Genomic DNA, 56971 nt, shown 5'->3' with positions numbered 1-56971 from the left:
CGGCGGCAGCAGACTTGACCTGAGCGGCAGTCTTTGCAACCGGAGCCTCGTAGGGCTTGTAGGCATCCTTGGCGAGATCGGCATACATTTCACCGATCTTCGTCGCCTCGCCGACGAAATTTTCATAGCTCGACTTCAGATAATTCGTCTGAAGTTCGAAGGCGGCCTCGAGGCTCTTTGCGTTGGAGAGCTTCTCGATATGCGCAACTCCATCTTCGAAGGTCTTCTTCGAATAGTCCGCAGCTTCGGTCGCGATCGCCTGAAAACCCTTGGTCAGAGCGGAGTAGCTTTTAACGGCCACGTCCATCGCTTCCTTGCTCCTTTTATTGGCGTCATCGAAGTTAAACATCGGGCGTCTCCTTTTCGTGTGGGGCAGAGTGCGGGAAAAGTCTATGTGCGGCGCACAAAAAGTCAAGGCAAGAGTGTGCACCGCAAAAGCACTTCCTGCAGAGCTTGACGAAAGTACCCTCGTTCTCAGCGACTCCTCCGTCAAAGCCATAAGTATGACTTTACGAAGAAAAGCCCGACCTAATTGCTCAGATCGGATACCAGAGAAAGGCGGAAATTTTGGGGCTGATTGGAGAAAAATCACGCTTGTGATTTAGCTCGATCCGGCCCCAAAACCATGGCGAACTAAAGATCGATATCCAGGATCGCCATCGAGAAATTGTAGGAAAGCTCGCCATCCTCCTCGTCACGGAAAACGACCCCGAGGAATTCGTCTCCCAGATAGACTTCTGCGGATTCATCCTTTTTTGGGCGAGCCTTGACGACCATGGACTGGTTGAAGGTGCGCTTGAGATAAGCCTCAAGCTTGCGGATCTCTTCGGGCTTCAAATCTATTCTCCGTAGCCGTTGATTTGCGGCGCTTCTCGCATGCGACATCGCCAGGTGTAAAGCCACTCCGGCGCTGGCCGGCTGTGGAGATCTCGGCGGTCTGCTTCGATTCCCTTGTTTGCGGCAACTTCTGCTCGCAAACCAGACACTCTTGCGGAGGCTGCTCAGATTTCGAAGCTCGTCAGGATCTGGTCCATTTGGCGCGACGGTTCGGAGCATCCGGCTTCGCCCACGACCTTTGCCGGAACCCCCGCCACCGTCGTCTTCGGCGGCACCGGCTTCAGCACCACCGAACCCGCTGCCACGCGCGAGCAATGACCGATGTGGATATTACCGAGGATCTTCGCACCTGCGCCGATCAGCACGCCGTCGCCGATTTTCGGATGGCGGTCGCTGCCTTCCTTGCCGGTGCCACCAAGCGTCACCCCGTGCAGGATCGACACGTTGTCGCCGATAACGGCGGTCTCGCCGACGACAAGACCGGTCGCGTGGTCGAGGAAGATGCCGCGTCCGATGCGGGCTGCGGGATTGATGTCCGTCTGGAAGACGCTGGAGGAGCGGCTCTGCAGATAGAGGGAGAAATCCTTTCGCCCGCGGTTCCAGAGCCAATGTGCGAGACGATGCGTCTGGATCGCATGGAAACCCTTGAAGTAAAGGACCGGCTCGAGAAAGCGCGTGCAGGCGGGATCGCGGTCGTAGACGGCCTGGATATCGACGCGCAGAATCGTTCCCCATTCGGGCCAGTCGTCGAGCATTTCGGAAAAGGTCTGATGCAAGAGATTTGCCTGCAGGTCGGGATGGTCCAGCCGCTCGCAGATGCGGTAGATCACGCTTTCTTCCAGCGAGTGCTGATTGACGACCGTCGAATAAAGGAAGGCAGCAAGCATCGGGTCGCGCTCGGCGGCCATACGCGCCTCTTCGCGCAGGCTATCCCAAATGGGGTCGATCGCCTTCAGCGATTCCGCATGACGAACTTCGGTCTTTGCGACCATGGTCGCGCTCCTTCCCGACAAGTTTGAGGTCTGCGCCGTCGATGGGGCATTATATAGGGCATTTCCCCGCCGACATAAATGGCCAGCGCCTTCAAAGGTGTCTGACAGGCGGCTATGCCCGCCCGACCTCCGCGAGGAAATCGAGCACCGCCTTCTTGAATACCCGATCGCCGACAGCCAGCATGTGGTCGCGCCCCGGAATGTCCAGCGCCTTGGCGTGCGGCATGAGTGCGGCAAGTTCCTCGGCCGATCCGGCAATGTCGTCCTTCGTTCCGACGCCGATCAGGACCGGCACGTCTATGCGCCCGATATCCTCCACCGAAATCAGATCGCGCGAGGTCGATATACAGGCGGCAAGCGCTCGGCGATCGCTTTTCGTCTGGTCAGCAAAGGCGCGAAACATGCGGCCGCGTTCGTGCGTCACGTCCTCGAGCGACGGCGCAAGGAGCGCGCCGGCAATCGGATCCCAATCCCCGACGCCGGTGACCAAGCCGATCCCGAGCCCGCCGAAGACGATCGAGCGGACGCGGTGCGGATGCGCGAGCGCCAGGAAAGCGGAGATCCGAGCACCCATCGAATAACCCATCACGTGCGCCTCGCTGATGCCGAGATGATGGAGGAGTGCGGCCGCGTCGCCGGCCATCCGGGGCGGATGATAGAGAGAGGCATCGTGAGGCTTGCTGCTTGCGCCGTGGCCCCGATTGTCGAGGGCGACCACCCGATAGCCGGCATCGCCCAAAGTCTTGAGCCAGCCCGGGAACACCCAGTTGACATTCGCGCTCGAAGCGAAGCCGTGGATGAGCAGGATCGGATCGCCAGACGACTCACCCTCGTCGAAATAGGCGATTTCCAGTCCGTCATGTACGAAGTGTGAGAATGGCGGCGGGTTCAAGTCCATCTCGGTTCCTGGGGCGTGTTCCAATTTTTCCGGCAAACTAGGTGGTAATGCCGTGAGCGAAAAGCCCCGCTGTCCAAAAACCACAGGCGCGTCATGTTTGCTGCTACACATTTGCGCCAAAGCTCACTATGGTGCCGGCAAAATCGACCTAAAGACTTGCATATCGGAGCTAAGACATGGCCGGCCACAGCATCCCCCATTTCCAGAACGACGGCGGGCACCGGGTCATTGAGATCGGCGTGAAGGAATTCATGTGCACCGGCGCATCCATTCCCTTCGATCATCCGCATATCTTTGTCGACATGGGCGACGAGAACGAGAAGGTCTGCTCCTATTGCTCGACGCTCTACCGCTACAATCCATCGCTGCAGGCGACGGAAACCATTCCGCCGGGCTGCCTCTTCGAAAACAAGGCCGCCTGATCCTTCCGCGGCTGTCGGCGCGGCGTCGATGCACGGCAGGGGACCGATCGCGATCGTCGGTGCCGGCATCGCCGGCCTGACAACGGCTCTCTGTCTTGCGCGACAGGGATTTGAAGCGGATGTCCTCGAACAGGCCGAGGCGCTCGAGGAAGTCGGCGCCGGACTGCAGCTCTCACCGAACGCGTCCCGAATACTGATCGAGCTCGGCCTGCTTCCGGAACTCCAGGCGGTGTGGAGCGAGCCCGTGGCGATCGAGCTTGTGGATGGGTGCTCCCTGCGCCCGCTTGCGCGCGTGCCTGCGGGTATCGACGCCCGCAGCCGCTGGGCCGCACCCTATGGCGTGCTCCATCGCGCCAGTCTGCAGCGAATTCTTCTTGATGCGTTACTGGAAGAGCCTCGCTGCCACCTCCATCTTGGAAAGAGCATTGCAGGGAACCCGGCGGAGACAATCGCCGATGCAATCGGGCGGCGCCCGGCAGCGATTGTCGGCGCGGACGGCATCCGATCGAAGGTGCGAGCCGCCATCCCCGGGGCAGGCTCCGTCCGTTTTTCCGGTAATGTCGCCTGGCGGCTGATGGTCCCCCGGGCGCAAGCGGCGGAGTGCCTGTCGGGCGATCGCGTCACGGCCTTCCTCGGGCCAAACGCACATCTCGTCGCCTACCCGATCCGGGAAGCAGACAGTTTCAACATCGTTGCAATCGCGGGTGGCAGCCCGACCGATGAAGCATGGGCGGGCAACAATTCAAAAGAGCGGCTACGGGTCCTTGCCGCGGCGTTCGAGAGCTGGCACCCCAGCCTGCTTTCGATGCTCGAAAATGCCGCGTCCGCGACCTATTGGCCTCTTTCCACGGTCGGCGAAGGCGCATGGCACAACGGGCGCGATATCGTTCTCATAGGCGATGCCGCGCATGCGATGACGCCGTTCGCGGCACAGGGCGCAGCGATGGCGATCGAGGATGCCCGCGAACTTGCCGAGTGCCTCGCCGGGTGCGCCGATCCTGCGTCCGCCTTTGCGCGCTATGAGGGCAGCCGCAAGCCCCGGATCAACCGCGTCCGCAGCCGCGGCGCCTTCAATCACTTCGCCTACCACGCCCGCGGCCCCTTGAGAATCGGGCGAGACCTGATCCTCTCCCTCAGGAGCCCGGAGGCGCTCGCCGCCGATCTGGATTGGCTCTACGGCTACGGCGCCTAAGGGCGACGGGGCTAAGGAAGTGCGGGCGCAGCTCTTGCCCGCACTCCTTTGATCCAGTCTATCCCTCAGACCGCATTTGCCGCGGCAAAGCCCGCCTCGATGTCGCGACGGATGTCCTGAACGTCCTCCAGCCCGATCTGCAATCGGATCACCGGGCCTTCCGAGGGCGCCTTCGCAATCTTGCGGTCGGCGAGGTTCACGTGAACGGCAAGACTTTCGAAACCGCCCCAGGAATAGCCAAGGCCGAAAATCGAGAGCGCATCGAGGAAGGCATGGGCCTTTGCCTTCATCTTCTCAGGATCGGCCCTCAACACAAATGAGAAGATGCCGCTTGCGCCGCCAAAGTCGCGCTTCCACAGCTCGTGCCCGGGGAAGCTCGGCAGCGCCGGATGCAGCACGCGTGCAACCTCTTCACGGCCTTCGAGCCAGTTGGCGATCGCAAGAGCGCTTTCCTGATGCCGCTCGAGGCGAAGTCCCATCGTGCGCAGACCGCGCAGGATCTGGTAACTGTCGTCCGGCGAGACGCAAACGCCGAGCGTCACCATCGCCTCGCTCAGGGCCGGCCAATGCGCCGCATTGGCGGACACCGTTCCGAGGAGCACGTCCGAGTGGCCGGACGGATACTTGGTCGCGGCATGGATCGAAATGTCGACGCCATGCTCGAGCGGCCGAAAATAGAGCGGCGTTGCCCAGGTGTTGTCCATGGTCACGATGCAACCGTGGCGGTGCGCGACGTCCGCAATCGCCCGAATATCCTGCATCTCGAAGGTATTCGATCCCGGCGCTTCCGTATGGACCAGCCGCGTGTTCGGCCTCACCAGCTTCTCGATTCCGGCGCCGATCATCGGATCGTAATATTCGACCGTCACGCCGAGCCTGGTCAGCATCGTGTCGCAAAAATGCCGCGTCGGAAAATAGACCGAGTCGACGATGAGCGCATGGTCGCCAGATGAAAGATAGGCAAGAAAGGGCACGGTCACGGCCGCGAGCCCGGACGGAACGAGAATCGTTCCTGCCGCCCCCTCAAGCTCGTTTATGGCATTGCAAAGCGCATCGGTCGTCGGCGTGCCTCGCGTTCCGTAGGTGTATTTCTGCGCCCGCGTTTCCATGGTTCTCGCGTTCGGGAACAGCACGGTCGAAGCATGCACCACCGGCGGATTGACGAAGCCATGGTAGTCGTGAGGATTATTGCCGGTATGCGCAAGGAGGGTGTTGATACCCATGCCGTCGCGCGCACTCATCTTGTCTGCCATTGGGAAACCCGCTTTTGAAACTCGATGCCAACTCATCGAACGCAGCCTGCGCCTGGTCAAGGGGATTCGGTGCGTTTCACGCCGAAACCCAGATCATGCGCAACTGGCGGCTTTTTGCTCAGAACTCATCGGTTTTTGCGGAAAAGTGCCTAAACTTCTGGCGCATTTCACGTTTTTCACATGAAAAAGCAGAAAATCGGCATCTTCTCTTGACCCTCATGGAATTTGGGCATGAGATAGACTGCACTCACGCCAGGAGGGTGGCTGAGGCTGCACGCGCTATGGGCGCACCAATTGTGCAGACGGGAACTAACGACAACCGAAAAGGTTCAAAAAATGGCAAGAAGAATTCTGACGGCCCTTGTAGGCGCTGCTGTCATGGGGATTGGCGCAAACGCTGCATCGGCTGCTACCCTTGACGATGTGAAGGCAAAGGGCTTCGTCCAGTGCGGTGTCAACACGGGCCTCGCCGGGTTCGCAGCACCCGACGCCGCCGGCAACTGGAGCGGCTTCGACGTCGATTACTGCAAGGCCATTGCGGCTGCCATCTTCGGAGACGCCACGAAGGTGAAGTACACCCCGACATCCGCGAAGGAGCGTTTCCCGGCGTTGCAGTCCGGCGAAGTCGACGTTCTCGCTCGTAACACCACCTGGACGATCAACCGCGACACGGCGCTCGGCTTCAACTTCCGCCCGGTCAACTACTATGACGGCCAGGGCTTCATGGTTCGCAAGGGCCTCGACGTGAAGTCGGCACTCGAGCTCTCCGGTGCAGCCGTCTGCGTGCAGACCGGCACGACCACCGAACTGAACCTCGCCGACTATTTCAAGGCGAACAACCTTCAGTACAACCCGGTGGTGTTCGAGAAGCTCGAAGAAGTGAATGCCGCCTACGATGCCGGCCGCTGCGACGTCTACACGACCGACCAGTCCGGCCTCTATTCGCTTCGCCTTACGCTCTCCAACCCGGACGATCACATAATCCTGCCGGAAATCATCTCGAAGGAGCCGCTCGGCCCGGCCGTCCGCCAGGGCGATGACCAGTGGTTCGACATCGTCACCTGGGTTCACTACGCGCTGGTTCAGGCGGAGGAATTCGGCATCACGCAGGCCAACGTCGAGGAAATGAAGAAATCGGCCAACCCGGACGTCCAGCGCTTCCTCGGCGTCGAGGCCGACAGCAAGATCGGCACCGACCTCGGCCTCACCAACGAATGGGCGGTGAACGTCGTCAAGGCTGTTGGCAACTACGGCGAAATCTTCGACCGCAACATCGGTGCAGGCAGCCCGCTGAAGATCGAGCGCGGCCTGAACGCTCTGTGGACGAAGGGCGGCCTCCAGTACGCGATACCGGTTCGCTGATCGGCCTTTACGAATCGCGGAGGAGCGGTCTACGGCGCTCCTCCGTTTTCAACGATAAGAACGCCCGCAAAGGGCGGATTGGGGAAAGAGGCATTGCATGGCCATTGGCGTCACGAATGCGCCTGAAAGGATCAGATCCTCCGGATCGATCATCAACGATCCTCAGGTACGCGGAATATTCTACCAGGCACTTACCGTCATCATTCTCTCGGTTCTCATCTATTGGATCGTCGACAACACGGTCGAGAACCTGAGGCGCGCGAATATCGCATCCGGCTATGGTTTCCTGAACAGCCGCGCGGGCTTCGATGTTGGGCAATCTCTGATTGCGTTCAGCAGCGACTCCTCCTACGGTCGCGCGTTGCTGGTTGGGTTCGTCAACACATTGCTCGTGGCAGTCACAGGCATCATTACTGCCACTGTCATCGGCTTCATCATCGGCATCGGCCGCCTTTCGCACAACTGGATCATCGCGAAACTGTCGCTGGCCTATGTCGAGGTGTTTCGCAACATCCCGCCGTTGCTCGTCATTTTCTTCTGGTATAGCGGCGTTCTGTCGATATTGCCTCAGGCACGGGAAGCACTCGCCCTGCCCTTCGATGTCTACCTGAGCAATCGCGGCGTCGCTTTCCCGAGGCCGATCGCCGGAGAAGGTGCGGGATACACGCTCCTGGCCTTACTGATCGCCATCGCGGCGAGTTTCATCGTCGCGCGCTATGCGCGCCAGAGGCAGATGGCAACCGGACAGCGCTTTCCGCTCCTTTGGACCGTTCTCGGGCTCGTGATCGGCCTGCCGCTCGTAACCTTCCTCGCAACCGGCGCACCGCTCAGCTTCGATGTGCCCGTCGCAGGCAAGTTCAACCTGACGGGCGGGTCGGTCGTGGGACCGGAATTCATATCGCTCTTCCTCGCCCTGTCCTTCTATACGGCAGCGTTCATCGCCGAGATCGTCCGGGCGGGTATCCGCGGGGTTTCGAAGGGACAGACGGAAGCGGCCCATGCGCTCGGCATCCGTCCTGCCTTGACAACGCGCCTGGTGATCGTGCCGCAGGCGATGCGTATCATCATTCCGCCGTTGACCAGCCAATATCTCAATCTCACCAAGAACTCGTCGCTGGCGGTCGCCGTCGGTTACGCGGACCTCGTCGCCGTCGGGGGAACCATTCTCAACCAGACCGGCCAGTCCATCGAAGTGGTCAGCATCTGGCTCATCGTCTATCTCAGCCTGAGCCTCGCAACCGCGCTGTTCATGAACTGGTACAACGCGCGCATGGCGCTGGTGGAGAGGTAAGATCATGAGCACGCATCAGGCAACTTTCGTTCGTGCTTCGATGATCGAGGCCGCCCCGGCTCCGTCCAGGGAAAGCGGTATCGTTCATTGGCTGAGGACCAATCTCTTCGCGACGCCGAAGGATACAGCCCTGACGATCATCAGCCTGCTCGTCCTGGCATGGATCGTTCCGCCGGCGATCCAATGGCTCTTCATCGACGCCGCCTGGACCGGCGGCGGCCGCGGTGTTTGCGCCACCCTCGCCCAGGGCGGTTCGCAGCCGGACGGGTGGAGCGGGGCCTGCTGGGCCTTCGTCAGCGCCAAGTTCGATCAATTCCTCTTTGGCCGCTATCCCCTCGAGGAACGCTGGCGTCCTGCATTGGTCGGCGTTCTGTTCGTCCTGTTCCTCGTGCCGATGCTGATCCCGAAGGTTCCGTACAAGGGACTGAACGCGGTTCTGCTCCTGGCCGTGCTGCCGATCATCGCCACCATCCTGCTCCCTGGCGGATGGCTCGGCCTGACCTTTGTCGAGACGCCGCTTTGGGGCGGCCTCATGGTGACCCTCGTCCTGTCCTTCGTCGGGATCGCGGTTTCGCTGCCACTCGGCATATTGCTCGCACTCGGGCGGCGATCGAACATGCCCGTGATCAAGATGCTCTGCACGGTCTTCATCGAGATCGTCCGCGGCGTTCCGCTGATCACGGTTCTGTTCATGGCGAGCGTGATGCTGCCGTTGTTCCTGCCGCAGGGAGTCACCTTCGATAAGTTCCTCCGCGCCCTGATCGGCGTATCGCTGTTTGCCTCGGCCTATATGGCGGAAGTCGTGCGCGGCGGGCTGCAAGCCATTCCGAAGGGCCAATACGAGGGCGCCGATTCGCTCGGCCTCAGCTATTGGCAGAAGATGGGCCTCATCGTGCTGCCGCAGGCGCTGAAACTGGTCATTCCGGGCATCGTCAACACCTTCATCGGTCTCTTCAAGGACACCTCGCTCGTGTCGATCATCGGTATGTTCGATCTGCTCGGGATCGTTCGCCTGAACTTCACGGACACGAACTGGGCATCCGCCGTCACGCCGTTGACGGGCCTGATTTTCGCGGGTTTCGTCTTCTGGCTTTTCTGCTTCGGCATGTCGCGCTATTCAGGCTTCATGGAACGTCTGCTCGATAAGAGCCAACGATAATAGGGGAATACACATGGCAAATGCTGCCGCTTCAAAAATGACCGTCTCGGCGACGGACGTGGCAATTGAAATCACCAACATGAACAAGTGGTATGGTGATTTCCACGTCCTGCGTGACATCAACCTCAAAGTGATGCGCGGCGAGCGTATCGTCATTGCCGGCCCTTCGGGCTCCGGCAAGTCGACGATGATCCGCTGCATCAATCGCCTGGAGGAGCATCAGAAGGGCAAGATCGTCGTCGATGGCATCGAACTTACCAACGATCTCAAGAAGATCGACGAAGTGCGCCGCGAGGTCGGCATGGTCTTCCAGCACTTCAACCTCTTCCCGCATCTGACGATTCTGGAAAACTGCACGCTGGCGCCAATCTGGGTGCGCAAGACGCCGAAGAAGGAGGCCGAGGAAATCGCGATGCATTTCCTCAAGCGCGTCAAAATTCCCGAGCAGGCGCACAAATATCCGGGCCAGCTCTCGGGCGGTCAGCAGCAGCGCGTGGCGATCGCCCGCTCGCTGTGCATGCGTCCGAAGATCCTGCTCTTCGATGAGCCGACCTCGGCGCTCGATCCGGAAATGGTCAAGGAAGTTCTCGACACGATGGTGGGCCTCGCGGAAGAAGGCATGACCATGCTTTGCGTGACCCATGAAATGGGTTTTGCGCGTCAGGTCGCCAACCGCGTGATCTTCATGGATCAAGGGCAGATCGTCGAACAGAATTCGCCGGCCGAATTCTTCGACAATCCGCAGCACGAGCGGACGAAGTTGTTCCTGAGCCAGATCCTGCACTGAGATCAGGCTGACAGGATCGAACAAGTCGGCCTGTCTCCCCGAGACAGGCCGTTTTACTTGCCGCGCGGACGTGGTTGCGTGTCTCCCTCGCCGCGATGCAGCGCCCCTTGCGCCATTGCGCGCATGGCAGCGCCGAACGCAAACGAGGCGCATTGTGAGATGCGCCTCGTTCTCAATTGCACGCTTTCGCTCGCCGATCAGCCGACGAAGGCACGCTCGATGACGAATTCCGCCGGCTTGTTGTTGGCACCTTCGGTCAGGCCAGCGGCCTCGAGGATTTCCTTCGTGTCCTTGAGCATGGCGGTGGAGCCGCAGATCATGCCGCGGTCGACGGCCGGGTCAATCGGCGGCAGGCCGAGATCGGCGAAGAACTTTCCGTTGGTCATGAGATCCGTAATGCGCCCCTGGAAGGGGTAATCCTCGCGGGTCACAGTCGCATAGTGGCGCAGCTTGTCGCCGACGATCTCGCTCAGGAATTCATGATTGCGGATTTCCTCGATCAGATCGAACCCGTATTTCAGTTCCGCCACCTCACGGCAGGTGTGCGTCAGGATAACTTCCTCGAACTTCTCGTAGGTCTCCGGATCGCGGATGAGGCTCGCAAAGGGAGCGATGCCCGTGCCGGTCGAGAACATATAGAGACGACGGCCGGGCACGAGCGCGTCGAGCACCAGCGTGCCCGTCGGCTTCTTGCGCATCAGCACCTGGTCACCGGGCTTGATCTTCTGCAGGTGCGAGGTCAGAGGGCCGTCTGGCACCTTGATCGAGAAGAACTCCAGTTCCTCGTCCCAGGCGGGGCTAGCGACCGAATAGGCGCGGTAGACGGGCTTTTCCCCGACCATCAGGCCGATCATCGCGAATTCGCCGGAGCGAAAGCGAAACTCCTGCGGGCGCGTCATGCGAAAGCGGAAGAGCCGGTCCGTATAGTGCTCGACGCTCGTGACCGTTTCGACGAAGACACCCGCCGGTGCCTGGACCGCGAAATCTTCCTTTTTTGCCGGAGCATTCATCGTGGCTTCAGTCCTGTAATGGTGACGCTTTCTATCAAGTACAAGCGGATATTCCAAGGCTCGGCCAATTGAAAGCAATTCCCTTCCAAATATAGGTCGCTTTCGAGGATTTCGCCTTGCTTCACACTGTCGCGGGACGATTTTTTCAGGAGACCCGGCGCCAGCTGTAGGAACTGGTGTTTGCAGACGGCTTCGCCGTCGGCTGGTAGTGATTTTCGATACCCGGCAGCCGCCCTTCCCCAAGCCGCTTGATCGCCGTTGCATTGGTGACCGCGAAGCTGTCAATGCCGCAGCGCAGCATGAGCGGGATCTGATCGATCAGCACATCGCCGACAGCCCGTATTTCGCCCTCGAAGCCAAGCCGCGTGCGCAGCAGCGACGCATGGCTGAAGGCGCGTCCGTCATTGAAGGCCGGAAACGCCACGGCCACCAGAGAGATCCGGTCGAGATGCGGCGCCAGACTGGCGACGTCATCGGCGGGTGAAATCAAGACGCCCAGGCCAGAGCCGCCGGCCGCAGCCTGCTCCAGGAAGAGATCAAGGCCGACGATCGCCTTCTCGTTCGACCCCGCCTTCGTCTCCTCGCTCTCGACGACCCAGGGGTCATCGTTCACGAAACCGCTTTCTTTCCAGATTTTCGTCATCGTTCTATTCCTGTTCAGCGGCTTCTATCACGCGGCTTCCTGGGCGCCGCCGCCGTAAAGGGCATCCTTGAAAGGCTGCGGACCGACACGGCGATAAGCTTCGAGGAAGGTTTCGGCCTTGTCCCGGCGAAGCCCGAGATAGGTATCGACGATCGTCTCGACCGCATCCGTCACCTTCTCCGGCTCAAAGCCACGGCCGATGATTTCGCCGATCGAGGTGTTCTCATCCCCCGAACCGCCAAGCGTGATCTGGTAGAGCTCCGCGCCCTTCTTCTCAACGCCGAGCAGACCGATATGGCCGACATGATGGTGGCCGCAGGCATTGATGCAGCCGGAAATCTTGATCTTGAGCTCACCTATTTCAGCCTGCCGTTCAGGCGCTCCGAAGCGGCTGGAAATCTCCTGCGCGACCGGAATGGAGCGCGCATTGGCGAGCGCGCAGTAGTCGAGGCCGGGACAGGCGATGATGTCGGTGATCAGCCCGGCATTCGCCGTCGCGAGGCCGGCGGCGACGAGCGCCCGATAGACCGGCTCCAGGTCGGCGAGCGCCACATGCGGCAGGATCAGGTTCTGCTCGTGACTGACGCGGACCTCGTCGAAGGCGTATTCCTCGGCAATATCGGCAACCGCATCCATCTGGACGTCGCTGGCGTCGCCCGGAATGCCGCCGATCGGCTTCAGCGAGATCGTCACCATCCCGTAGTCCGGGTGCTTGTGCGGCTGGACGTTCTGCCGAACCCATTGATCGAAGGCCGCATCGGCCTTCTTCCAGCGGGCAAGATTGCCCCAGCCTTCCGACCGTTCCGGCAGTGCCGGCGGCGCGAAATAAGCGGCGATCGCCTGGATGTCGGCGTCGGGCAGCTTCAGTTCCGTGTCCTTGAGGCTGGCGAATTCGGCTTCGACCTGGCGGGCCAGCTCTTCTGCGCCCGTCTCGTGCACCAGGATCTTGATGCGCGCCTTGTACTTGTTGTCGCGCCGGCCATAAAGGTTGTAAACGCGCATGATCGCCGTCGTATAGGAGAGAAGATCCTCCTCCGGCAGGAAGTCGCGGATCTTCTTGGCGATCATCGGGGTACGGCCCTGCCCGCCGCCGACATAGACGGCAAAACCGAGCTTGCCATTCTCATCCTTCTTCAGATGCAGGCCGATGTCGTGCACCTGGATCGCGGCGCGGTCGCGCTCGGCGCCGGTAACGGCGATCTTGAACTTGCGCGGCAGGAAGGAGAACTCCGGATGGACACTCGACCATTGGCGAAGGATTTCCGCATAGGGGCGCGGATCGGCGACTTCATCGGCCGCGGCGCCCGCGAAATGGTCCGCCGTCACATTGCGGATGCAGTTGCCGGAGGTCTGCAGCGCATGCATCTCGACGCTCGCCAGTTCCTTGAGGATGTCCGGCGTGTCGGAAAGGCGTGGCCAGTTGTACTGGATGTTCTGGCGCGTGGTGAAGTGCCCATAGCCACGGTCGTATTTGCGGGCGATATGCGCGAGCATGCGCATCTGACGGCTCGACAGCGTGCCATAGGGAATGGCGACGCGCAGCATATAGGCGTGGAGCTGCAGATAGACGCCGTTCATCAGCCGCAGCGGCTTGAAGGCATCCTCGGCCAGTTCGCCCGAGAGCCGCCGCTCTACCTGGTCGCGGAACTGCTCGACACGTGCGGAAACGAAGGCGTGATCGAATTCGTCGTAACGATACATGGGTGTTCGGTTCCTCAGGCAGCAAAATTCTTCGGGCCGGAAAGCCCATGATATCCGGGCGCATAGACAATAGACGGCCCCTCGGCACGGATGCGTTCGCGCATGCGCAGTGGCCGGAGTATGCCGTCGGCCTCCTCGACATCGACGACGTTGACGTCGACGACCTCGTTATCGTCGAACGAGCGCTTGCCGGTCGCTTCGAGTGCGGCCACAGCCTCGGCGTGACGGGCGACGAAGGCGTCCTGAAGCGACTCCACCCACTTGCCGGAGGCGTCCAGCCAGACGGAGATGCCGTCCGCCAAACGATTCGCCGTCAAAACCTTATCCACCATCGCGTCGTCCTCAGTTCCAAACCTGTTCTGTGCGCTTCGCCGCCGCATCGCCGCCTTGCCGCCTGCCGGCTATCAGCGGTTCCGAGCGCGCGAAATTCGCGCCGGCGACCGCATCGCCGATGATCACCATCACTGGACCGTCAAGCTCCGTACGGTTCTCGAGGTCCGGAAGCTCGTCAAGGGTGCCGTGCAGCAGCCGGCGTTCGGCGCGGCTGGCGTTCTCGATCACCGCCACGGTCGTCTCCGCCGGCAGCCCTGCCTGCATCAGTCGGCCGGCAACCGAAGCGGCTACCGTACGCCCCATATAGACCGCAATCGTCGCGCCGGAAACGGCAAGGCGCGCCCAATCGGGCAACACGTCGCCGGCGAGGTCATGGCCAGTCGTGAAGACCAGCGACGAGGCGACACCGCGCAGCGTCAGCGGCAGCTCGAAATCCGCAGCCGCGGCAAAGGCCGAGGTGATGCCCGGGACGATTTCGTAACTTATGCCCGCATCGCGGAGCGCTGCCATCTCCTCGCCTGCGCGGCCGAAGATCAACGGATCGCCGGATTTCAGCCGGACGACACGCTTTCCCTCGCCGGCGAGCTTCACCAGCAATTGATTGATCTCATCCTGCGACTTGGTGTGGCACCCCTTGCGCTTGCCGACGGAGAGGCGCTCCGCATCGCGGCGTCCCATGTCGACGATCGCCTGCGGCACCAACGCATCATAGACGATCGCGTCCGCCTCCATCATGACCCGCTGTGCCCTCAGCGTCAGCAGATCCTCGGCACCCGGACCGGCGCCGACGAGCCAGACGTGGCCGGACACCCGTTCGGCCGCATCCAGCAGCCGCGAGGCCTCGCGGCGTGCGGAAGCGAGATCGCCGACGGCGACATGATCGGCGACCGGGCCTTGAAAGAACCGCCGCCAGAAAACGCGGCGCGCAACGCCACGTGGAATGAGGCGATCGACCGCTTCGCGGTAACTTGCGGCGAGCGTGGCGACCCGCCCGAGCGAGGGCGACAGTAGCTGATCGATCTGGGCGCGGATCATCTGGGCCAGGACCGGCCCCGCCCCTTCGGTGCCGATGGCAACGGCGACCGGAGCGCGGTTGACCAGCGCAGGCGTCAGGAAATCGCAATAGTCGGGCTGGTCGACGGCATTCGCCGGAATCTTCTTCTCGCGCGCGGCGGTCACGATCGTCCTGTCGGCGGCAGCATCTCCCGTCGCGGCGAAGACGAGCGTGGCGCCCTCGAGCTGATGAGTCGCAAAGGGCTCGCGGACAGTCTCGATTGCGGCCTCGTTCAGGAATTTCTCGAAGGTCGGCTCCGGCCGATCCGCATAGGCTATGATGCACGCCTCGGTGTTCAGCAGCAGCCGCACCTTGGCGAAGGCCTCGTCGCCATTGCCGAACACCGCAACGCGCTTCTGCGCGACGCGAAAGAATGCCGGGAAAACGGACAGTTGCTGCGACATAGCTAGAGGGCGACTCCTTCTACAGGCTGCGGCGAATATCCCTCATAGCCGCCGACAATTGAAGAAACAGAAATTTCTATGGCTTTGCGGCCACGTATAGTTTTGCTCGACAGCCAATCTTTTTGAGCAAATATCTCCGGCGTTGCCAGCCGCCATTGCGCCGAGGCACGGACCGCCGTTAAATGCCGACAAATTGCACTGGAGATTGCCGACATGAAGCAATGCGAACTGGCCGAGCGCCTACTGACGGTGATCGAGGGGCAGATACTGCCGCTCACCGAGAGGGGCGTCGCGGCCGGCAACAAGGTGTTCGGAGCGGCGATCCTGCGCAAGAAGGACCTGTCGCTGGTGCTGGCCGAGACCAACAACGAGACGGAGAACCCGCTGTGGCACGGTGAGGTGCATACGCTCAAGCGCTTCTACGAAATGGCGGGTAAGCCGGACACGCGCGACCTCATCTTCCTGTCGACCCACGAACCCTGCTCTATGTGCCTGTCCGCGATCACCTGGGCCGGCTTCGACAACTTCTATTATTTTTTCACCCATGAGGATTCGCGCGACGCCTTTTCGATCCCGCACGACTTGAGGATATTGAAGGAAGTCTTCCGGCTTGATCCGGGCGGCTATGCCCGGGAGAATGCGTTCTGGAAATCGGCCTCCATCGCTGCACTGGTCGAGGATGCCGATCCGGACACGAAAAAGCGGCTGACCGCACAGGACGCCCGTATCCGCACACGTTACAATCGCCTGTCGGAAGCCTATCAGGCGGGCAAGGACAACAACGCCATACCGCTGAACTGATCCGATGGAACCTTCTCGCGACATTCAACGTCTGCTCGACATCATGGCCGCACTCCGCCATCCGGAGACCGGCTGCCCCTGGGACATCGTCCAGACCTTCGAGACGATCAAGCCCTATACGATCGAGGAAGCCTATGAGGTCGTCGATGCGATCGAGCGTCGTGACATGGACGATCTGTGCGACGAGCTGGGCGACCTGCTTCTGCAGGTGGTCTATCACGCCCGCATGGCGGAAGAGGCTGACGAGTTCGACTTCGGCGACGTGGTCGAGGCCGTCACCCGCAAGATGATCCGCCGACATCCTCACGTCTTTGCCCGCTCGGATGCCGACACGCCCGAGGCGGTCAAGCTGCAATGGGACGAGATCAAGCAGGCCGAGAAAGCCGACCGGAAGGCACGCCGCCTTCGCCGGGGCCTGTTGCAGGAGGCGATGAGCGGCCATTTGGGTTCGGTGCAGCGGAGCTTTCCGGCACTGGTCGAGGCCTTGAAGCTCCAGGAACGGGCGGCGAAGGTCGGCTTCGACTGGTCTGAGCCGGAGCCAATCCTCGACAAGATCGAGGAGGAGGTCGGCGAACTCAGGCAGGCGTTGAAGAGCGGCGACCGGGGCAAGGTCGCCGACGAGCTCGGCGACCTGATCTTCGCACTCGTCAATATCGGTCGCCATGTCGACACCGATCCGGAAATGGCCCTGCGCGGCACAAACACCAAGTTCCGTCGTCGCTTCAGTCATATCGAGCGGGAATTGGAAGCGAGCGGCGAGACGCTCGATTCCGCATCGCTCGACCGAATGGAGGAACTTTGGCAAGCGGCGAAAGCCATCGAACGGCAGTTGACGTAGCGGCATCCCGTTAGGTGATACTCGCGTTAGTCTAACGCCGAAGAACGCTCCAAAATGGACGCTTTATTTCGACGAGGGGCCGACCGGGATCACCAGCCTTAAGACGACTCCTAAGTAAAGCAACTAGATCTTTTTGAACCGCCGGATCGGACAGGAAATAGCTATGACCCGCAAAGTCCGCTCTTCCCCTGTATTCGATAAAGTCGGCGATACCCAATAACTGCGAATTCTTCCACAACGCATTCGAGCCCGCCTCCTTGGGGCTGATGCTTGCGCTGGTTAATCGCCCGAGCCGCACTACGCTTCCGAACAGACCGCTTGAAACGGCAAGCGCTTGGTCACGGGTGGATGAATATACTGTGAGATGCAGCGAGCCTACGGGTGGCAAAAGGCCGTGAGGGGTCGCGTTTGCTCCGAATGGTGCGTCGGGATCAGACACGAATCCGAACAATCTTGCTGTGGCAACATCGAGATCGATGTCAGGAGCGAACAGCACGACATTACTGATCTTGTAGCGCTCGGTAGGAGAAGACCGGGTGGTGTAGGCCTCCATTCCGAGTTGCTGGAGGACGGATAATAGCACGTCTGCGCCGCGACTGTGCGCGATGAGGTGGAGACGGTTGATAGCTTCCGTTGCGGAAATGATACGAATAGCCTTCTTCACATCCGCTGCTGCGAACTCGCCGGACTCCCGGTCGATATTGTAACCGTAAAAAGCGCCGCCCGATCCGCCCGCTGGCCACGAGAGCGAAACGCACACGAACTCTGCAGAAAGGGTATCGCATATCTTGCCAGTGGCTTTGGCGGCATCGTCGAAACTGTTGTTGTAGCCATGAATAAAAATGACCACTTCTTTGCGTTTCGCCATCGCAAGGCGCCGGGTCACCTCACCCTGCAACCCAGCGGCTGCCCGCATATGGGCATCTACAGTTGCGGGTACCCGACGAGGCCCTTGGCGCGTGAGTTCGATCGGGTAAGGCGACTGCGGAAATTCTCCTATTTTGGTCGTGCGTGAAACCTGTAGCGACGCGTCAGGCTGTCCAGCGGGCCCATCGTGAAAGCGCGACCGCCCGCGAGCAAGCGTAACTGAACCGAAACTCATTGAACGACCTCGTAATGAGCTGTAGGCGAGTTCGCCATTAGCCGAAGCGGCAGGCGCTCGATCGGTGACGTAAAGTATATCGAGGGAGTTATCCTGCTTAACGTTGGAAGCAGCAGCCTCTGTCCCAGTCCGCAAATCGCCGACACGGTCCCTTTCTGTTGAACAAGCCGCAAGAACGAGAATGCACGGTAGCGACAATAGTAAAGCTGCGAACTTTCGCAGCCTCCGAGCGAAAGAGCCAGAACCAGTCGACTTTATTTCGGACCGCATACTCAATTTCATTTCGACATCAGATTCTGTTGACGAGAGGAACAGGACAATTCCACCCAAGACGATGGAGAAAAATTCCAGCATTCCGACTATCGTCGGAAGCCGCTATGAATAGTTCGAAGGACCGCAGCGGAATGCTCGATCCGGTTTGGCGCACCGTGACCTCATACGTGCGTGCCGCGTGAAAGATTGGCAGACACTGGTATCTGCGATGCCCAGGGCTGGTCGAGGGGTGAAAGTGGCAGATCATGCATCGCCTAGGTGCCTCCCCTGACCCGGACAAGCCACCGAACCAGGCGGTCGAGAAACCTAGCCGCCTGGATATTTTTCATCGGTGAAGGGTCCGGGTGGGCAGCGCAGTCTTGTTTTTCTTGAATCGTATGACCCTCGCCCGAGGGGCGTGCCGCTGAAGTTGACAACCAGCTGCGGCGACAGGGGATCTTCCAGAGAATCCGCACGCCTGCCATCTGACGTTTCGACACCGATGGGTCCAGATGTCAATCTTCGAAGATTGTCAGGTTGGTCTCGTTGGTGTCCACCACGAACACGGCCAGCAGACGCGCCGGCTCGGTGCTGCTGGCGTTTGCACTGACGCGATGAAAGTCACCCGGAAATTCCGCGAAGCTTTCGCCCGCTTGGTAAACCTTCTCCGGCCCGCTATTGACCTGGCTCCGGATCGCCCCTTCAAGAACGGTGGCATAGATGAATGCCGACTTGGGGTGGGTGTGCGCGGGCGAGCTACCGCCGGGTCTATATTCGACGAGCACCGCCTTGATGCTCTTGCCCTCGACGTTGGGTAGCTGCTGATCGTAAACGACGGTCAACTTCGCCAGGCCGTCGTCCGCCTGTGCACCGGTAGCAAGAATGACGGCGAGTGCCGCCGTCGAGAGGATGTGTCTCAGCATTGTCTGGTCTCCTGCCTGATCGAAATGGTCGGACTGAGCCGCCGGGAAAACTTGCAAACGCCGGCCGTTTGCTAGGCGGTCATTTTTTGAGGCGAATGCTGGCTTAGCCAGTCGTTGAAGCGGATTCGGCCAAGCCTTGCGTTGGTGCCGGGCACGAGCGACTCGTCTTGCAGCTCCACGCCGAAGTAGAAGGCGTGAGGATCGGCAACGACCTGACGCGGATCATTTTTGGCAACCAGGAGACGCGCCACGATTTCGTTGAGGCGGACCTTCTCGGGGCCGCCAATCTCAATCGTGCCGTTCGCCGGGGCGGCGAGCGCGACTTCCGCCATGACATCGGCGACGTCATCCGATGCGATCGGCTGCACATAGGCGGGCGACAGATGGACGGTCGGCCCGATCGTTGCCGCCTGGGCGATGCCGTCCATGAACTCGAAGAACTGCGTCGAGTGCACGATGGTGTAGGGTATGCCGGAGCTCTTGATCAACTCTTCCTGGGCCATCTTGGCGCGCATGTAGCCGCTGCCCTGCAGTCGCTCCATGCCGACGATCGAGAGCGCGACGTGATGCTCCACGCCGGCGGCAGCGCCCGCCCTGAGCAGATTGCGACCCGACGTCTGGAAGAATTCCAGAACGGCCTTGTCTTCGAACGATGGCGAGTTTGCGAGGTCCAGCACCACGCGCGCTCCGGCAAGAGCTTCGGCAAGACCCGTGCCGGTGATCGTGTCGACGCCTGAATTCGGCGATGCCGCCAACACGTCATGGCCCTTCTTGCGCAACCGCTCCACGGTTTTCGAACCGATGAGACCGGTGCCGCCAATTACGACGATTTTCATCATTGACCTCCTCACGAATGTGCATTGCAAAGTGTTCGCCGATGGGCAAACCGCGCAGCGCGCGGTCTCGATTGATAAGGTGTGGGTCGGCGGGGCGGGTAGCGCGATCAAGCCGGCACGGCGGGGCCGGTTTCCAGGGGCAACAGTCTGATGATTCAGCATGTGTTCTCTCCAGGACAGTCGGCGTGACCGATGCCAGGGAGAATGCGAGGGATCGTGATGCCAAACTACTCTACCGAGGTCGTTGCCATACGATACGAAAGCATTGGGGTAGCCCTCATTTCGAGCGAAAAAATCCCGATGAAGTGGAGGAAATCCGCGCCATTCGGCATCGGACGGATGCACCTTGGGCGCGATAGCTCACCACGTCGGAAGGGGCTTGCCGATCCATTGTCGAAGAAGAGCTGAAAAGCTCCGCCCGATCGATCAATTTACGATGGGCTTTAGCACATGCAGGCATCCGAGCGCCTATTGGTCCGATACCATAGTCTGACCGCCTCGATACCTCCCGGTACTGCCCGCCCAAATCCGAGCCCGCTACTTTCGTCCGAAACTATGGCCCCGTGAACGACACGTCTCGATCACGCAAGAGAGAGAGAGAGAGGAGCGCATCATGCCGCATGCAGAAACAAACCCCCGTAGAATTGGTCAGCAGGAGACAACCATGAACTTGGACAACACCTCACACCCCGCAAGATCGGGGCCCGAAGAGTTGGTTCCGTCGCGCTATGCGGTGCGGGTCGGCGAGATTGACGTGCTGGTGGTCAGCGATGGGGTGCTACCGCTTCCAACCGCCATGTTGGCCCACAACGTCGACCCGAACGTCCGGGCGGCCTGGCTGAATGACATGTTCCTGCCACCGGACGCTTACGATTGGGCGCTGAACGTGGTCGTGGTGCGTAGCGGCAGCCAGACCATACTCGTCGACGCTGGACTAGGGTTCGACCCGGAATTGAACTTGCCGCGGGCCGGGCAGTTGATCAAGCGCCTGGAGGCCGCCGGCATTGATCTTGCGTCCGTGACCGACGTGGTGCTTACCCATATGCACATGGACCACATTGGCGGGCTGCTCGTCGAGGGTGTGAAGGAGCGGCTGCGTCCGGACCTGCGGATCCATGTGGCGGCGGCAGAGGTCAAGTTCTGGGAGACGCCCGATTTCTCCCACGTCTCCATGCCCCCGGGGTTCCCGGACGCGCTTCGGTCGGCTGCCAAGCGGTTCGTAAAAGAGTACCATAGCTACCTACGGTTGTTCGATGAGGAGTCCGAGGTGGCGCCAGGGGTGGTTGTCCGTCGCACCGGCGGCCACACCCCGGGGCACAGCGTGGTCCGCGTGGCGTCCGGCGGCGACGGGCTGACGTTCGCCGGCGACCTCGTGTTCCAGGTCGGGTTCGAACACCCCGAGTGGTACAACGGCTTCGAACACGACCCCGAGGAAGCAGCCCGCGTCCGGGTCCGTCTTTTGCGGGAACTGGCGGCGACCGGCGAACTGTTGGTGGCTACGCACCTGCCGTTCCCGTCCGTCGGACACGTGGCGGGCGATGGCGACCACTTTCGTTGGGTACCTGTCTTCTGGGATTACTGACGGCAGTCCAACTGGTCTTGGAGGCGAAGGATGGGCCGCTTAGAGCACTTTGCAGGCAGGTGGAACGCACAAATGCGCCAAAAACAACAGAGAGAACGGTGGCGCGACCGTATGTGAGAGCATCTCGCATGCCGCCAAAACGAGACACTCGCCGTAGCGGATGTGGGCCGTCACCTGGAACCGCTCTGCCGGGCTAATCCCCGGCAGAGCGTTTTCAAGTTAACGAACGCCGGTCTGGGCGCATTTGCCGGGGCAGTGTCTCCCAGGCCCGGATCAGTTCGCCGACGGAGCCTGCCCCCATCTTGTGCATGACGCTGCTGCGATGCGCTTTAACCGTCACTTCGCTGATACCGAGATCGAAGGCGATCTGCTTGTTGAGGCGTCCGCGCGCCACTTCGTAGAGAACCTCGCGCTCCCGCTGCGTCAGCGTCTCGAGGCGTTCGATGTTGAGCCGGGAAATCGCCGCTGCGGCCCGCCGCTCGGCGTCCATCGCAATGCCGGCAGTGACAGCGTCAAGCAGCGTTTGGTCGCGCACCGGTTTGGTGAGAAAATCCACCGCACCGGCCTTCATCGCCTCGACAGTCATCGGGATGTCGCCATGCCCGGTCAGGAAGATGATCGGCTTCGGGTTGCCGTTGTCGGCCAGATGGCGCTGCAGATGGAGACCGCTCTCCCCCGGCATACGCACATCGAGGATCAAACAGCCGGGGGCGTTCAACAAATCTGCGTCAAGCAATTCGCGTGTCGAGGCAAAGCTCACCGGCTGGAAACCCGCCGACAGGATCAATTCCGACAGTGCCGTGCGAACCGACGCGTCGTCGTCGACAATGATGACCAGTGGCTGATCCTCATCACCCCTACGCTTCGGTGACGATGACGACGATCCCCGCAGGAAAGGCTGACCTACTCCCATGACACCCTCCTTCTATTTGTCTAGAGCAATGGCAATGGCCGCGAGCAGGGCCTGGGCATCGAAAGGCTTGCGGAAAAACCCGCTAATGCCTTGAGCGCGGTCCTGATCCGCTATCTCGTGGCGGCCCGTGATCAGAAATACCGGCAGTTCGGGACGTGACTTCTTTACAAGATCACGAAGCTCAAGACCGTCCATTCCAGGCATCCCGATATCGGTGATGAGCACGTCCAGGTCCGACAGCCCATTGGCGAGCAACGATCCCGCCGACGAAAAGCTGCGGGCCACATAACCCGCCGATTCCAGCAGGTCGCTCACCGATTCAAGTAGTCTTGCATCATCATCGACAATCGCGACGACATGTCTCGTCTTATTCATGCTCAATTCCCTCCCACTCGACGGGAGTGGGTGATCGGTATTTCCAGCCTCTCCGCGATACGCACGAGATCGGCGAGCGAGGCTGCGGCCATTTTGTGCATCACGTTTCTTCTGTGTATTTGCAGCGTGACCTCGCTGATGCCCAATTCAGCGGCCGCCTGTTTATTGAGAAGACCGCTCACGACGAGCGGCAGTACATCGCGCTCTCGTGGTGTCAGCTCGCTGTAGCGTTGTTCCAGAATGTTCAGTTCGGCGCGTTCCGATCTCTTCTCCCGATCTTGGGCGATCGCCGCGCCGATTGCCGCTATCAGGTCAGCATCGCTGAAGGGCTTGGTCAGGAAATCCACAGCGCCGTGCTTGATCGCACGCACGGAAGATGGAATGTCGCCGTGCCCCGTAATGAACACGATCGGCGGATGATCGCCATCCGCGATCTGTCTCTGCAGATCGAGGCCGTTGATATCCGGCAATTCGACATCGAGAATGAGGCAGGCAGGGACATCCGGCTTGTCCGCGCTCACATATTCGCCGGCTGATCCGAAGGCAATAGCGCGAATGCCGTGCGAGTCCAGCAGATCGCCAAGCGCCTCGCGAATGCGTGCATCGTCATCGACGATGAAGACAACCTGATCATCCGCCGTCATGGCGCTGCCTTTGCTTCGACTGGCAAGGTGAAGATGAACGTCGCTCCCTGCTGCTCGTTCTTCTCCGCCCACAATCGGCCGCCATGCAACTCGACGATCGAGCGGCAGATCGCCAGTCCCATGCCCATGCCGTCTGATTTGGTCGTGAAGAACGGCTCGAATATCCTGTCGGGAAATTCAATGCCCGGGCCGCAATCGCTGATTTCGGTCTGAATCACCTCCCCGATATGGCGCGCGTGCATCCCAACCACCCTGTCGCCCGCAACAGAGCCCATCGCCTCCATGCCGTTGCGAATGAGGTTGATCAGAACCTGCTGGATCTGGATATGATCGATTGCGATCGGCGGAAGATCGCCATCGATCTTCAAGTCGATTCGAACGCGCCGCCGCGCCGCCTCATCCGCCAGAATGTTGCGCACCTCGCTGATCACGCTGGCAAGCGCCGCACTGATCCTCGTGCCTATGGATTGCTTGAACAAGGCGCGAATGCGGCTGACGACGTCGGCCGCCGAGTTGGCATCGCGGACGATTCGCTCTACCGTGCGCTGCGCGCGCTCGATATTCGGCGGTACGGCCGTGAGCCAGCGCTGGCAGGCGTGCGAGTTTGCCACGACGGCTGCCAAGGGCTGGTTTACCTCGTGCGCGATAGAAGCCGAAAGTTCGGAGAGGCTAGCTGCCTGACTCGCGCGAGCAAGACTCTCTTGGGCAAGGCGCAACTTTTCTTCCGCCCGAACTTCCCCGTCGATATCGAGGCATATGACATTCCATTGCACGATGGTGCCCTCGGCGTTGCGCATCGGCGCAGCACGCGTTTCGACCCAGCGATATTCGCCATCAAATCGCCGCAGACGGTGCCTTCGTGCATAGGGCTCGCCCGTGGCCAATGAATAGGAATAGTTCTCCTTGACACCATCGACCTCGTCAGGATGGACGCCGGCATCAAGCGTGCCCTCCAATCGGGACTTTCCCGTTCCGTCGAGCTCTTCAAGCCGATATCCAAGGAAGTCGCGGAGCTGCGGATTGCGGTAAACCGGCTCCCCATCAGGAGCGGCGCAATCGATCATTGCAGGCAGCGTTTCAACGATCTGCCAGAGGGAACGTTCGCTGTCGCGTAGCGCCTCCTGGATGCGCAGCTGATCGTCGATGTCATGCGAGAGCCCGTACCACTGGACGATGCGTCCGCTCTCATCGCTGAGCGGCACTGCACTGGCTTGCACCCAGCGATAGACACCATCCGCACGCCGAAGGCGACACTGCTTGGAGAAGCGCTCGCCCGTGACGAAGGAATGGTTGAGTGCTTCCCCGAGATCGACCGCGTCGTCAGGGTGGACGGCGGCCTCTATGAAGGCTTCCAGCCGGCTCATGCCGGGTTTCTCCAAGTCCGCAAGATCCAGGCCGAGAAAATTTATCGCGCGTTTGTTGAGGAAGGTCGGTTCACCGTCGGGACTGAGCCGCCAGAGGAGGCTTGGAACCATGTCTACCAGCTGAGAGAGCTCGCGCTCACGATCCCGCAGCGCCTCCTGTGCCCGCATCTCGTCGTCTACGTCGACGGAAATGACATACCATTGCACAATCGCTTCGCTTTGATCTCGCAGCGGTTCCGCGCGACCATCGACCCAGCGGTACACGCCGTCTGCACGGCGCATGCGATATTTCATCGAGAAGGGATCTCCGGTGACGAGCGAACGACGGACCGTCTCGAGCAGACCTGTTGCGTCGTCGGGATGGATGAGGGTCTGTATGACTGTGGTGAGCCGGCTCGTGCCCGGCTTGTCCATATCACCTACATCCAGACCGAAGAAATCAATCAGACGCTTGTTGAAGAAGATCGGCTCGCCTTCGGGCGTAAGTCGCCTGATATGAACCGGGACCATGTCCACGAGCTGCGAGAGTTCGCGCTCCCGATCGCGCAGTGCCTCCTGCGCGCGCACCTCGTCGTCGATGTCGATAGCAACCGCGTACCATTGCACAATCGCTCCGCCATGATCGCGCAGCGGCTCCGCGCGGCCCTCCATCCAGCGATAGACGCCGTCCGCACGACGCAGACGATACTTCCTGGAGAAGCTCTCGCCAGTGACGAGGCAGCGGCTGAGTTCATCCCCGAACTCTGTTGCGTCGTCCGGATGGATGGCCGTCTGTATTGCGGCCGCCAGCCGGGTCATTCCCGGCTTGTCCATCTCCGCTATGTCCAGCCCGAGAAAATCGCTCAAGCGCTTATTGAAGAAGGTCGGCTCGCCGTCGGGCGTCAGACACGCGATGGCGACCGGAACCACGTCGACAAGGAGCGCAAGCTGCCGCTCGCTTTGCCGCAGCGCCTCCTCGGCGCGCAGCTGATCGTCTATGTCGTGCGAGAGACCGTACCACTGGACGATGCGTCCGCCCTCATCCCGCATCGGCTCCGCGCGTCCCTCCACCCAGCGATACACGCCATCTGCGCGACGCAGGCGGTACCTCATGAAGAAGAGCTCGCCGGTGATAATGCTGTGGTTGAGCGCTTTCCCCATTCTGGCTGCATCGTCGGGGTGAACGACGGCCGCGATGGCGGCCGCCAGCGGAGCCATGTTCGGCGTGTCATAGTCCGCTACGTCCAGTCCGAGAAAGTCGATCAGGCGCTTGTTGAAGAAGGTCGGCTCGCCGTCGGATGCCAGACGCCAGATGGGGATCGGGACCATGTCGACGAGTTGCGAGAGCTCCCGCTCGCGGTCTCGCAAAGCCTCTTGCGCCTTCATCATATCTTCGATGTCGACGGATACGCCGTACCACTGGACGATCGCGCCGGACTCGTCACGCAAAGGCTCCGCACGGCTCTCCACCCACCGATGAGGGCCGTTGGCCCGGCGCTGACGATATCTCCACACGAAGGGTGCGCCCGTCTCGAATGAGCGTGCGAACGCTTCATCCATCGCGATCCGATCATCCGGATGGACCACGCTCAGGGATCGCGACCCGTCGGGCCCGATCAAATCCTTAAGGGTGACGCCGGTGACATCCGTAACCCGCTTGTTGAGGTAGCACGGTATTCCTTCCGGCGTCGTACACCAAATGAGAGCAGGAACGGCGTCGATGAGCTGCTGAAGTTGGCGCTCGCTCTGACGCACCGTGAGCAGCGCCAGCTGATGCTGCCGGGATATGGCGGCCACGATTAGCGCCGAAAGTGCCGAGATGGCCAGAAAAAGCTGCAGCATAATGTGCTTCTGTCTCTGGGACTCGGGATCCCCGGCAATTTGGCTGGAACCGGATATCGTGAACATCAGCGTGATCAGAGCAAGGAGGGTCAAGCTGACGGCGGCGCCTTTGAACTCGAACCGCACTGCGGCCCAAAGAAGAGGCGGCATGACGATGTAGGCGAAGGGCAGATAGCCGCTGAGTGAAAGGGCCGCGACAAAGAGAAGGATCAGCCCTAGGGCGCAAGCTTCCATCCATTGCGAGGCGGAGAGCCGGGGCTTGCCATGCCAGCTATTGAACATGACCAAAACCAGCGGTGCCACGATCAAGACTCCGGTGGCGTCTCCGATCCACCAAAGAGGCCAGGCCGTAGTGAAGGATTGTGATTGTATGGCAAACCACGCAAGTGTCGCGCTTCCGACAGTCGCTCCCACAACAGGTGCGATTCCGGCCCCCAGCACGACGAATGCGAGAACTTCCTGCAGGGTTTCCAGCCGGACCGGCCGCCCTAGGACCCGGTTCACCAGCCATGCCCCGGCCGTTGCTTCAAGCGCGTTACCAATATAGATCAGCAAGGCTGCGGGCAGCGGGCTGTCGAACCATAGGGCATTGCTGAACAGTTCAGCCAGACAGCCGCTGAGCACCCACCACGGCCATCTGTAAGCGGGGGTGAGAACAAGCGTGGCCATAAAAAGCCCGCCCGGAGGCCAAATGGAAACACCTGTTCCGGGTACGATTGCGAGCGATTGGGCGAAACCGCAGCCCAGAACATAGGCCGCGAAAAACAGCCCCAGGTGAGAGAATTTGGGGCGATGCGACCACACGCTCATCATCAGCTGCTCCTGCCGGACAAACTCAGGGGATCGTCAGCGCGTACAGCACGTGTTCTCGATATGAGGCTGGCGAACTCGTCTCGACACCGTAAACCCGCCGCGCCACAGCCGCAATTCATGGAAATCCATGCATTGCGCGGGGACGTCGCCGCTACGCCGGGTCAGGCCGAGTGGGCCGGAGATTACTGCAAGGAGGCTCATTCACGAGCCGCCACTTGCCCGCCCCGCCGGGAGACACGGCAGCAAGCAAACGGCCGCTGCCTTAATCTCCGAGCCCACTTAACTTGGTGATTGAGGGCTTGTGCGTTTGGCGACTGCCAAAAGCTGCATTGCAGCAGTCGTCGCAACGCAAAGCCCAAGCAGACGTGTGTCTACGTCGCAACTTGCTCTGATCCAAAGCCGAGCGGGAACGGGGCGGCCGTCGCCAGCACCCCAAGAGTAGGTTGGACCATTCGGTCCAAACCCCCATAGCGAATGAGGGCTACGGCAGAGCTGCAGACTATCAGCGTGCCCACAATCCCCGCGTTCCAGTCCGCGGCGGGTAGTCCGCCGAACTTGAACGCAGCGTAGATAAAACTTGTCGGGTTCTCTCGATCAATTTCGACGGACCGCAAAGATGCGGCCATTGAGCACAATCAACGACGCAAGGGAGTGTTGCGCGTAAGCTTGTGAGAAGCAGTCGTGACGATGGTCGAGGCGATGTGCTCTACAGCGTCGCGCGTCTTTGCCAGACGCGCTCCGCCGCCGAGGACGATTCGATGCGCATTCTCGAGGAAACAAGCACCAGTGTGTTGTCGCGGTCCGCTGTCGGAACGCTACTCGCGGAGTTTCGACGAACGCCTCTTTTCGCGCTCATTGTCTTCTTGCCCGCTGTTATTCTCCTGGATCAGATTTCGCCGGAGGCGCACACCTGGCTGTTCCTGCTGTCGACTCTGGCGATAGTGCCGCTCGCGGCAATGCTGAGCCGCGCCACCGAGTCGGTGGCCGCAAAGACTGGCGATTCGGTCGGAGGCCTGCTCAACGCAACGCTTGGCAACCTCACCGAACTCGTAATTTCGCTCGCGGCCCTGCATGCCGGGCAATATCTACTGGTCAAGGCGTCGATTGCGGGGGCTATTGTCACCAATACCCTCTTCATGCTGGGCGGAGCCTTCCTCATCGGTGGGCTGAAACACCACCTGCAGGAGTTCAACAGGGTCAACGCACGTTTTCAGGCTAGTCTGTTGTTCCTGGCGACCATCGCAATCCTCGTTCCGTCACTCGTCAGCGAAGTGGAGAAGGCACCGAGCGCCGCCTTCTCCGCGCAGCTGAGTTCGGGGCTGGCAGTACTCCTGATCGTCGTCTATGCACTGGGGATGTTGTTTTCCTTGAAAACGCACCGCGAGCTCTTTGCCAGTGTAGCGCACGCCGATCACAGTGAGACATCGTGGCCGCTTTCGGTGGGCGTTGCCGTGCTGATTGTCACCACCCTCCTTGTCGCCATCGTCAGCGAGATATTCGTCGGCTCGGTGCAAGTCGCCGCGCAACATCTTGGGATGACGCCCGCTTTCGTGGGTTTCATTGTCGTGGCCCTGGTGGGTGGAGCGGCGGAGATGACCAGCGCGTTCTCGGCCGCACGCGCCAATCGTCTCGACTTGAGTGTCGGCATTGCATTGGGCAGCGCGGCGCAAATCGCTCTCTTTGTCGCGCCTGTCCTGGTGCTTCTCAGCTATTTCATAGGGCCAGAACCGATGTCACTGCAGTTTTGGCCGGGCGCGGTCGCAATGATGCTGATTGCGACAACGGCGGCAACGTTATTGTCCAACGGCGGGCACGCGGCATGGTATGCGGGCGTCATGGCGCTGGCGGTCTACGCCATCTTCGGGTTTACGCTGTTTATCCTGCCGCCCGGAACGGGACAATGAGCCATGACCAGGCCGAGCGCCAAGACGCGGATGCTTGTCCCGGGATGCTAACCAACCGAACCTACCGGCCACTAGCGCATCGGCCCGAAAATCGTGCCCGATTTTCGGAAAGCTCGATGCGCAAATTCAAAGAGTACAGCGACCTTTGCGCGTCCGAAAAGACGCGCGGCGCTGTAGCCTGCCTTTCGAAGCTGATGTGCGGCTCGCTACTTTCAGCGGCTTCGCCAGAAGACCTTGTTATCGACCAGGGTCTCGTGTGCTTCAGCCGCCCGGCGGAGGAGCTCCGCCTTGTCGTAAGCTCGGAACAGATCCTCCGTGCCAGCCATTCCCAGCAGGCCGAGCGACGATAGCATGTCGGGCGCGACCGCCAGATCGTTGAGGTCGCCGAGTCGGTCCTGAAGACCTGCCATTGCCGCGATGAAGCGGCGATGACGTTTCATTTCGATTTTTCGCCGGTAAAGGGGTTCGAAGAATTCGGCCGCGTAGCGCAGCTTCTTTGCCGCAATTCGTAACCTGTGACGCGCCGCGTCATCCTCATCGATGAGACGGTGGCCACATGACACTTTCTTCCAAAGCCGGTCGAGCGCCGTCGAGGCGAAATTCCGCGCGGATGGGCCGTGCATCGGCATGGCCCCGGCGGTCATCCAGTTGGAAATGAACTCGTCAACGTCGATCATCAGGGAACGGACGCGCGCGGACGAAAGAGTGGCTTCCAGTGCTCGATAGGCGTCGCCGCGCATCGCTTTCAGGCGCGCTGCCAGCTCTTCATCCCTCGCGCGGTCGATCAGGACGTCGATGTTGCGCGCCTGGCCTGTCTCTGCGGCAAGCCAAGCCAATTCCTCGCGGAGATGATCGAAGCGGCTGTGCTGAAACAAGGACTTGCATATGGAAAACAGCGAGCGGAGCCGTCTGAGCGCGACGCGGACCTGATGCAGGACTTCCGCGTCACGGGACCAGGACAGCGCCATTTCGTTGAGGCGAAACTGCCTGATACACACGGCGGCGGTGCGTGCAAATGCAGTGGTCGCGCTCATTTTGGACGTGAGCGGCGCCGGACTGGCCTTGACGGCGCCTTGCGCGGCGGCAAGCAGCCGGTAGCCCCGCTCCCGCTTGCTCAGGACACCGAGACGGGCGGGGGTGATCAGGTCGATTTTACGCGCGAGATCAAAGAGCGCCGCCGGCTGGCCCGCTTTCCTTTCCAGCTCGATTTCGCAAAGCGGCGCTTCGCGATCGGCGGCCACGACCTTGCCGATGTCCAGGCAAACCTCAATCTGCGCCTCGCTGGCCGTCACGTTCCAACGATGTCGTGTTACATGCACCTCGAACAGTGGCACCAGTTGCGGGCCGGCTCCCGCCAACAACGCGGCAATTTGCGGATCGTCGATAACCGGCGCATCGGCGATGAGCGGTTGCTCCCATTCCTCGCGCACGAACGAACCGGCCGCAGCGCCGTCGCTTGCTTTGACGGTCTGCATCCGCTGGTTTCCGGATCCGCGGATGCGAAACGACAACCCGCGCTTCGCGAGGTCCCATGCATTCGTGTCGAAGTAGATCGATTTCTGCTGAAGAATAGTGGGCGGCGACACGAAGGGAGCGTTTTTCAGGAGCGATCTCGCCCCCGATTGCGAAAGCTCGAGCTTGAATTCCACCTCTTGCATCAGTTTCTCCGCAAGGCACCGTGTCACGGCGACTTGCCTAACCGGCTAAAGGCAGAGCTTCTGCAACGCCTTGTAATTGACGATTTCGACGCCGCGAGTGCCTCTTAATCGTATGATATTGCCATTTTTCAACTTGGTGAGCGCGCGTGAAACGGTCTCGATCGTGAGCCCGAGGTAATCCGCAATATCGATGCGGGGCATGAACAGATCGAACTTGCAGGCGCAACCAGCGCGGTTTGACATTTCGAGAAGAAATGCGGCCACACGCTCCACCGCGCTTTGCCGGCCGATCACCAGTTGGTGTTCTTGCGCCGATGAGTAGTTTTCGAGGACAACCGGCACCAAACCCTGCCAGACATATCGGGCTCCCCGAAGGCTGATGCTCCTTATGGCGGTTGCGCCTATCGCTTCTGCCGAGGAGCGGCGAATGTCCTCGTTCTGCAGACCGAACCAATTTCCAGAAAGATGAAAATCAAGAATCTGTCGCCGTCCGTTGGCAAGCACCCGATAGACACGGACCGCGCCAAACTCCACCCGGTAGACCTGGCCAGCCGTTTCGCCGCAGGAGTAAACGCTTTGCCCGTCAACGAAGTTGCTGATCGGCATTGAGTCGACGACGCCAAGTGCGGCCGGCGTCACGAGAACAGGTTTCATTCGCCCCTGCTCGAATGCGGGCATGTTCATGGCTAGACCCCCATAGTGCGCACGAGTGCTTGCTCGATCTCCGCGGCAAGGCTCTCAACCAGGCCTTTGAACTCGGTGCGACGCTCTTCCCGAATATGCGGCGGGAGTTGATCGGCACAGGCCAGGGCGTACTCGGCGGCAGCGAAATCCTCGCACATCCCTCTGAAACTCTCGTCTTGCATCAGTCGCTCCCTGATCTGTAGCGAGTGCTCAGGAAACCTGCGCAATGCCGCCGATAGGCCGTTGCCCATTTCTCCCCCCGCCAGATCATGTGCTGATCCCATGCTCGCCACAGGGTCGAGAATGAGGATAGCTCCAATGTATAGATTGCATCTGGCCCGCGGTGGGAGGTAAAATACGGAAGCTTACGGTAGCGCGTACTGCATGCGACTCTTGCGGCCATTGGGGGCGCCGACATGACAATCGCAGTTGAGAGGCGTAGCCACCCTGGATCAGGGATACCGCCAACCGAAGCAGAGGTTCGTGCTCAACTTGCTCGCGTTCGGTCGAGTGCGGAATTCGACGCACCGGATCGCGCTCGGAAGTTCCTGACATATGTCATCGAAGAGACGGTCGCCGGCCGTGCCGACCGCATCAAGGCGTATTCCATCGCAACCGAAGTCTTCGGCAGGGATGCATCGTTCGATGCGCAGTTGGATCCGGTAGTGCGCATCGAAGCGGGCCGCGTTCGTCGCGCCCTTGAGCGCTACTATTTGGTGGCAGGCCAAGCCGACGAACTGGTGATAACGATACCCAAGGGCGGCTACGTTCCGGCGTTCGCCTGGCGTGCTCAGGCAACGACGGAAAGAGTATCTGCTACATTGCAAAGCCAAGCGCCCCAACGCCTGTTCAGACGCGGTTGGCATTCCTGGATGTGGCTCGGTGCAGCCGCGCTGATGCTGCTCGCGGGCCTGGTCTTCTTCACGCTCGATTCCGGAAAGGTGGTGGGAACTTATGTTGAGAGCGGCGACGACGGCCAGCCAGATATTCCAAAACTTCTCGTCATGCCATTTGAGGATCTATCCGGCACCCCGCAATCAAAAATGGTAACGCGAGGGTTTGCCGATGAAGTCATAGGCAAGGTTGCGAAGTTCCGTGAAATCGTCGTGCTTACGGATGCCAACGCTGCACAGTCACGCAGCGGAGGGGATAACTCGCCGCTTTACGCCCTGCGTGGAACCGTGCGGATCGAAGGCGGCCGGTTCCGTCTCGGTGTGCGCGTCATTCGCAGCGACGACGGCTCCGTCCTATGGGCAAATACGTATGATGAGAAGTTGGATGCTCTCACGATTCTTGATCTGCAAGCAAACGCCGCCGCCGCAGTTGCTACCGCCATCGCCCAGCCATACGGGATCGTGTTTCAAGCGAATGCCCCGCATGTTTCGCAGATTATTCCAGAGGACTGGGACGCATATGCCTGCACCTTGGCCTATTACGGATATCGCTCCGACCTCAATCCCAAAGGGCATTCCGCTGTCAAAGACTGTCTTGAGAAAACGACTGAGAGGTTTCCAAAATACGCAACCGCCTGGGCACTTCTGGCGCTCACCTACATCGACGAACTCCGCTTTCGATATAGCGTCGATCGGTCGCCACGCAACTCACTTGACCTGGCCATGAATGCTGCAAGGCGAGCGGTGGAATTGGACCCGCAGAATGTTCGCGGCCTTCAGGCGGAGATGCTTGCCCATTATTTCCGGGGTGAGGTGGAAACGGCGCTGACGGTGGGAGCACGCGCCCTTGCGATCAACCCCAACGACACGGAGTTATCTGCAGAATACGGCTTCCGGCTTGCCCTATCCGGAAATTGGAATCCCGGCTGCAAATTGATATCGGATGCCATTACCCAGAACCCTGGACTTCTCGGATATTTCGAAGCGGCACTGGCGGTCTGTTCCTATATGAAGGGCGACTATGCCGGTGCGGAACGATGGTCCCGGTCGGCGGACCTATCCGCCAATCCAATCTTCCACCTGATATTGCTTGCGACACTTGGGAAACTCGGCAAGGTCGAGGAGGCGCGCCGAGAACTGCATTGGTTGGAGAGCAACGCGCCCGACCTTCTCAGCGATGTCGCCCCTCAAGTAAAAGTGCGCATCCAACGCCGCGAGGACCAGCTGCATTTTATCGAAGGCCTGCGCCAGGCGGGTGTATCTATCCCTCAAAACTAGCGCGTCGGCCGGAAATGCGGACTTATCCGACAAGACGCGCGGCGCGAGGGCCCCTGCGTCTGTCAAGCCGACAATGCCTTGCCGGACGAGAGGTTACAGCCGCTCCGGCTTGCCTGCGGGGTCAAGCTCAGGACGAGTTTCCGCAACTCTCGCATCGGCTCGCATCCATACCATCAACAACTCATAGAAGACACTGAGAACGATAGGCCCCAGGAACAGGCCGATCAGCCCATGGGAGAGCGTTCCGCCGAGCACTCCGATCAATATGACGATGGTCGGCGTCGACAGCCCGCGCGCGACGAGCACAGGTTTCATGACGTTGTCGATGACGACGAGCGGCGCCAGGAGCAGCGTGAACAGTGTGGCGGCATCGGCTTCCATTCCGGCCCACGCCCAGATCACGACCGGCAACAAGACCAGGATGGGGCCGATCTGAACGATGCATAACACGAGGATCAGAAAAGCGATCACACCAGGGAAAGGAGCGTCGAAGGCGCGGAGAACCAATGCGCCCAAGAGCGCCTGCAACACGGCAACGCCGATCACACCCCGTGCCACGTTGCGGATCGTGGCTGTGGCCAGCCGCACAAAGCCTACGCCTCTGTCGCTGGCCATGCGGCGAGCTAAGCCTTGCATGATTTCCGCCAATCGCGCACCCGGCCCGAAGAGGAAGCCGGCCACGATCACCGAAACGACGAAGCTCAACAGGTCGAGGCCGATGGCGGCGATCTTGGTAAGGGCCCTGCTCGTCACCTGAAGGAGCGATGGCTCCAGCCGCTTCAGCGCATCCTCAAGGTTGCTGGCGGCCAGGCTCCAGGCGGCGTAGACGCGCTCACCGACAAGCGGCCAGCCCCGAACACTCTCTGCCGGCGTCGGCACCAGCACCGAGCCCTCGTTCAACCTGTTGAAAAGAGCCTGCGCTCCCTCGGCGAAGCTGAAAACGACAGCCGCCAACGGGCCGGCGATGATCGCGAGGCTCGCCAGCGTGATGGCAATTGCCGCCAAACGCGGCCGTTTACCGAGCGCCGTGTTCAGCGCCTGGAAAGCGGGATAGAGGGCGACGGCGAGGATTACCGCCCAAATGATGATGATTGCGAAGGGAGCAATCATCGTCAGGGACCAGTACGCAAACAACGCGACAATCCCCAGTCGCGCCGCATCCGTGATCCTGGCCTCAATGGCGGAGCGGTCGACCTTGGCAAGTTCGGAGGAGGCACTCTTGATCAGACTGTCGTCATCCATCCTTGAGCACTCCACATGACGCCTAGCCCTCTAAGCGCCACTGCTCCACGCTGCCGATGAAACTGATTGAGTTTCGCGCACTGTACGGCCGGCTACACGCGAGCCCCAGTAAAATACCGTAGCATACAACACTCCGACGGATTTCTTCTGGTAACGTATGAAGGGAAGCCGCAGGTCTGTCTGCCGCTCATTTGAGGTACTCGGAGATGGCAGAGTCATTGCACCCGGCCGCAGTTGCCCATCTGCCGGCTTTTATCACGGCTCCGGGGGAGTCGGACGTTCTGATGAACGTGATGATCATCTTCGTGCTGCTTATCGTCTTGCTTGTCGGTGTTCTCTACCTGCGCCTGCACGCACTGCCGGAGCATCTGGCGCACGGCGCCAGCAAGGTTCAGCTCCAGCTGGTTGCGGTGCTGTCGCTGATCGCGCTCTTCACCCACAACCACCTTTTCTGGATCGGCGCGCTGCTGCTGGCGCTGATCGAGTTTCCGGATTTTACCACTCCCGTCAGTTCGATGGCCGAGTCGCTCCGCAGAATTGCCGATCGAGACGAATGGCGCGAGACGCCGATCGAAACCGCGCCGACGGAGGTTCACGTCGCACCGACCAAGCCCCATCCAGTGCACGCCGGGCCGCAACTGGCACCCGTAGAACCAGAGCCGACCGGCAACGGTCTGTCAGAGCGGAGGGGCTGAGCCATGCTGGAATTCATGATCTGCTCGATGCTGACGATCTTTCCGGACTTCCTCTTCCGCCGCTATGTCCAGGGCAAGAGGATCGGGCGGGAGATCAATCTCTATTCGATGTGGTTCGAGCTCAGATGGGGCATCACCGCCTGCGTAATCCTCACGCTGTCGCTGATCACACTGATTTTCTACTTCCACCCTTCGACGAAGACCGTCACGGCCGCATTCCGCACGGTCACAATCCTGCCGGAGGCAACCGGACGGGTGGCCGAAGTATTCGTCGGCATGAACGACAAGGTTGCCGCCGGAGCCCCCCTCTTTCGGCTGGACGACGCGGAGCAGCGGGCGGCGCTCGAGACCGCCCGCCGCCGCGTGGCGGAGATCGATGCCGAAATGACGGTCGCGCAAACCGAACTGGCTGCCGCGGATGGCCTGATCACACAAGCCGACGGTGCCTACCGGCAGGCCGTCGACGAGCTCGAAACACAGGTCGAACTCAATCGCCTCAACCCCAATGTGGTGGCAAGGCGCGAGATAGAGCGACGCCAGGTGGCGGTCGACGGCCGCAAAGGCGCACTGGACGCTGCCGTCTCGAACAAGCAAACGCTCGAGACGAAGATCGCCTCCCTGCTGCCGGCGCAGAAGGCGAGCGCCCAGGCGGCACTTTCCCAGGCGCAGGTCGAGCTCGACAAGACGGTCGTACGTGCCGGCACCGCCGGCATGGTCCAGCAATTCACGCTGAGGGCCGGCGACATCGTCAATCCGATGATCCGTACGGCCGGCATCCTGGTGCCGGATGATCGCCGCATCGGTCTGGTCGCCGGCTTCGGCCAGATTGAGGCCCAGGTGTTGAAGCCAGGCATGATCGCCGAGGCGACCTGCGTCGGCAAGCCATTCGCCGTCATTCCGATGGTCGTCACGGAGGTGCAGGAGGTGATTGCCACCGGTCAGATTCGCCCGACCGATCAGCTCGCCGACGCGCAGCAGATGGTGCGGCCTGGAACATTGACCACTTTTCTCGAGCCGCTCTTCGAGGGGCAATTCACCGGCATTCCACCCGGGAGCAGTTGCATCGCCAACGCCTATACCAGCAACCATGACGAACTGCATTCCCCCGACATCAGCACGCCGCGCTGGCTGTACCTGCACATGGTGGATGCGGTGGGGCTGGTGCACGCCATGATCCTCAGGCTGCAGGCGCTGCTCTTGCCGGTGCAGACGCTTGTGCTGACGGGCCACTGAACTGGAGGGCTGCGGGTGTCTCCGACCATCCTTCGCCTTCCACTTCTCTCCGGCCTCGTTGACTATGACGCGAACGCATTGCGCAGCGATGTTTCCGCCGGCTTGTCAATCGCCGCGGTCGGCCTGCCGAGCGCGATCGCCTATCCGGCAATCGCCGGTCTTCCGGCAGAGACCGGAATTTACGCGAGCATCGCGCCACTGGTCGCCTACGCGCTTTTTGGTCCCTCGCGGAGACTCATAGTCGGACCGGATGCGGCCACGATGACCGTACTTGCTGCTGTCTTGGCCACGGTTCTCGCCACGCCGGGCGTGACGACCGACCGAGTCGCCGTCGCCGCACTCCTGGCACTGATAGTCGGTGCGCTGTGTCTTGTTGCGCGGCTGGTCCGCCTCGGCGTGCTTGCGACCTTTCTGTCGCGGCCCATTCTGACTGGCTTCTTCGCCGGGATCTCGCTTTCCATACTGATCGGCCAGATCAAACGCTTCACCGGAGTCGATATCGAGGCGGAGGGCCTTATTGGGCCCGTGCTCGAACTTGCGCGGGAGGCCGCGTCGATCCACTGGCCATCGCTGTTGCTCGCACTCGGCTGCTTTGCGCTGCTGCAGGTGGCCCGGGCACTGGACTCTCCTATTCCCGGCCCGGTGATCGTCGTCCTCCTGTCCGTACTGCTTTCATTCTTCTTCGACTTCGAGGGGCTCGGGATCGCCATCGTCGGCAATATCCCCGAGGGACTGCCGACTATGTCACTGCCTCAGATCGGCGACCTGCCCTTCGACACGTTGCTGGTCGGCGGTGCCGCCATTTTTCTGGTCAGCTTTGGCGCCGGTATCATAACCGCCCGCAGCTTTGGGGCTCTCGGCGGCTATCAAGTCGAGCCCAACCGCGAACTCTCCGGCTTCGGCGCTGCGAATATCGCTGCCGGTCTCTTCGGAACGTTCCCGGTCACAGCCTCGGACTCGCGCACAGCGGTGAACTTCGCCGTTGGCGGCCGCTCGCAAATCGCGGGCCTGGTCGCGGCAGCAACGCTTATGGCAGTGCTGCTGTTTTTAGGAGGAGTTCTCCGTATCCTGCCGATCCCTGCGCTTGGCGCGAAATTGGCGGCCACGGCGCTCAGTCTGATCGACTTGCGGGCATTGAGGCAGATCTGGCGCGTCAGTCGGATGGAGTTCGTCTTTGCGTTGATCGCGATGTGGGGACCGATCGGACTCGGCGTTCTCAACGGCGTCGTGATCGCCATTGCCGCGACGCTGGTCTACCTTCTTCGCAAGAGCATGTATCCGCATGGCGCGCTGCTTGGCCGCATTCCCGGCCGCGACGGCTTCTACAAGCTTCATCGCGAGCCGGGAGCGCGCCCGGTGCCGGGTTTTGGGGCCTGCATGATCCAGGGCAGCCTTCTTTTCTTCAATACCGACTACGTAGAGGCGCGCCTGCTTAACATAGCCAAGGCGCTTCCGGCGGGTACGCGTTGGCTGGTCATAGATGCGAGCGCGATCCCGCAAATCGATAGCACCGCGACAGCAATGCTCGCGGAAGTTTGCGCGAAGTTGAAGAAGAGCGGTATCGCGCTCGGTCTAGCTGAGCTGCACGGGGATGCTCGCGCCATGCTCCATCGAGCCGGCGTCATCGACAAAATCGGTGCCGACATGGTCTTCTCCGGCATGGAGGACGCGCTCGACGAATTCGAGAATCGGTCCGAAAGCCCGGCCGAATAGAGCGCGTCGAGGCTATCGTACCAACTGGGGGCAGGACCGACCACCGCGCACGGAGGGAGCAAGAGCCATGGTCAAGAATGGTAAGGACAAGGATCGCAAGAACAAGGGCAAGGATGCTATTCCGGGCAGTGTCGCACCAAGCGGCGACTATGCGAAGCAACTCGCTCGATTGCAGGTAGAGATTGCCCACTTGCAGGCATGGGTGAAGAAATCCGGGGCACGCGTCGTCATCATTTTCGAAGGGCGCGATGCGGCGGGAAAGGGTGGCGTGATCAAGCGGATCACCGAGCGGGTCAGCCCCCGCGTTTTTCGCGTTGTGGCACTACCGGCGCCGACGGACCGTGAAAAGAGCCAGATCTATATGCAGCGCTACATCCCGTATCTGCCGGCCGCAGGCGAGGTCGTGATATTCGACCGTTCCTGGTACAATCGCCCGGGAGTCGAGCGGGTGATGGGCTTCTGCACCGAGGCGCAGGCGAAGCGGTTCCTGGAACTGGCACCGCGCTTTGAAGCGGCGATCGTCGAAAGCGGCATAATCCTGCTCAAATACTTTCTCGATGTCAGCGAGGAGGAACAGGAGCGTCGCTTCCGGCAGCGGATCGGGGACCCGCTGCGTCAGTGGAAGCTCAGCCCGATGGACGTTGAGTCCTATCGTCGCTGGTGGGACTACTCCCGCGCCTATGACGAGATGATCCGAATGACCGACACCGAGTATGCTCCCTGGTGGATCGTCCTCTCCGACGACAAGAAGCAGGCCCGCATCAACTGCATCTCACACATCTTGAACTCGATCCCCTACGAATGCGTGAAATTCGAAGAACCCGACCTCGGCAAGCGCCAGAAACGTCCCGACAACTATGCCGAGGTCATGCACGCTCGCCGACTGGTGCCATCCGTCTACTGACCCGACAAACGGCGCGCCCGTTTTCCGGGACGCGCCCTCCATACCATGGGCGTCAAGCTGTTCCTTCGAGCGGACCGGAACGGCAGGCCGTTCACACGTCATCCGGTGCCCAATTCAAGAAAAAGCCCACATCTCCGGGCATGCCGCCGGGGAAGTTGATGATCATCGCCTTCAGCTTGTAGCCCTGGGGCTTGCCGAAGGTCTGGTAACGTTCGAAGAACTCCTTCGCCTTGCCCTGGAGGGTCCTCGGCCAGTCCCGGTCGCCGCTGTTTATCGCCCGGCCGCTATCGGTGCACAGATCGGATGGGAAACTGTAGACCATCGCCTCGAACTTGCCGTCCCTGACCGCGTTCGTCACCAGACGGCGCACCATGGCGATCTCTTCTTCAGTAACACGCTTCTCCAGGAATTCGGCAGCGAAGTCGGCGAGTTTCTGCTCCTGGATCGTCTTGAGCTTTCGCTCCTTCTCCATTTCCTGCATCTCCCGCTGCAGGAGTTGCATGCGGAGCTCTTTTGCGCTTGGGGGTGTCGCATTCTTATTCAGGTCTTTCTGTTCCGGCATCGTTCTTGCTCCCACTTAAAATCGGCCTTGTGCCGTGGCTGTCCTTTACTTAACGAATGGCACCACAGGACTTAGATCCACACGGCCGCTCTCAAGACGGCGCGCGCCCATCGCCAGCACTCGATTCGAACACAATCGGTTGCCCGTTATCTCCGGCCCCACCCAGACTGGCTGCGGTGGATCGTCGCCTGCCCTACGGAGCTCGACCTCAGCCACGACAAGACCGTTGTGTGCGCCCGCATAGACATCGATTTCCCAGCGGTGGCCCTTATAATCGACCTCGTAACGAGTCTTCTCGATGGTCCCGAGAGCGTGCTCGAACATGTCCACAGCGTCAGCGTAAGGGATCGAGTACTCGTACTCTTCACGTTGCGCGGGGCTGGTTCGGATCTTGACGGTCAGCGTTGCCTGTGCCGCGTTTATGAGCCTGACGCGAACCACTCGGTTCTTCGTACTTACGATGTAAGCTTGTTGAAGCTCACAGACCTTCGACGCGTGCTTCCGCCAACGATCATCCAGGACATGAAACTTTCGCTCGATCTCCGCGGTCATTTCTACCTCAAGCAGATCTTCAGGCGAGGCGGCGGTCCGCGGTGCCGCCCCCCTTGGCCCAGCTTCTGAGCCGGCTGAGCCTGCTTTCGGCGAGAGTTTCTGTCGCGACCTTCCGTCGCCTGACCCCGCCTGAAGATCTTCAGTTCCGGCACTTGCGGCCTAGTGCGATACACCTGAACAACTTTAGAAACAGCGAGCAGAACTGTCATTGATTTGAGACAAACGCGGCTCTTTTGCATACCCTGCGCACTTGCGCGTCCGCAGCTGAAAAGCAATGCGCAAACGCTCAGGGACCAGACGACTGCAGTCTCCGGAAGGCAGACTTTGCAGTCCGGCTCAAGGGTGTGTAATCCACGCTTCAGTCGATGATGTGATAGCCTCCGTCGATATAGAGGGTTTCGCCGGTGATCAGCTTGGCTGCGTCGGTCGCGAGAAACGCCACGGCCGCTCCGACATCGTCGATGGATACCAGACTGCGTGCCGGTGCCTTGGACTGAGCCTTGTCGAGAAGCTCGTCGAATTCGGCAATGCCGGAGGCTGCTCTCGTCTGCAGGGGACCCGGTGAGATGGCGTGCACCCGGATGCCCTGGGGACCGAGCTCTGCCGCGAGGTAGCGCGTGGCACTTTCCAGGGCCGCCTTCACCGGCCCCATGAGGTTGTAGTGCTCGACGACCATTTGCGAGCCGTAATAGGTCATCGTAAAGAGCGTTCCGCCTTCGCTCATCAGAGGCTCGGCGAGCTTCGCCATGCGGATGAATGACCAGCAGGATATCTCCATGGCCTGCAGGAAGCCGCCCTTCGAACAATCGACCACACGACCGTGCAGATCTTCTCTGGGGGCGAAGGCGATGGAGTGCAGCACGAAGTCAAGCTGGCCCCATTGGGCGGCAATTTCATCGAAGACCGCGGCGAGTTGACCTTCGACCCCCAAGTCGAGCGGCAGCATCATCGTTACACCGACTTCCCGTGCGAGCGGCTCGACGTATGACTTCGTTTTCTCGTTGAGATAGGTCACCGCGAGTTCCGCCCCAAGAGACCGAAATGCCTTGGAGCAGCCCCATGCGATGGATTGGTCGTTGGCGATGCCTGTCACGAGGCCGCGCCGGCCCTCGAGCGAAACGGAACGTGAATTAAACGACATTGGGGCTTCTCCTCGCAAACAATCGGACCACGCTGGTTTTCACGAAAGGCGCCTGAGCGATCGCGGCCGGTGTCAGTGACTGTCTGAGCGCCTGGTCTGGCTGAGGACCGCGAGCGTATGGCGGGCGATCATTTGTTCCTCGTCCGTGGGTATGGTGAGCACGGTAACGCGGCTCCGGGCGCTCGAAATGCGCAGCCCGCCCTGCCCGTTCGCAACCGGATCGACGTCAAGACCCAGCCACGCCAGCCGCTCCATAATCGCTAGCCGGATCGCCGGCGCATTCTCGCCAACTCCCGCGGTGAAGACAAAGCCATCAAGCCCGCCCATGGCCGCGGTGAGCGCGCCGGCGGCCATTGCGACGCGATAGGCAAAATACTCGAGCGCAAGCCTGGCGCGCTCGTCGGAACTGGCGAGCAGTTCGCGCACGTCGCTGCTGATGCCGGAAAGGCCCTTCAGACCGCACTCGTGGTAAAGCAGATGCTCGACGGCTTTGACGTCCATATGCTTCTCGGCCAGCATGTAGAGGACGATGCCAGCATCGAGCTGTCCGGGACGGGTGCCCATCGGCAAGCCATCAAGGGCGGTGAAACCCATCGTGCTCTCGACACTGCGACCGCCGACCATTGCGCACATGGAGCAGCCGCTGCCGAGATGGGCGACAATGACCCTCCCCTTCTGCAGATCGGGCTCAAGCTCCCTCAACCGGCCTGCAATATATTCGTAGGATAGGCCGTGGAAACCGTAGCGCCGCACACCTTCGCGATAGAACGGTTCGGGGATCGCAAAGCGATCGGCGATTTCCGAGTGGCTGCGGTGGAACGCGGTGTCGAAGCACGCAACCTGGAGCAGATCCGGCCGCTGTCGGCGAATAGAACGGATGGGCGCCAGATTGTTGGGTTGATGGAGTGGGGCCAGAGGTATGAATTTCTCCAAACTTGTGAGCACCTGGTCATCGACGACTGTCGGTTGGCTGTAGAGCGGTCCGCCGTGCACCACCCGGTGCCCGACCGTCGTCGGCGGTGTGCCGACATGGCCTATGAGCCAGGCACCGACGATATCCTGCGCAGCTGCCAGGTCCTTGACCTCGCCCGGGGGAAATGCGTTCTCAGCGACGACTTGCCCCCGCGCATCGTGGACCAACAAACGGGGTCTGGTGCCGATCCCCTGGAGTTGGCCCTTCAACAGGCGCCCGAGCGTGTCGCCTTCATCGATCGAGAAGAGCTGGAATTTGAGGCTCGAACTGCCTGCGTTCACGACCAGGATGCTATCCATGCCCGTTACTCCGCGGGGACGGCGAGTGTTTGGCGCCTGGCTGCGGCATAGAGCACCGCCACCGCACAGGAGGCCATCCTTGTGCGTAGGTTGTCCGCTCGCGATGTGAGGATGACCGGTACCCTGGCGCCCAGGACAATGCCGGCGGCATCGGCATTGGCGAGAAAAGTAAGGTTTTTGGCGAGCATGTTGCCGGCTTCGAGATCGGGCGCGACGAGAATCTGGGCCCGCCCGGCTACCAGGGACCGAATACCCTTGATCCGAGCGGCCTCCTCGCTGATCGCATTGTCGAGCGCCAGCGGACCATCGAGAATGCCCCCCGTGATCTGGCCGCGATCGGCCATCTTGCAGAGGCACGCAGCGTCGGTCGTTCCCGGGATCTTTGTCGTGACCGTCTCCACCGCCGAGAGTATGGCGACGCGAGGTTCGCCGAGACCGAGGCCGACGTGCAGGTCGATTGCGTTTTGCACGATGTCGCGCTTGGCCTCGAGGTCCGGAAAGATGTTGACCGCCGCGTCGGTGATGAACAGCGGCTCGGAATAGGTCGGCACATCCATGATGAAGACGTGGCTGATCCGCCTTTGCGTCCTCAGACCGGTGTCCTTGGCAGTGACTGACCGCAGCAGTTCGTCCGAATGGAGGCTGCCCTTCATGATGAGTTCCGCCTTACCCGCGCGAACAAGCGCAACAGCCTCGGCCGCTGCCGCGTCACTGTGCGGCGCATCGACAACCTCGTAACCTTGGAGGTCGATTCCGCAGCCCTCGGCCACGGCACGGATTTTCGTGGACGGACCAACGAGGATCGGATCGATCATGCCTTCGCGCGCGGCATCGACCACACCCAACAACGAACTCTCGTCACAAGGGTGGGCAACCGCTGTGGGGATCGGTCCCACGCCTCGGGTCCGGTCGATCAGGCGCTGATATTTGACATGCGGCCGATCTGCTTCTGACGGGCTCATCAAGGGCATCGCCGTTCTCCTTTGCCTTCACCTATCGCCTGCTCCATCTCGTAGCTTCACGAGGTGCGGCGCCGTGCTTGCGCCGAAGGCCCCCTTACGATCGCCGGCTTTGCCGTACCGCCGGTGAAGATCGTCGCGACACGGTCCAGGCGGGCCTGAACCTCCTCGTTCATTTCCCCGGTGCTCTCGATGACTTCCTGCACTGCCGCCAGCGCCGCTGCGCGCTCCTCAGTGCCCTCCGGCAGCATGGAGGGGAGCGCCGCGAGCGCCGCCGGCTCGTCAATGAGGAGCATCAGCGACTGCTCCCTGAGAACCCGTTTGAATTCCTGAAGTGAAAAACCGTCCTTGTGGCGCGCCCGGATGCGCCGCAGCACCGCCAACTGGCGCTCGTCCATGCCATGGCCGCGGCCGACATAGACCAGCGCCCGAATGCTCGCCTCGCGCAGCCCGCCTTCGCTCATGCGGGCCCTGAGTTCGGCTATCCGGGCGCGGATGAAGGCCAAAGTCGCGGGCTGTTCACCGGGGTGGCGCCGTGGAGGTTCGTCGCTCGCCCGAAGTCCCACGGCAGCCTGCAGCAAGGGAGAACCGTAGACGGCGAGGAAAAGCTGTTCCTCGGACTGGTCGCGCCAGGCGCGCCAGACGTCAAGGGTTGTTTCGATTTGCTTGGACATGAAATCCTGTAACGCAACGAACGCGTTATCCGGACTGACGGGCTGACGCTCCTCGCGGACTTGGTCCGCCATCATCGCGATTGGCGCCATGAACGGATTGCTGTCCGAGAACATCTCGAAGGGCAGTCGCGCCGGATGCAGACGGGCGAGCAACGAAGCGGCATGATCGCTGGCTATCGCCTTTATGAACGGCTGCGCGAAGGTGCGATAGAGGCCGAGGTTGATCTCGGAGACCCGCCGCGCCGTGGCGAAGCGAAGTTCGTCGTCCGGGTCATTCCCGCCCATCTCCCGCAGATCATCGAAGCTGCGCGGCTCGAAACGGGCGATCCACTCGCCCAGGACGAGGTCCGGTGCGGCGGTCTCGCTCGAGCGCGGGATCAAGACGGCTTCGTAGAGCCCCGGCGGCAGGGTGTCGATCAGATCGATGTTGCTCGCGAATTCGGCATGCTCTTTGGTCGCCACCTTGCCCGAGACGAAGATACCGAGGTGACCGATCGTCTCGTGCATCGCGTAGATGATCGTCTGTCCGTGTGCACGGATATCGTCGACGCTCCGGTAGAGATCAAGAATCCACCCCAGCGCCTGCTGCGGCGGCGTAATATTGTCGCCCTTGGAGCAGAAGCAGAGGATCGGCGACGTGATGTTGCGCATATCGATGTGCACGCCGTCCGAGGTGACGATCTCCGCCGTCGCCAGCCGGTTGCCGACGAACAACTCGTCCACGATGAACTGCATCTCCTCGGCATTGAGATTGACGTGTCCGCCCCACCAGCGTTCGAACTCCAGATAGCGCGCAGCTTCGGTATCCACATGTGACCAGACGTTGTATTGCTTGCTCCAGAGCGTGTTCGCCGGGTTCAGACCTTCGAAATTCGTGACCAACCAGGCCCCGTCGAACTTGCCGCCGCCTATGTCGCCGGTGAGCGCCGTGAGCCAGCTGCCGCCGAGCAACCCACCCGTATATCGCATCGGGTTCGCACCTTTGACGCCGGCCCAGTAGGAAAGCGGGGATCCGGCCACGATGACAGCTCCGAACAGTTCAGGCCGCGTAGAGGCGAGCATCATCACCGCCCATCCAGCTTGGCAATTGCCGATCACGCAGGGTCTGCTGTCTGCCTCAGGGTGGAGTTCAATCACTCTTTCGAGGAATGCGGCTTGTGCCCGCATGATGTCCTCGATCGTCTGCCCTGGCACCGGATCCGGGAGAAAACCGATGAAGTAACAGGGATGTCCCGCTTGCAGCGCGGCACCTATCTCGCTGTCGGCCTTGAAGCCCCCGATCCCAGGCCCGTGCCCGGCGCGAGGGTCGACAACCACGAAAGGGCGCTTGCGCGGATCGACTTCGATATCCGCCGGCGGGACGATCCGCACCAGGCCGTAGTTGACCGGGCGCGGCAACGCCCGTCCGCTCAATACGAGCTCTACATCGAAACGCAAAACATGTGGCGCGGAGCTCAAATTGTGCTCGGCATATTGGTTGGCCCGGCGGCGCAGAACGTCACAGAAGAGAACCGTGCGCTGCCACGCATCCATTGCGTATTGCCATGATTCTTGCCACGGCGGATCCTGCCAAAGTCCGGTGTTTGCCCCAGGCTGTTTCGTAGCGTCTTCCATGACCGTCTCCTGTGTCTGTTCACCGCATGTTTTGCGGATCTCGATCGGACCAACGACTGATCGTCAGATGCCTCAGGATAGATGCTCAGCAGCTTGCAATATGTGCGAGACCTTTACTCAGACCTTACGTGAAGCGTCAGACGATGACGCCCCGTGGCGAAGACGAAATCCTCACACCGCACGCTTGCGCGACGGCCGCTCCACGAAACAACAAAACCGGTTCGATGAAATTGCGCGGGATCAATGTGCGACCGTAAGATACTCGATCATACAGGGCGCGGACCGTACGTGCGGCCATCTCGCCATTGGGGTGTTGCCCTGTTCGCCACGCGATCCATGCGCAATCTCACTGGAGTCTTTGCGTGGTCGATGCCCCCCGCCGAGCAGCAATCCGTCGGCGGGGCGTCTGTTCAACGATAGCGGAACTTCTCTTGCATTTGATTACAGTCAACGACGCGGAGGTTCGAACCGGGTAAGCTTGTCTTTGTTCAAAGGTAATAAACGCGGGTAGGATGGATGAACAGTGCAGTTTTTCCGCCGCGCATTCTTCCGGGAATCTCATCGTCTCTTGTAGGTTCGTCCGGGATATTCTTGGAAGAGTACTAGGCTCGGCATCGTCACATCCATGGAATGGCGTGCCTTGGCAAGGCAGCAATCCATCGATGTCAGCTAATGATCGCCAGGCGGGGCGTCGGCCTATGGAGATGGGCCCGAGCGCCCCGGGGGATTAAGGGATGATCAGAAATACGGCAATTGCTCTACTTGGCGGCGCGGTGGCGGTCATGCTGGCAATGCAGACCCCCGGCGCCCTTGCGCAGGAGAAAACATCGGCAACGACAGAAGCGCCGACGGCCACGCCTGAACCGCTCAGCGACGAGGAACTGGAGGTTCTGGTGGCGCGGATCGCGCTTTACCCCGATGAATTGATTGCACTCGTCTCAGCTGCCTCGCTCTACCCTCTGCAGATCGTCGAAGCGGAGCGGTTTCTTCAGGCACGCGCGAAGAAGACGGATCTGAAGCCGAAGGAAAGCTGGGACGGCAGCGTGATTTCGCTGTTGAACTATCCCGAGATCGTCAAGATGATGAGCGAGGATCTCGAATGGACGCAGAGCTTTGGCGAGGCGATCGCCAATCAGCAGAAAGATGTGCTGATCGCGATTCAGCAATTGCGCGACGAGGCGGTTGCCAAGGACATCATCGAGACGGACGACAAGATCAAGGTGGTCGAGGAGGGTGACAATATCATCATCCAGCCGGCGAACCCGGAGACGATCTATGTCCCGCAATATCCTCCGGAAATGCTTTATGAACCGGACTACGCGCCGGCGCCCATCGACTATTATGACGAAGCCTATCCCGCCTACTGGTATCCGGGGGCGGCCTTTTTCGCCGGCGCCGTAACCGGCGCGATCTTCGGTGCCATTATCGACTGGGACGACTGGGGGGTGTGGGGCGGCCGCTGGGACGGCGACATCGATGTCGACTGCAACAAATGCTTCAACAACGTGGATTTCGACGGCAAGCTGAAGTTGAATGACATCGATTGGAAGAATGTCGATCGCAGCAAGCTCAAGTTCGATCGCGACCAGCTCCAGAAATTCGACCGGACGAACATAAAGAACAGCATCAAGGCCAACGGCGACAACAATATCCGCAACCGTGCCGCCGCGATCAACCGCGACCGTCCACAGACGCGCCTTGGAAACGGTGCCGGCCAGATCTCGGATGTGCGCAAGAGCACGCTCGATGGTTTAAAAGCTCAGGCGCGGCCGAACGCGAAGCCCACAGGACGGCAAGCGGTGGCGAAGGCGAAAGCCGGAGGATCGAAGCAGAGCCTCAACCGCCCCAAGGGCAAGAAGTCTTCGAAGGCGAGCCGGCCGGCCGGCAAGAAAAAGATGGCCTCCAAAGCGCAGAACCGGCCGAGGAAACCGTCGGGCCTCGGCAACGTCAATTCGGGACGCCGGGAAGTGGCGTCATCGCGGCGCGGCGGCCACAGCATGGGCGGCGGCCATCGCGGCGGCGGGCGGCCGCACGTGAGCCGCGGCGGCGGTAGACCGTCGATGGGACGCGGCGGCGGTGGCCGCGGCGGTGGGCGCAGACGCTGACAAGGAGGGAGAACGACCATGAGCAAGCTTTTTCATATTCTCCTTCTCGGATCAGCCTTGTCGCTCTCGCTCACCGGTGCGCCGATCGATGTCGCTTCTGCCCAGGCACAGCAGCCGGCACAGACGCAGGGATCGGCAAGCATCGACGACTATGCCGCCGCGGAAGACCCGCCGGTCTTCGACGATCCTACAAAGGCAGTGGACGCCTTCAAATCGGCGCTCGCCGGCAATGATTTCGACGGCCTTGCTAAACTCTTGGGGCTGGACCCGGCAAAGCTGAAGACGGGCGATGATGCGATGGAGACCTTCGCGCTCATCCGCGAAGGTGCCGAGCGCAGGGTCGCCGTGCGCGATCTTGGGGGGCGCAAGGTGATTCAGATCGGCGACCGGCTCTGGCCCTTGCCGTTCCCGATCACCAAGGGCGAGGATGGCAAATGGGCCTTTGATACCTATGTGGGGCTCGAGGAGATTTCCAACCGCCGCGTGGGCGAGAACGAGCTCGAGGCGATCGAGACGGCACGCGCCTATGCCGAGGCGCAAAAGGATTACGCCTCAAGAGATCGCGATGCCGACGGCGTCTTCGAATATGCCCAGAAGCTGATCAGCAGCCCCGGCCAGACCGACGGCCTCTACTGGCCAGCCGACCAGGGCGACGGCGACAGCCCGGTCGGCGACGCGATCAGCGAGGCGGCGCTGGAAAGGGCTAAGGCCGGACAGGGCTATTTCGGCTACCGTTTTCGCATCCTCTCCTCCCAAGGCGACAACATCGCCGGCGGCAAATACGACTATGTCATCAACGGCAACATGATCGCCGGCTTCGCATTGATCGCCTGGCCGGTGCAATATGCCGGGACCGGCGTCAAGACCTTCGTCGTAAACCAGCAGGGCATTGTCTACGAACGGGACCTCGGTCCCAGCACGGAGGCGATCGTGCCGTTCATCGACCGCTTCGATCCCGACGACAAGTGGGCTGTGGTGAATGACTAAGCTCCATGCTCTTGCGCGTTGCTCGGTTCGCATGACCTCCGAAGCGCCTTCACCGGGTCTGGGGCAAAGGACGAGGTAATCGAGTGATCGCGATGTTCAAGCATGGTCGCGGCAGAAGCATTTGCGCATCGCTCCTTATGCTTATCCCGCTTGTGTTCGGGCTTGCCACCCCTCTGGCAGCCCAGGATTCGGCAACGGCGGCACCCCCCGCCAAGATCCAACAATTGATCGCGTTGCTGGACGACCCGGAAGTTCGCCAATGGCTCGCGACCAGACGGGAGGCCCCGGCGCCGGCCGCCGCGACCCAACCGGGAGGATTTGCCTCGCAGTGGGTCGCCGCGCTCAGAAAGCACCTTTTCAGCATGCGGGATGCCGCGCCGCAGGTCGTTCGTGAATGGCGGGCGGCGAAGGACCGCATCGCCGTCGACATGCAAGGCCATGGAACGATGCCGATCCTCAAAGGCTTCGCCTTCGTGCTCATCGTCGCCTATGGTGCCGAGTTCCTGTCGCGCTACCTCCTGCGGCTGAAAGCAGGTCCGGAGCGGCTCGGACAGGGCCTTGCCGTCTTCGTTCGCGTCGCGCCGCTCGTCGTCTTCGCGATTGCCGCAATCGTCGCCTTCGTCCTTTCCGGCTGGCCGAGCCGACTGGAGGCGGCCGTGGCGCCGCTGCTGATCGCCTGGATCGTTGCCCGGCTGCTGATTGCGATATCTGCGTCGGCGTTCAAGGTCGCCATTGCGCAAGGCGTGGCGACTGAGCCGCAGCAGGGCAGCGTCGCGCTTGCACCGGAGGCGGCACGCTTCTGGTATCGGCGGTCCGTTCTCTTCATCGGCGCCCTGGCCTTTCTGTGGGCCGCCGCGGACCTGATGCAGGCGCTGTCGGTTCCGGAGAATGTCAACGAATTCGTCACGGCAGCTCTCGGCCTGGTCGTGCTGGGCCTTGCCATCGAAACGGCGATACGGCGCCCCGCCGCCGCGGAGGTGCCGGCCGGGCGGCGCTTGCTAAGCAACGCCTTGGTCGTCGCCTTCCTCATCCTGCTGTGGCTGTTCTGGAGCGGCGGCATGAAGGTGGCGTTCTGGCTCGGCGTCTATACCCTCGGCCTGCCGCCGCTCTTGCGCTTCACGACTGCCACAACCAGGTCGATGCGGGACGCCGATGCGGCCGGCTACATGCGCGTGGCGCGCAATGTGCTGATCGACCGTGGCGCGAGATTCGCCATCATCGCGCTCGCTGCCGCATGGCTTGCCGTCGTCTTCCAGTTCAAAGGCAGCTCGATGGTACAGGACGATGTCTTCAACAGGCTCTTCCGCGGCGTCCTCGCCGGCGTGGTGATCCTGCTGGCGGCGGACCTCGTCTGGCAGCTGACGAAGGAGTTCATCAATCTCCATCTGACGCGCGCCAGTGTCGACGTAGCGGATCCGGTGCTGCTGGCTCGCAAAATGCGTCTTCGCACGCTGCTGCCGATCCTGCGCAATTTCCTGGCCGCCTTCATCGCCGTCGTCGCCGGAATGATGGTGCTCTCCGGCCTCGGCGTCGCCATCGGCCCGTTGATCGCCGGCGCCGGCGTCTTCGGCGTGGCGATCGGCTTCGGCTCGCAGACGCTCGTGAAGGACATCATCAGCGGCATTTTCTACATGATGGACGACGCCTTCAGGGTCGGCGAATATATCCAGAGCGGCAGCTACATGGGTACGGTCGAATCCTTCAGCATCCGTTCCGTCAAGCTGCGCCATCACCGTGGGCCTGTCTTCACGGTGCCCTTCGGCTCGCTAGGCGCCGTCCAGAACATGAGCCGCGACTGGGTCATCGACAAGTTCAAGATCAACGTCGCCTACGACACCGATGTCGCCAAGGTGAAGAAGGTGGTGAAGGGGGTCGGCGCCAAGCTTCTCGAGGACCCGGAACTCGGCCCGCTGATCCTTGAAACGGTGAAGATGAAGGGCGTCGAGCAATTCGGCGACTACGGCATCACCCTGAGCTTCGCGATGAAGACAAAGCCGGGGTGCCAGACGCAGGTGAGGCGACGGGCCCAGGCGCTGATCAAGGAAGCCTTCGCGACCAACGCTATCCACTTCGCCTCGCCGACCGTCCAGGTGGCCGGCGATGACAAGCAGGCGATCGCAGCCGCGGCTGCAAACCGGGACGCGATCGACAGGAAGAACGCGGCCCTCGTGCAGGAGGGCGGGGAAGCAGCCGCGGAATAGTTCAAGCTTGGCGCGCGACGTTCATGTCGACCAATACAAACTTGGAACGGGCGAGCGCGCAAGCGCTCCTAGCTGGCCCGAACGGAATTTAGATATCCGTCCTGGCAACCCTACTCGGCAGCTTTGTATATCTCAGCAAGGTCGCACAAGTCCCAGTTCCCGCCGCTCAACACCGCGCAGACTTTTTCATCCGGTCTGACTTTTATGGAGCCCGCCAACAAGGCGCCGATGCCAATCGAGGCGGCCGGTTCGGCGATCAATTTCGCGTCTCTGGCAAGGGTACGCATACCTGCGATGATGTGCTCGTCCTCGACGAGAATGATCTCGTCGACGTACTTTTCAATGATGGGATACGGGTTCTGCCCCGGAACGCTTATTCTCAGGCCATCGGCGATGGTGTTCTTCAAGGGTAACGACGTACGTTCCTTGTTTAACCGGCTGTGGAAATACTTCGGTGTTAATGCTGGCTCCGCGCCGATGACGCGCACCGATGGCTTCGTTTCCTTGATAGCGGTAGCTATTCCCGAGATAAGGCCGCCGCCGCCAACGGGAACAATGACCGTGTCAACATCTTCCAAGTCCTCGAGGATTTCACAGCCAATTGTTCCTTGGCCAGCCATTACCATGGGGTCTTCGAACCCATGTACAACCGCATAATTCTTTCCTTCGGCGATTTCATAGACCTTTTTCCATCTGGCAGCCGTATCGCCGTCGAAAAGGACGACTTCCGCACCAAGGGCCTCGGTGTTGGCTATCTTGATTTTCGGCGTGGTAACCGGGAGTACCAATATCACCTTTACGCCCAGCATTCTGGCCGCGTAGGAAAGCCCCTGCGCATGATTGCCCGACGAACTGGCTATGATGCCGTTTGCGATCGCTTCTCTCGGGAGCGAAAGGGTCTTGTTTAGAGCGCCGCGAATCTTAAAGGCGCCGGTAATTTGCAGGGTCTCAGGTTTGAGATACAGCTGACAACCAACGGCTTTCTCTATTTTCTCTGCGCGCAGTAAGGGCGTATGTCTGATGTGAGGCTTCAGCCTTTCACGTGCTTCCTCAATGTCCTGAATGGTTGGGTAGTTGCGCATGGTGCTTGTCGCCTTTCAACTTGCAGACTCACGTTCCGCTGAGGAAGCTTTGATCGTTGGTTGATTTGATGGTTGTAGACCAAGCCTCGGTTTTGTTCACAAGGCTCACATGAGCCCTGTTGGCGGGCCATAGCGGATTTTCGCGCGCGATATCTTCAGGTCATGATTCAGAAGAACTCGAAGAACGTTCCGACGTTTCTTTCTATTGCGTTCCGATAGATTTTCCCGGCGGTCGTATTGTCCTGTATGGCCATGCCTGTGGAGTCGAATATTGTCACTTCATCATCGTTTTCTCTGCCTGGCTTCTTGCCGAGCAAGATCTCGCCGATTTCGCCATGGATGTCGTCTCGGGTGATGATGTTTTCATTCAACGGATGCCACGTCTCGCCCTTTTCGGTGCATTGCGCAATTGAGTCGACGACTACCTTTGCGTTCCTGAAGATCCCCGGATCCAGTTCTTGCTTGCCTTGTTGATCTGTGCCGATCGCAACGATGTGTGTACCGGGCTTTACCCAATCCGTTTCCACAAGCGACCCTTTCCCGCGGGTCGTCGTAATCAGGATGTCGGCCTGCTCAACGGCTTCTTTTTTGGAAGCTGCCATGATTACAGGAATGCCAAATTCGCTTTCGATGTCGGCCTTGTATTTGGAGAGCGTCTCGGGAGAGTTGTCCCAGGCGTGGATCTCTTCGATTTTCATGATCTCATGGATCGCCCGGATTTGCATTCTTGCCTGATTGCCTGTCCCGATCGACGTGATTTTTCTGGCATTTTTCCTTGCGAGTGCCATTACGGAAACCGCTCCCGACGCCCCGGTTCTGAGACCAAGGATCAGACTTCCATCCATAACGCAAATCAGCGCACCGCTCCTGGCATCAAACAGGAAAATGCTCGCCATCCCGCTGGGCACGCCGTGTGCTGTCGGGTTGTTAATGAACCCGCCGGAAGAGGCTTTCATCGAGATCACTTCATTGGCTTTATAGTAGCCAAGTTTGAAGTCGATTTCCCCACGAGGCGATGGGAGATCTATTCCTATATAGTCAGGTTGCTCCACCTGATCACTGCTAAAGGCTCTGTAAGCCTCTTCCACCGTGCCGATTACTTCCTTCATGCAGATTAATCTGCCTACTTCCTCTTTTTTTAGCAGCAGCGTTTTCATGCATCGCCTCGGTATTTTCTGGCTTCAGGACATGCCCCATATGCCTGCCGCCGAAGGTTTCAAAAGCCGCATGTTCACATCGAGCAGGACATGGGGAACTGGGCCAGATCGACAACTATATGCGAGGATTATTGCATCGGGTACGCAGCAGAAAATGTCGAGTGCTCCGCAACTTCAGACTTTCCGATAAGTTTCCCGAGCCATCTGCAAAATCCTAACGCCGCGAAACTCTGGCTCGAAGACGCGCTCGAGCCGCTGCTGCATGCGCATCGGACGCGAACTGACGAACCAGCGGTTCAAGGACTTACAGCGGGACTTTTGCGCGCCTGAAAAGCTGTAAAGGCCGGGAGCTACCAATTGCCGGGATCGGCGGTGTGATCGGTACTGGCAAACTCGTCCGCTTTTTCCCTGTCCAGCGTCAGACCGGTTGGGATTCCTGTCTCGTCCGCCACCGAATATTCGAGCGGCGTCCGCCCGCTGGCCAATTCCTGATACATGAGCAAGGCCGCCTCTTCGGCGGTGTCGGCGTCAAACTCTTTCGTGACGGTGACCGTGAACCTGTGCATGACACGAACCTCGCCTGTGCTGTAATGGAAATCTCACCGGTCATGGTCAATCGGTGAACTCAACGATCACTCCCGGCTCAACCATCGCCGCCAGTTCCTCGGCGTCCCAATTTGCCAGGCGAACGCAGCCGTGCGAGCCCACCTTGCCGATGAGCGAGGGTTCCGGCGTGCCATGGATCCCGTAGGTTGGCTTGGTGAGATCGATCCAGACGCTTCCCACGGGCCCGTTGGGGCCGCTGGGCAACTCCAGAACCGATTCGTTGTCGCCCTGCTTGAAGTTGACCTTTGGGTCGTAGACGTAGGTCGGGTTTGGAGCGACCCCCTTCACCTTGTGCTTGCCGGATGGCGAAGGCGTCTCTTCGCTGCCGATGGAAGCGGGATAAACGGCAAGCACCGAGCCGTCTTCCGCAAACGCCGCGACCTGGCCCGCTCCCCTGCGCGCCTCGATCCGTTCGACCTTGCCTTCCCTCGCGGCGCCGGGGACTGCGACCGAGATCGTATCTCCCACGGCGAATGCCGAACCCGGGTTGAGCGCCTTCAAGAGGTCGATGTCCATGTGGAACCGCTCCGCGAGTTTCTCCGCAACGCTTGTATATCCGAGGTGCTCCATCTCAGCTTGCTCGGCGTAGTCTTCCGGTATGCGCTCGACGAGATCCTTGGAATCTTCTTCCAAAACGGTGTAGGGCTCAATCACGGGCTCGTCGCCAAGGCGGCCGATGACCTCGGGGTCCAGCTTGCCATCGACGGGAAGACCTTGCATGGCCTCGAACCCGGCGATCGCCTTCGTGACGTTCTCGCCATAGTAGCCGTCGATTACCCCGGGAGATGCACCCGCACGGTCCAGAAGAACCTGGAGACGGATAATCGCCGGCTCCGGTCGCGGCGACGTTTCGGACGGTCGTTCCGGCGGAACCGAGGCAACGGAGGCATTGTTGATCGCATCCGGCTGAAGCTCCTCGGCGCCGGCGGCGCACCAGGGCGCCAATGTCAGCAATACTGCAAGGAAAGCCACGCTCTTCATGAACATCACAAAGCCGCAACAGCCGAACTTGTTCCGACCGCAAGGCTGCAATTCGGAGAGCGGCACGTCGCGACCCCGTGATTTCCCCGACTGCGCTACCCTCGGGCTTGCGGGGGGATCAAACGAGGCTTACCCGGAGGATGGCGGAGTGGGATAAGCCGACAGCCGAGGCGACGCGCTATGGAGGAGACTGGCGTCGTCCTTGCACTCACCATTCCTCTTCGGCCGGTTTCGGTCCATTGCCCAGCCGCCTTTCGAGTTCCGCCGTCTCCCCCTCCGTCAGGCGCAGATCGAGATTCACGCGTCCGTCCTCAAGGTCTTCGCGGCCGTCGACGATCGCGTGCTCATAGATCCATGGCAGCAGTTGCAGCTGGTCGAGACCGAGCACGATGGTGCACTGGGTCATGACGCCCGAGAGGCGCCGGCCAATCTCCGCAAGCAGATCGTCCACCCCTTCGCCGGTTATCGCGGAGACCGCGACGGTGTTGCCGGCATTCGATGCCTTCTTCGCCAATGCTTCGCGCACTTCCGGCTCAAGCTTGTCGATCTTGTTCCAGACCTCGACAATGCGCTCGGCGCTCTCCTTCTCGCCGATCCCGAGATCGGCAAGGATGCGCAATACGTCGCTCGCCTGGGCCTGATTGTCGGAATCGGAGAGGTCGCGCACATGCAGGATCAGGTCGGCTTCGAGCACTTCTTCCAAAGTCGCGCGGAAGGCTGCGACGAGATGCGTCGGCAGATCAGAGATGAAACCGACCGTGTCCGAGAGGATGACCATACGGCCATGGGGTAGTTTCAAGCGCCTGAGCGTCGGGTCGAGTGTCGCGAAGAGCATGTCTTCGGCAAGAACGCCCGCACCGGTCATGCGGTTGAAGAGCGTCGACTTGCCTGCATTGGTATATCCGACCAGCGCCACGATGGGATGGGGGACCTTTTTTCGCTTGGAGCGGTGAAGCTGACGCGTACGACGGACCTGCTCGAGCTCACGCTCCAGCCGCACGATTCTTTCCTGCAACAGGCGGCGGTCGGCCTCTATCTGCGTTTCACCGGGGCCGCCCATGAAGCCCGCGCCACCGCGCTGGCGCTCGAGGTGAGTCCAGCTTCGAACCAGCCGGCCCTTCTGGTAATTGAGATGGGCGAGATCGACCTGCAGCGTGCCCTCCTTGGTAGAGGCACGACGGCCGAAGATTTCCAGGATGAGGCCAGTCCGGTCGATGACCTTGGCGTTCCATTCCTTCTCGAGATTGCGCTGCTGCACCGGCGTCAGCGGAT

General features: G+C 60.7%; 52 protein-coding genes (2 of these 52 running past the window's edge). 18 read left to right on the top strand and 34 right to left on the bottom strand.

All coding sequences use genetic code 11. From position 1 onward, the window contains the following. The 4 genes from J2Z31_RS22105 to J2Z31_RS22090 form a co-directional block, all read right to left on the bottom strand. A protein-coding gene (locus J2Z31_RS22105; RefSeq protein WP_209604677.1) for a phasin family protein crosses the window boundary here: on the bottom strand, positions 1 to 349 show its 5' portion. Its footprint begins 5 nt before the window's first position; only the first 349 of its 354 coding nucleotides appear in the window; the start codon lies at positions 347 to 349; its stop codon lies off the left edge, out of view. Positions 350 to 633: 284 nt separating this feature from the next. Further along, positions 634 to 837, bottom strand: coding sequence for a DUF3126 family protein (locus J2Z31_RS22100; protein WP_003535016.1), 204 nt, complete (start codon positions 835 to 837; stop codon positions 634 to 636). A 164-nt stretch (positions 838 to 1001) separates the two neighbouring features. Further along, positions 1002 to 1829 (bottom strand): serine O-acetyltransferase, encoded by an 828-nt coding sequence (gene cysE, locus J2Z31_RS22095; RefSeq protein ID WP_209604674.1) that lies wholly within the window; start codon positions 1827 to 1829, stop codon positions 1002 to 1004. Between the two features lie 112 nt (positions 1830 to 1941). Next, complete coding sequence (locus tag J2Z31_RS22090) at positions 1942 to 2727, bottom strand: alpha/beta fold hydrolase (RefSeq protein WP_209604671.1); 786 nt, start codon at positions 2725 to 2727, stop codon at positions 1942 to 1944. Positions 2728 to 2903: 176 nt separating this feature from the next. Between J2Z31_RS22090 and J2Z31_RS22085 the strand changes: the two genes are divergently transcribed. Both J2Z31_RS22085 and J2Z31_RS22080 read left to right on the top strand, forming a co-directional pair. Next, positions 2904 to 3149, top strand: coding sequence for a zinc-finger domain-containing protein (locus tag J2Z31_RS22085; RefSeq protein WP_209604667.1), 246 nt, complete (start codon positions 2904 to 2906; stop codon positions 3147 to 3149). A 28-nt stretch (positions 3150 to 3177) separates the two neighbouring features. Beyond that, positions 3178 to 4341, top strand: coding sequence for an FAD-dependent oxidoreductase (locus J2Z31_RS22080; RefSeq protein ID WP_209604665.1), 1164 nt, complete (start codon positions 3178 to 3180; stop codon positions 4339 to 4341). A 65-nt stretch (positions 4342 to 4406) separates the two neighbouring features. Here the strand turns inward: J2Z31_RS22080 and J2Z31_RS22075 are convergent, their stop codons facing one another. Continuing rightward, on the bottom strand, positions 4407 to 5594 hold the full coding sequence (locus J2Z31_RS22075) for a cystathionine beta-lyase (RefSeq protein WP_234939587.1): 1188 nt from the start codon (positions 5592 to 5594) through the stop codon (positions 4407 to 4409). A 336-nt stretch (positions 5595 to 5930) separates the two neighbouring features. Here J2Z31_RS22075 and J2Z31_RS22070 point away from each other — a divergent pair, with 336 nt between their 5' ends. The 4 genes from J2Z31_RS22070 to J2Z31_RS22055 all read left to right on the top strand — a co-directional run bounded on the left by J2Z31_RS22070 (position 5931) and on the right by J2Z31_RS22055 (position 10193). Further along, entirely contained in the window at positions 5931 to 6956 is a 1026-nt protein-coding gene (locus J2Z31_RS22070; RefSeq protein ID WP_209604662.1) for an amino acid ABC transporter substrate-binding protein, read from the top strand. A gap of 97 nt (positions 6957 to 7053) precedes the next feature. Further along, complete coding sequence (locus J2Z31_RS22065; RefSeq protein ID WP_209604659.1) at positions 7054 to 8247, top strand: amino acid ABC transporter permease; 1194 nt, start codon at positions 7054 to 7056, stop codon at positions 8245 to 8247. A 4-nt stretch (positions 8248 to 8251) separates the two neighbouring features. After that, positions 8252 to 9406 (top strand): amino acid ABC transporter permease, encoded by a 1155-nt coding sequence (locus tag J2Z31_RS22060; RefSeq protein WP_209604657.1) that lies wholly within the window; start codon positions 8252 to 8254, stop codon positions 9404 to 9406. A gap of 13 nt (positions 9407 to 9419) precedes the next feature. Further along, entirely contained in the window at positions 9420 to 10193 is a 774-nt protein-coding gene (locus J2Z31_RS22055; protein ID WP_209604655.1) for an amino acid ABC transporter ATP-binding protein, read from the top strand. A 197-nt stretch (positions 10194 to 10390) separates the two neighbouring features. Here the strand turns inward: J2Z31_RS22055 and J2Z31_RS22050 are convergent, their stop codons facing one another. From J2Z31_RS22050 to J2Z31_RS22025, 6 genes are all read right to left on the bottom strand, one after another. Then, positions 10391 to 11203 carry a ferredoxin--NADP reductase gene (locus tag J2Z31_RS22050; RefSeq protein ID WP_209604653.1) on the bottom strand — a complete coding sequence of 271 codons (813 nt, stop codon included), beginning with the start codon at positions 11201 to 11203 and terminating at the stop codon, positions 10391 to 10393. A gap of 145 nt (positions 11204 to 11348) precedes the next feature. Beyond that, entirely contained in the window at positions 11349 to 11846 is a 498-nt protein-coding gene (locus J2Z31_RS22045) for a DUF934 domain-containing protein (protein ID WP_209604651.1), read from the bottom strand. Between the two features lie 27 nt (positions 11847 to 11873). Then, positions 11874 to 13547, bottom strand: coding sequence for a nitrite/sulfite reductase (locus J2Z31_RS22040; protein WP_209604650.1), 1674 nt, complete (start codon positions 13545 to 13547; stop codon positions 11874 to 11876). 14 nt (positions 13548 to 13561) lie between these two features. After that, complete coding sequence (locus tag J2Z31_RS22035; protein ID WP_209604648.1) at positions 13562 to 13879, bottom strand: DUF2849 domain-containing protein; 318 nt, start codon at positions 13877 to 13879, stop codon at positions 13562 to 13564. 10 nt (positions 13880 to 13889) lie between these two features. Then, entirely contained in the window at positions 13890 to 15338 is a 1449-nt protein-coding gene (gene cysG / locus J2Z31_RS22030) for a siroheme synthase CysG (RefSeq protein WP_209604646.1), read from the bottom strand. Between the two features lie 2 nt (positions 15339 to 15340). Further along, positions 15341 to 15553 carry a hypothetical protein gene (locus J2Z31_RS22025; RefSeq protein WP_209604643.1) on the bottom strand — a complete coding sequence of 71 codons (213 nt, stop codon included), beginning with the start codon at positions 15551 to 15553 and terminating at the stop codon, positions 15341 to 15343. On the opposite strand from J2Z31_RS22025, the gene J2Z31_RS22020 reads away from it, so the two are divergent. Then, a complete protein-coding gene (locus tag J2Z31_RS22020; protein WP_209604641.1) occupies positions 15552 to 16139 on the top strand; it encodes a nucleoside deaminase in 588 nt (195 codons plus the stop codon). The genes J2Z31_RS22025 and J2Z31_RS22020 overlap by 2 nt on opposite strands. A gap of 4 nt (positions 16140 to 16143) precedes the next feature. Beyond that, entirely contained in the window at positions 16144 to 16977 is an 834-nt protein-coding gene (gene mazG / locus J2Z31_RS22015) for a nucleoside triphosphate pyrophosphohydrolase (protein WP_209604638.1), read from the top strand. Between the two features lie 31 nt (positions 16978 to 17008). Here mazG and J2Z31_RS22010 read toward each other — a convergent pair whose 3' ends face one another. From J2Z31_RS22010 to J2Z31_RS22000, 3 genes are all read right to left on the bottom strand, one after another. Further along, positions 17009 to 18433: an alpha/beta hydrolase gene (locus J2Z31_RS22010; RefSeq protein ID WP_234939586.1), complete on the bottom strand. Its 1425-nt coding sequence runs from the start codon at positions 18431 to 18433 to the stop codon at positions 17009 to 17011. Positions 18434 to 18846: 413 nt separating this feature from the next. Beyond that, positions 18847 to 19254 carry a cupin domain-containing protein gene (locus J2Z31_RS22005; protein ID WP_209604636.1) on the bottom strand — a complete coding sequence of 136 codons (408 nt, stop codon included), beginning with the start codon at positions 19252 to 19254 and terminating at the stop codon, positions 18847 to 18849. 71 nt (positions 19255 to 19325) lie between these two features. Beyond that, positions 19326 to 20090, bottom strand: a complete 765-nt coding sequence (locus J2Z31_RS22000) for an SDR family oxidoreductase (protein WP_209604634.1) — start codon at positions 20088 to 20090, stop codon at positions 19326 to 19328. Between the two features lie 613 nt (positions 20091 to 20703). On the opposite strand from J2Z31_RS22000, the gene J2Z31_RS21995 reads away from it, so the two are divergent. Beyond that, entirely contained in the window at positions 20704 to 21672 is a 969-nt protein-coding gene (locus J2Z31_RS21995) for an MBL fold metallo-hydrolase (protein WP_209604631.1), read from the top strand. A 214-nt stretch (positions 21673 to 21886) separates the two neighbouring features. Here the strand turns inward: J2Z31_RS21995 and J2Z31_RS21990 are convergent, their stop codons facing one another. The 5 genes from J2Z31_RS21990 to J2Z31_RS30125 form a co-directional block, all read right to left on the bottom strand. Then, positions 21887 to 22585: a response regulator transcription factor gene (locus tag J2Z31_RS21990; RefSeq protein ID WP_209604629.1), complete on the bottom strand. Its 699-nt coding sequence runs from the start codon at positions 22583 to 22585 to the stop codon at positions 21887 to 21889. 12 nt (positions 22586 to 22597) lie between these two features. Continuing rightward, the gene (locus J2Z31_RS21985) at positions 22598 to 22960 is read right to left on the bottom strand and encodes a response regulator transcription factor (RefSeq protein WP_209604626.1); all 363 of its coding nucleotides are present in this window, start codon (positions 22958 to 22960) and stop codon (positions 22598 to 22600) included. Positions 22961 to 22962: 2 nt separating this feature from the next. Then, positions 22963 to 23604 (bottom strand): response regulator transcription factor, encoded by a 642-nt coding sequence (locus tag J2Z31_RS21980; RefSeq protein ID WP_209604625.1) that lies wholly within the window; start codon positions 23602 to 23604, stop codon positions 22963 to 22965. Further along, positions 23601 to 27602, bottom strand: a complete 4002-nt coding sequence (locus tag J2Z31_RS21975) for a PAS domain-containing protein (protein ID WP_209604622.1) — start codon at positions 27600 to 27602, stop codon at positions 23601 to 23603. The genes J2Z31_RS21980 and J2Z31_RS21975 overlap by 4 nt, the downstream gene beginning before the upstream one ends. A 371-nt stretch (positions 27603 to 27973) precedes the next feature. Continuing rightward, complete coding sequence (locus J2Z31_RS30125) at positions 27974 to 28228, bottom strand: SPW repeat domain-containing protein (protein ID WP_456242960.1); 255 nt, start codon at positions 28226 to 28228, stop codon at positions 27974 to 27976. Positions 28229 to 28360: 132 nt separating this feature from the next. Here J2Z31_RS30125 and cax point away from each other — a divergent pair, with 132 nt between their 5' ends. Further along, positions 28361 to 29506: a calcium/proton exchanger gene (cax, locus tag J2Z31_RS21970; protein ID WP_209604620.1), complete on the top strand. Its 1146-nt coding sequence runs from the start codon at positions 28361 to 28363 to the stop codon at positions 29504 to 29506. Between the two features lie 212 nt (positions 29507 to 29718). Here cax and J2Z31_RS21965 read toward each other — a convergent pair whose 3' ends face one another. The 3 genes from J2Z31_RS21965 to J2Z31_RS21955 are packed head-to-tail and all read right to left on the bottom strand — an operon-like array spanning position 29719 to position 32099. Further along, on the bottom strand, positions 29719 to 31164 hold the full coding sequence (locus tag J2Z31_RS21965) for a CYTH and CHAD domain-containing protein (protein ID WP_209604618.1): 1446 nt from the start codon (positions 31162 to 31164) through the stop codon (positions 29719 to 29721). A gap of 45 nt (positions 31165 to 31209) precedes the next feature. Continuing rightward, a complete protein-coding gene (locus J2Z31_RS21960) occupies positions 31210 to 31848 on the bottom strand; it encodes a helix-turn-helix domain-containing protein (protein ID WP_234939585.1) in 639 nt (212 codons plus the stop codon). 2 nt (positions 31849 to 31850) lie between these two features. After that, entirely contained in the window at positions 31851 to 32099 is a 249-nt protein-coding gene (locus J2Z31_RS21955; protein ID WP_209604616.1) for a hypothetical protein, read from the bottom strand. A gap of 165 nt (positions 32100 to 32264) precedes the next feature. Between J2Z31_RS21955 and J2Z31_RS21950 the strand changes: the two genes are divergently transcribed. After that, complete coding sequence (locus J2Z31_RS21950) at positions 32265 to 34019, top strand: tetratricopeptide repeat protein (protein WP_209604614.1); 1755 nt, start codon at positions 32265 to 32267, stop codon at positions 34017 to 34019. 93 nt (positions 34020 to 34112) lie between these two features. Here J2Z31_RS21950 and J2Z31_RS21945 read toward each other — a convergent pair whose 3' ends face one another. After that, complete coding sequence (locus J2Z31_RS21945; RefSeq protein ID WP_209604611.1) at positions 34113 to 35261, bottom strand: AI-2E family transporter; 1149 nt, start codon at positions 35259 to 35261, stop codon at positions 34113 to 34115. A 206-nt stretch (positions 35262 to 35467) separates the two neighbouring features. Here J2Z31_RS21945 and J2Z31_RS21940 point away from each other — a divergent pair, with 206 nt between their 5' ends. The 4 genes from J2Z31_RS21940 to ppk2 all read left to right on the top strand — a co-directional run bounded on the left by J2Z31_RS21940 (position 35468) and on the right by ppk2 (position 39806). Continuing rightward, positions 35468 to 35956, top strand: a complete 489-nt coding sequence (locus J2Z31_RS21940) for a hypothetical protein (RefSeq protein WP_209604609.1) — start codon at positions 35468 to 35470, stop codon at positions 35954 to 35956. A gap of 3 nt (positions 35957 to 35959) precedes the next feature. Continuing rightward, positions 35960 to 37189: an HlyD family secretion protein gene (locus J2Z31_RS21935; RefSeq protein WP_209604608.1), complete on the top strand. Its 1230-nt coding sequence runs from the start codon at positions 35960 to 35962 to the stop codon at positions 37187 to 37189. A gap of 15 nt (positions 37190 to 37204) precedes the next feature. Further along, entirely contained in the window at positions 37205 to 38902 is a 1698-nt protein-coding gene (locus J2Z31_RS21930) for a SulP family inorganic anion transporter (protein ID WP_209604607.1), read from the top strand. A 67-nt stretch (positions 38903 to 38969) separates the two neighbouring features. Further along, on the top strand, positions 38970 to 39806 hold the full coding sequence (gene ppk2, locus J2Z31_RS21925) for a polyphosphate kinase 2 (protein ID WP_209604606.1): 837 nt from the start codon (positions 38970 to 38972) through the stop codon (positions 39804 to 39806). Positions 39807 to 39897: 91 nt separating this feature from the next. Here ppk2 and J2Z31_RS21920 read toward each other — a convergent pair whose 3' ends face one another. From J2Z31_RS21920 to J2Z31_RS21895, 6 genes are all read right to left on the bottom strand, one after another. Further along, positions 39898 to 40368, bottom strand: a complete 471-nt coding sequence (locus tag J2Z31_RS21920; RefSeq protein ID WP_209604605.1) for a histidine kinase — start codon at positions 40366 to 40368, stop codon at positions 39898 to 39900. A 45-nt stretch (positions 40369 to 40413) separates the two neighbouring features. Then, entirely contained in the window at positions 40414 to 40920 is a 507-nt protein-coding gene (locus tag J2Z31_RS21915; protein WP_209604604.1) for a CYTH domain-containing protein, read from the bottom strand. 358 nt (positions 40921 to 41278) lie between these two features. Further along, entirely contained in the window at positions 41279 to 42061 is a 783-nt protein-coding gene (gene fabI, locus J2Z31_RS21910) for an enoyl-ACP reductase FabI (RefSeq protein WP_209604603.1), read from the bottom strand. A gap of 72 nt (positions 42062 to 42133) precedes the next feature. After that, a complete protein-coding gene (locus J2Z31_RS21905; protein WP_209604602.1) occupies positions 42134 to 43333 on the bottom strand; it encodes an acetate/propionate family kinase in 1200 nt (399 codons plus the stop codon). Positions 43334 to 43338: 5 nt separating this feature from the next. Then, a complete protein-coding gene (locus J2Z31_RS21900) occupies positions 43339 to 44304 on the bottom strand; it encodes a phosphate acetyltransferase (RefSeq protein ID WP_234939584.1) in 966 nt (321 codons plus the stop codon). Between the two features lie 47 nt (positions 44305 to 44351). Next, a complete protein-coding gene (locus J2Z31_RS21895) occupies positions 44352 to 46580 on the bottom strand; it encodes a DUF3141 domain-containing protein (RefSeq protein ID WP_209604600.1) in 2229 nt (742 codons plus the stop codon). Between the two features lie 734 nt (positions 46581 to 47314). Here J2Z31_RS21895 and J2Z31_RS21890 point away from each other — a divergent pair. The 3 genes from J2Z31_RS21890 to J2Z31_RS21880 all read left to right on the top strand — a co-directional run bounded on the left by J2Z31_RS21890 (position 47315) and on the right by J2Z31_RS21880 (position 51873). Further along, complete coding sequence (locus J2Z31_RS21890; RefSeq protein ID WP_209604598.1) at positions 47315 to 48685, top strand: DUF3300 domain-containing protein; 1371 nt, start codon at positions 47315 to 47317, stop codon at positions 48683 to 48685. A gap of 18 nt (positions 48686 to 48703) precedes the next feature. Then, entirely contained in the window at positions 48704 to 49672 is a 969-nt protein-coding gene (locus tag J2Z31_RS21885; RefSeq protein WP_209604596.1) for a DUF2950 domain-containing protein, read from the top strand. Between the two features lie 92 nt (positions 49673 to 49764). After that, a complete protein-coding gene (locus J2Z31_RS21880) occupies positions 49765 to 51873 on the top strand; it encodes a mechanosensitive ion channel domain-containing protein (RefSeq protein ID WP_209604594.1) in 2109 nt (702 codons plus the stop codon). A 110-nt stretch (positions 51874 to 51983) separates the two neighbouring features. On the opposite strand, the gene J2Z31_RS21875 is transcribed toward J2Z31_RS21880, so the two are convergent. The 5 genes from J2Z31_RS21875 to hflX form a co-directional block, all read right to left on the bottom strand. Next, positions 51984 to 52955 (bottom strand): threonine/serine dehydratase, encoded by a 972-nt coding sequence (locus J2Z31_RS21875; RefSeq protein WP_209604592.1) that lies wholly within the window; start codon positions 52953 to 52955, stop codon positions 51984 to 51986. 167 nt (positions 52956 to 53122) lie between these two features. Next, entirely contained in the window at positions 53123 to 54112 is a 990-nt protein-coding gene (locus J2Z31_RS21870) for an ornithine cyclodeaminase family protein (RefSeq protein ID WP_209604590.1), read from the bottom strand. Positions 54113 to 54462: 350 nt separating this feature from the next. Next, positions 54463 to 54678 (bottom strand): hypothetical protein, encoded by a 216-nt coding sequence (locus tag J2Z31_RS21865; protein ID WP_209604588.1) that lies wholly within the window; start codon positions 54676 to 54678, stop codon positions 54463 to 54465. Between the two features lie 46 nt (positions 54679 to 54724). Further along, positions 54725 to 55705, bottom strand: coding sequence for a L,D-transpeptidase family protein (locus J2Z31_RS21860; protein ID WP_209604586.1), 981 nt, complete (start codon positions 55703 to 55705; stop codon positions 54725 to 54727). A 202-nt stretch (positions 55706 to 55907) separates the two neighbouring features. After that, positions 55908 to 56971: the 3' portion of a GTPase HflX gene (hflX, locus tag J2Z31_RS21855; protein WP_234939582.1), read on the bottom strand. It continues 277 nt past the right edge of the window; the window shows 1064 of its 1341 coding nt (coding positions 278-1341); its start codon lies beyond the right edge, outside the window — the gene reads right to left on this strand; it ends in the stop codon at positions 55908 to 55910.

The sequence above is a fragment of the Sinorhizobium kostiense genome (assembly GCF_017874595.1).
Taxonomy (GTDB): domain Bacteria; phylum Pseudomonadota; class Alphaproteobacteria; order Rhizobiales; family Rhizobiaceae; genus Sinorhizobium; species Sinorhizobium kostiense.
Note: the sequence above shows the minus strand (reverse complement) of the source record. Positions and strands in the feature narration are given on the sequence as shown.

Bases quoted from the DNA above. Each gene is read 5' to 3' on its own strand.
- J2Z31_RS21940 (WP_209604609.1), top strand. From the start codon at position 35,468: ATGGCAGAGTCATTGCACCCGGCCGCAGTTGCCCATCTGCCGGCTTTT.
- J2Z31_RS21865 (WP_209604588.1), bottom strand. From the start codon at position 54,678: ATGCACAGGTTCACGGTCACCGTCACGAAAGAGTTTGACGCCGACACC.
- J2Z31_RS21945 (WP_209604611.1), bottom strand. From the start codon at position 35,261: ATGGATGACGACAGTCTGATCAAGAGTGCCTCCTCCGAACTTGCCAAG.
- J2Z31_RS21875 (WP_209604592.1), bottom strand. From the start codon at position 52,955: ATGCGCAACTACCCAACCATTCAGGACATTGAGGAAGCACGTGAAAGG.
- J2Z31_RS21905 (WP_209604602.1), bottom strand. From the start codon at position 43,333: ATGGATAGCATCCTGGTCGTGAACGCAGGCAGTTCGAGCCTCAAATTC.
- cax (WP_209604620.1), top strand. From the start codon at position 28,361: ATGCGCATTCTCGAGGAAACAAGCACCAGTGTGTTGTCGCGGTCCGCT.
- cysG (WP_209604646.1), bottom strand. From the start codon at position 15,338: ATGTCGCAGCAACTGTCCGTTTTCCCGGCATTCTTTCGCGTCGCGCAG.
- J2Z31_RS21885 (WP_209604596.1), top strand. From the start codon at position 48,704: ATGAGCAAGCTTTTTCATATTCTCCTTCTCGGATCAGCCTTGTCGCTC.
- J2Z31_RS21915 (WP_209604604.1), bottom strand. From the start codon at position 40,920: ATGACCGCGGAGATCGAGCGAAAGTTTCATGTCCTGGATGATCGTTGG.
- J2Z31_RS22050 (WP_209604653.1), bottom strand. From the start codon at position 11,203: ATGAATGCTCCGGCAAAAAAGGAAGATTTCGCGGTCCAGGCACCGGCG.
- J2Z31_RS22005 (WP_209604636.1), bottom strand. From the start codon at position 19,254: ATGCTGAGACACATCCTCTCGACGGCGGCACTCGCCGTCATTCTTGCT.
- J2Z31_RS21900 (WP_234939584.1), bottom strand. From the start codon at position 44,304: ATGCCCTTGATGAGCCCGTCAGAAGCAGATCGGCCGCATGTCAAATAT.
- J2Z31_RS22065 (WP_209604659.1), top strand. From the start codon at position 7,054: ATGGCCATTGGCGTCACGAATGCGCCTGAAAGGATCAGATCCTCCGGA.
- J2Z31_RS22040 (WP_209604650.1), bottom strand. From the start codon at position 13,547: ATGTATCGTTACGACGAATTCGATCACGCCTTCGTTTCCGCACGTGTC.
- J2Z31_RS21860 (WP_209604586.1), bottom strand. From the start codon at position 55,705: ATGTTCATGAAGAGCGTGGCTTTCCTTGCAGTATTGCTGACATTGGCG.
- J2Z31_RS21985 (WP_209604626.1), bottom strand. From the start codon at position 22,960: ATGAATAAGACGAGACATGTCGTCGCGATTGTCGATGATGATGCAAGA.
- J2Z31_RS22055 (WP_209604655.1), top strand. From the start codon at position 9,420: ATGGCAAATGCTGCCGCTTCAAAAATGACCGTCTCGGCGACGGACGTG.
- J2Z31_RS21870 (WP_209604590.1), bottom strand. From the start codon at position 54,112: ATGAAAACGCTGCTGCTAAAAAAAGAGGAAGTAGGCAGATTAATCTGC.
- J2Z31_RS21880 (WP_209604594.1), top strand. From the start codon at position 49,765: ATGTTCAAGCATGGTCGCGGCAGAAGCATTTGCGCATCGCTCCTTATG.
- J2Z31_RS21895 (WP_209604600.1), bottom strand. From the start codon at position 46,580: ATGGAAGACGCTACGAAACAGCCTGGGGCAAACACCGGACTTTGGCAG.
- ppk2 (WP_209604606.1), top strand. From the start codon at position 38,970: ATGGTCAAGAATGGTAAGGACAAGGATCGCAAGAACAAGGGCAAGGAT.
- J2Z31_RS21980 (WP_209604625.1), bottom strand. From the start codon at position 23,604: ATGACGGCGGATGATCAGGTTGTCTTCATCGTCGATGACGATGCACGC.
- J2Z31_RS21965 (WP_209604618.1), bottom strand. From the start codon at position 31,164: ATGCAAGAGGTGGAATTCAAGCTCGAGCTTTCGCAATCGGGGGCGAGA.
- J2Z31_RS22070 (WP_209604662.1), top strand. From the start codon at position 5,931: ATGGCAAGAAGAATTCTGACGGCCCTTGTAGGCGCTGCTGTCATGGGG.
- J2Z31_RS22060 (WP_209604657.1), top strand. From the start codon at position 8,252: ATGAGCACGCATCAGGCAACTTTCGTTCGTGCTTCGATGATCGAGGCC.
- J2Z31_RS22085 (WP_209604667.1), top strand. From the start codon at position 2,904: ATGGCCGGCCACAGCATCCCCCATTTCCAGAACGACGGCGGGCACCGG.
- J2Z31_RS22080 (WP_209604665.1), top strand. From the start codon at position 3,178: ATGCACGGCAGGGGACCGATCGCGATCGTCGGTGCCGGCATCGCCGGC.
- J2Z31_RS21920 (WP_209604605.1), bottom strand. From the start codon at position 40,368: ATGCCGGAACAGAAAGACCTGAATAAGAATGCGACACCCCCAAGCGCA.
- J2Z31_RS22090 (WP_209604671.1), bottom strand. From the start codon at position 2,727: ATGGACTTGAACCCGCCGCCATTCTCACACTTCGTACATGACGGACTG.
- J2Z31_RS22025 (WP_209604643.1), bottom strand. From the start codon at position 15,553: ATGTCGGCAATCTCCAGTGCAATTTGTCGGCATTTAACGGCGGTCCGT.
- J2Z31_RS21955 (WP_209604616.1), bottom strand. From the start codon at position 32,099: ATGGGCAACGGCCTATCGGCGGCATTGCGCAGGTTTCCTGAGCACTCG.
- J2Z31_RS22035 (WP_209604648.1), bottom strand. From the start codon at position 13,879: ATGGTGGATAAGGTTTTGACGGCGAATCGTTTGGCGGACGGCATCTCC.
- J2Z31_RS21960 (WP_234939585.1), bottom strand. From the start codon at position 31,848: ATGAACATGCCCGCATTCGAGCAGGGGCGAATGAAACCTGTTCTCGTG.
- J2Z31_RS21995 (WP_209604631.1), top strand. From the start codon at position 20,704: ATGCCGCATGCAGAAACAAACCCCCGTAGAATTGGTCAGCAGGAGACA.
- J2Z31_RS30125 (WP_456242960.1), bottom strand. From the start codon at position 28,228: ATGGCCGCATCTTTGCGGTCCGTCGAAATTGATCGAGAGAACCCGACA.
- J2Z31_RS21990 (WP_209604629.1), bottom strand. From the start codon at position 22,585: ATGGGAGTAGGTCAGCCTTTCCTGCGGGGATCGTCGTCATCGTCACCG.
- J2Z31_RS21890 (WP_209604598.1), top strand. From the start codon at position 47,315: ATGATCAGAAATACGGCAATTGCTCTACTTGGCGGCGCGGTGGCGGTC.
- cysE (WP_209604674.1), bottom strand. From the start codon at position 1,829: ATGGTCGCAAAGACCGAAGTTCGTCATGCGGAATCGCTGAAGGCGATC.
- J2Z31_RS22000 (WP_209604634.1), bottom strand. From the start codon at position 20,090: ATGAAAATCGTCGTAATTGGCGGCACCGGTCTCATCGGTTCGAAAACC.
- J2Z31_RS21975 (WP_209604622.1), bottom strand. From the start codon at position 27,602: ATGATGAGCGTGTGGTCGCATCGCCCCAAATTCTCTCACCTGGGGCTG.
- J2Z31_RS22075 (WP_234939587.1), bottom strand. From the start codon at position 5,594: ATGGCAGACAAGATGAGTGCGCGCGACGGCATGGGTATCAACACCCTC.
- mazG (WP_209604638.1), top strand. From the start codon at position 16,144: ATGGAACCTTCTCGCGACATTCAACGTCTGCTCGACATCATGGCCGCA.
- J2Z31_RS21950 (WP_209604614.1), top strand. From the start codon at position 32,265: ATGACAATCGCAGTTGAGAGGCGTAGCCACCCTGGATCAGGGATACCG.
- fabI (WP_209604603.1), bottom strand. From the start codon at position 42,061: ATGTCGTTTAATTCACGTTCCGTTTCGCTCGAGGGCCGGCGCGGCCTC.
- J2Z31_RS22010 (WP_234939586.1), bottom strand. From the start codon at position 18,433: ATGCTGGAATTTTTCTCCATCGTCTTGGGTGGAATTGTCCTGTTCCTC.
- J2Z31_RS21935 (WP_209604608.1), top strand. From the start codon at position 35,960: ATGCTGGAATTCATGATCTGCTCGATGCTGACGATCTTTCCGGACTTC.
- J2Z31_RS22045 (WP_209604651.1), bottom strand. From the start codon at position 11,846: ATGACGAAAATCTGGAAAGAAAGCGGTTTCGTGAACGATGACCCCTGG.
- J2Z31_RS22020 (WP_209604641.1), top strand. From the start codon at position 15,552: ATGAAGCAATGCGAACTGGCCGAGCGCCTACTGACGGTGATCGAGGGG.